This is a genomic window from Pseudomonas sp. Z1-12, assembly GCF_051132015.1.
Lineage (GTDB): Bacteria > Pseudomonadota > Gammaproteobacteria > Pseudomonadales > Pseudomonadaceae > Aquipseudomonas > Aquipseudomonas zanjanensis.
Genome location: NZ_CP071647.1, coordinates 5567420 through 5624286, shown reverse-complemented (window position 1 = coordinate 5624286; position 56867 = coordinate 5567420). Strand labels below are relative to the sequence as shown.

Sequence of the window (56867 nt, the reverse complement as noted above, 5' to 3'; positions counted from 1 at the left end):
ACCGTGGTGGATAACTGCGGTACGTTCTTCGGCAACGACGTGGTGGCTGACGGTTGCACCAGTGGCTACACCGTGGGCAGCCCGGCGATTGCGCCGTTCGTGCCCTTGACCCAGGCATTCGGCGAGGAGATCCAGGTGTCCAGCGAAGGGGTGATCATTCCCCGTGGCGGCGATCGTGACGCCCGCGACTCCGGCCAGTGGGGCACGGCGTTGCGCTGGCTTGGCGATGACACCGAGTACGGCCTGTACTTCATGAATTACCATAGCCGTACGCCTACTGTCGGCACTACCACGGCGGGGCTCTCGACGCTGGCGGCGTTGCCGGGCATGGTCGCGATTGCCAACGGGCTGGCCCCCGGCAGCGGCGCGGGCCTGGCGCAGAGCGTAATGCTGGGGCGCGGTGGGTACTACCTTGAATACCCGGAAGACATCCGTCTCTACGGCGCCAGTTTCTCCACGACGCTGCCCACCGGCACCGCCTGGACCGGGGAAGTCAGCTACCGTCCCAACGCGCCGGTGCAGGTCAATACCAACGACCTGACCCTGGCCCTGGTCAACCCGATTGCCGGTGGCGCCGCATCGCCCATCGCCACCTCGCCTGGCGCCGACAACACCGGTTACCGCCGCAAGGAAATTACCCAGGTCCAGAGCACCCTGACGCATTTCTTCGATCAGGTATTGGGCGCTGATCGCCTGACCCTGGTCGGCGAAGCGGCGGTGGTGCATGTCGGTGGCCTGGAGTCCAAGGACACGCTGCGTTATGGCCGGGATTCGGTCTATGGCCAATACGGCTTCCAGGGCGACACCGACGGTTTCGTCACTTCGACGTCCTGGGGTTATCGCGCCCGGGCGATTCTCGATTACTCCAACGTGATCGGCGGGGTGAACTTCAAACCCAACCTGTCCTGGTCCCACGACGTGGCGGGCTATGGCCCCAATGGTTTGTTCAACGAAGGCGCCAAGGCCGTCAGTGTTGGTGTCGATGCCGATTACCGCAACACCTACACCGCCAGCTTGAGCTACACCGACTTTTTTGGCGGCGATTACAACGTTCTCGAAGACCGCGATTTCCTCGCGCTGAGCTTCGGCGTGAACTTCTGATTTGGCTGACAAGGAAAACCCAATGCGCAAGATGATCCTGCAATGCGGTGCCCTGGCCTTGAGCCTGCTGGCCGTGAACGTGATGGCGGCGGTGTCGCCGGAGGAAGCGAACAAACTGGGCACCAGCCTTACGCCGTTGGGCGCGGAAAAAGCCGGCAATGCCGATGGCTCGATCCCGGCCTGGACTGGCGGCATCCCGAAAAACGCCGGGGCGGTGGACAACAAGGGCTTTCTGGCCGACCCGTTCGCCAATGAAAAACCACTGTTCATCATCACCGCCGCGACCGTGGACAAGTACAAGGACAAACTCTCCGAAGGGCAGGTCGCGATGTTCAAGCGCTACCCGGAGACCTACAAGATCCCGGTCTACCCGACCCATCGCAGCGTCGGCCTGCCGCCGGAAATCTACGAGTCAGCCAAGCGCAGCGCCCTCAACGTAACGTCCATCAACGACGGTAACGGCCTGTCGAATTTTACCGGCAACCGCTACTACGCCTTCCCGATTCCCAAGAACGGCGTGGAAGTGCTGTGGAACCACGTTACCCGTTATCACGGTGGCAACCTGCGCCGGGTCATCACCCAGGTCACGCCGCAGACCAATGGCAGCTTCACGCCGATCCGCTTCGAAGAAGAAATCGCCGTGCCGTTCCTGATCAAGGACGCCGACCCGGAAAAGGCCAGCAACGTGCTGACCTATTTCAAGCAATCGGTCACCGCTCCGGCGCGCCTGGCCGGTAATGTGTTGCTGGTGCATGAGACCCTCGACCAAGTGAAGGAGCCGCGCCTGGCGTGGATCTACAACGCCGGCCAGCGCCGCGTGCGTCGCGCCCCGCAAGTGGCCTACGACGGCCCGGGCACCGCCGCCGACGGGTTGCGTACCTCCGACAACTTCGATCTGTTTTCCGGGGCGCCGGACCGCTACGACTGGAAGCTGATCGGCAAGAAGGAAATGTACATTCCATACAACAGCTACAAGCTCGATTCGCCGAGCCTCAAGTACGACGATGTGGTCAAGGCCGGCCACATCAACCAGGACCTGACCCGCTACGAACTGCACCGGGTCTGGGAAGTGGTGGGGACGGTCAAGCCCAGCGAGCGGCACATTTATGCCAAGCGCCACATGTACATCGACGAGGACAGCTGGCAGGCGGCGCTGGTGGATCACTATGACGGTCGCGGACAACTGTGGCGGGTGGCCGAAGGTCATGCCCAGTTCTATTACGACCATCAGAACCCGGGCTACACCCTTGAAGCGCTCTACGACATCATCGCCGGCCGCTACATCGCGCTGGGGATGAAGAACGAAGAGAAGCACAGTTACGAGTACGGCTTCGAAGCCAGGGCGGCCGACTACACGCCGGCGGCGTTGCGTTCGACCGGGGTTCGGTAAGTCTTTTCCTGAGTGATGAGGGCTCGTGGCGAGGGAGCTTGCTCCCGCTGGGCCGGGCTGGCGCTCCAGCGCGCAGCGGCCCTGAAACCAGGCGGCTCGATGTATCAGGTGCATCGAGTGGTCCTTTTCGGGGCTGCTGCGCAGCCCAGCGGGAGCAAGCTCCCTCGCCACGGGACCGAGTCTGATTTGAACCAGAGATGACGACCGGCAGCGCCCCTGCCGGTCGTTTTTTTATGGGCACCAATCAGCGCGCTGAATACTTCTCCAAAGGTCGGCGACACAGGTCTAGGGTGGTGAGATAACAATAAACAGGATCGCCTCACATGACCGCCATGACCCCGTGTCCGGACCGTCCAGGATTGCTGCCTCGCCTGTCCTCGACGCATGTGCCGCGGCGGTCCCTGAGCGAGCCGCTGCTGACTTCCGAAGCACGGGTAAAACTGCTCTGCGCGCCGGCGGGCAGTGGCAAGAGTGCGTTGTTCGCCGAGTGCTTTTTACAGGCCCCCAGTGACTTCCGGCTGCATTGGCTGCCTCTGGGGGGCGCGGCGTTGAGCGCGGTACAAATGTGCGAGTGCCTGGCACAGACCCTCGGGTTGCCGATGCTGGACGAAGCGGGGCTGTTGGCTCATCTGGCCCGTTTGCAAACGCCCACCTGGTTGTTTCTGGACGACTATTGCCGGGTACCGAATCCCGAACTGGACCAGTTGCTCGACCGTCTGTTGAATACCAGCAGTCCGGCGTTGCACCTTTGGCTCAACGGTCGCCGTCGTCCCCATTGCAACTGGCCACGGCTGTTGCTCGACGACGAGCTGCATGAGCTTGACCCGCAGGCGCTGTTCTTCACCCCTGACGATGTCGAGCCCCTGCTTCGTCATCTGCCCGGTCCCCAGGCTGCCCGCACGGCCCGCGAGGTGATCCAGCGCAGTGGCGGCTGGTGTGCCGGGGTGCGCATCAGCTTGCTTGAGCGCTGCGAATGGGCACGCAGTCATGTGGCGCCGGGACGGCCGCGAACCTTGGTCGACTACTTGGAGTACGAGCTGTTCAGCACGCTGACCCCGGAACTGGCAGAGGCCTGGCGGGTGCTGGCGCATCTGCCGCGCTTCAATGCCCGGCTGTGCGAGCACCTGTTCGGCGACACGGTGGGCGCGCAATGCCTGCCGTTGTTGCTGGAGCTGGGTTGTTTCATCGAACCGTGGGAGCAGACCTCGGATTGGTTGCAGATCTTCCCGGCCCTGGCCCGGTTGGTGCGTGAAGAGCCCTGGTCCCAGGGCCGCTCCTGGCATCGACGGGCCTGCCAATGGTTTGCGGCCGAGCAGGACTGGCAAATGGCGTTCGAGCAAGCCATGTTGGCCCAGGAGTTCGAGACCGCCGTCAGTTTCTTGCAGCATTTGAGCTTCGAGCACGTCTTGCAGCGCCGCAACGCGGTGCTGTTGCTGAGCTTGCACGATCAACAAGGCGACGCGCTGACCCTCGGTACGCCGCAGTCGGTGGGGCTGGTCACCGCTGCGCTGTTGTTCGCCGGGCGCTTCGACCAGGCGTCGACCTGCATCGAGCAATTGGCCAGGTTCCTGCCGCAGCCTTGGGCCTGTCGACAGCGACAGGTGCTGGCCAGGTGGCAGGTCTTGCAGGGCTGGTTGCTGCACCTTTCCGGTGATGGCGAACCGGCACGCGAGCATTTTCTCCAGGCCCAGGCCAGCCTGGACACGGAGGCCTGGTCCCAACGGGTGCTGTGCCTGGGCGGGTTGACGCAGCAGGCGCTGCTGGCTGGCGATCTGGCCTCGGCGCAATGGATCAACCGCCAGGCGTTGTGCCTGGCGCGTGCACAGGGTTCGCTGGTCTTCGAGGGCTTGCTGGAGTTGGATCACGCCCAGGTTCTGGAGCAGCGCGGCGCACCGCATCGGGCCGATCATTTGCTGGCCGCCGTCCAGGCGCTGCTGGATAAACCGGGCCAGGATTTTTCTCCGTTGTTGGGGCGTATCGCCTTGCGGCGCGGGCGTCTGGCGCTGCGCATGGGCTTTGAGGAACAGGCCGCCGAGCACTTTCAAACCGGCTTGGAAACGGGCCTGGTCAGTCAGGACAAACAGGTGCTTTATGGCTTTCTTGGCAAGGCCTGCCTGGCGGCCAACCAAGGCGACTATGGCGAGGCCTTCATGCATTTGCGTGATGCCGAGCGGACCATGCAGCAGCGGCACATCCCCGACACCGTTTACCGCGGCGTGTTGTTACAAACCAGCTGCCAGTTCTGGTTGCAGCAGGGACGGGCGGAACTGGCCCATGAAGCCTTGACCCGTGTCTTGCGGCACTTTCGCGGACCCCAGGCCAAGCACGCGCCTCCCGCGACCCTGGAGTTGATTGCGCGACTTGAATACCTGCTGGTGCTGGCCGAGGTCTACTTGCAGCGGGCGCAGGAACCACAGGCGCGCTTGCAGGCCATGATCGCCCAGGCACAGCGTGGTGAAATGCACAGCCTGGAAACCGAACTGCACCTGGTGTTGACGGAAATCGTCTGGTTGTCCGGCGATCGCGCCCAGGCCCGGGAGCGCCTGCAAGAGGGGCTCAAGCGCGTCACATGCTGGCGGGCCCAGCAAGCGTTGTGCGAGCTGCGCTTGCGCCAGCCCGAGCTGTTGCGTTGGGGCCAATCGGCAGAACAGGTCGAGCCGCCTGCCACCGTCGAGGACACCTTGCTCAGTCATCGCGAACTGGAAGTCCTGGAGCTGATTGCCCAAGGTCATTCAAACCAACAGATTGCCGAACAGTTGTTCATCTCGCTGCATACGGTGAAGACCCATGCGCGGCGAATCCACAGCAAGTTGGGCGTGCAGCGGCGTACGCAAGCGGTGGCGAAAGCCAAGGTCATGGGGGTGATGGGTTAGGGCACGAATGATGAAACTTCACGCACGCTTACACTTACTTTTTTTACAGTCGACGATTGGCCTGTGTATAACGGCGTGACTGAAGTTCAGCGATAAGTTGCGACTTCAGTTGAACCGAGAGGCCGTGCTGTTGCATTCAGCCGCACAATCAATAACGCCTCGAACAGGAAGTTCGAGGCCATGACATGACAAGGATGTCTGATATGAATACCCCGTTGTTCTATTCCCACGCCGAAAGACTGATCGCGCTGAAGAACACCCGCGTGGATTTTGCCGTGCAGGTGCTGTTGGGTCATTACCTGGAGCCACTGGGCATCAACCCATTCACTGCCTACGTGAATACATTGAAAAACTTTCCAAGTCTTGAAGTGGGAAGCTCTCGAACATTGTTCGAAGAAACCCTGGCCTGCGTTGAAAAGCAACACCTGCCCACTTATACGCAAGGCACCAGCAATCTATTCAGCAAACGTTATTCCTTTGCCGCCGAAGACCGGCTCAAGACATTGGACTTGATCGCATTTGAAAAAATCGTCACAGACATTGTTGCAAGTTTGACTCGACAGCCGGCAATCGAGCTGTCCCTGCGTCCTCTCCGGCCCTTGACCACTGAGGACGTGCATGGAGCATTGAAAGTCCACGCGCCGGGTATCAACGTTGGCGGCGTATACGTAACCAGCTTTATTGAGCATGGCCCCGGCCAGCGCCTGGTGTCTTCTTCAGAGGGGTTGGTCGAGTACTTATTGGGTCATTTCCAGAATGATGTGATTCCGTATCACTCGGAGGGCAACCACCAGGGTATCTATACCGTTCGCTTCAGCGGGGAAGACTGCCATGTCCACCCGCAACTGATCACCGCGCATCTCAACGATCTAGTGATCAGGATTGTCCCGGATTTCCTGGACTGATCCTGGGGCCGCCTCATACCCCATCCGCCAACTCACGGCCCGGGTCGCCGCCAACAGCCGTTGCGCCGCCGGGCCGTTTTCGTCAGCGTGGAACAACGAGGTCGGGCCAACAATGGTCATCACCGCCTTCACCTCGCCGACGGCATTGAAGACCGGGGCGGACAAGGCGTCCACGCCCGGCATCAGCAAGCCATGCACATGGTGCAGGCCGCGGCTGCGAATCTGCTCGCAGAGGGAGGCATAGACGCGGTCGTCGGCCAGGGCGTGGTGCTCGATGCCTTGCACTTCCTGTTCGCGCAGGCCGATGGTCTCGCGCGCCGGCAAATAAGCACTGAACACCAGCCCTGTGGACGAACTGAGCAACGGCAAGACCGAGCCCAGTTGCGTCACCACGGTCACGGCTCGCACGGCGGGTTCGATGCGCACCACGGTCGCGCCATGGTTGCCCCACACGGCGAGGAAGCAGGTTTCGTTCAAGTCGTCGCGCAACTCGGCCAGGGGCAGGGCGGCCACTTGCAGCACGTCCATGCCGTTCAGCGCTGCCAGGCCCACACGCAGGGCTTCGCGGCCCAGGCCGTAGTGGTTGGTGGCGGCGTTCTGCTCGGCAAACCCGCTGGCGATCAAGGCCTGCAAGTAGCGATGGACCTTGCTCGCCGGCATTTGCACGTGCTCGGCCAGGCGCGACAGCGACGTGGAGGGGGAGAGTTCGGCCAGGGCCTTGAGAATGTCGGTGCCGACTTCGGCCGAGCGAACTTTCTGTTTACCGTTGCTGAGCGGGATTTCCATGGAGGCGCAGGGTCCAGAGGCGAATGAGCTAATGCCTGTCAGTTAAGTGGATAGCACGGGCAAACACACAAACCGTGGCGAGGGAGCTTGCTCCCGCTGGGCTGCGTAGCAGCCCCAAAAACAGGGCCGCTTCGCGACCCAGCGGGAGCAAGCTCCCTCGCCACAGGGTTACTGCCGGGCTTGATTTCGCTTAACTGATCGGCATTGGGGCGAATGGGCGTCTTTATAGCTTGACGGTCGCTGTCGAGCAAATTACGTTATGCGTAATTGAATTACGATAAAAATAACCCGGTGCGCCTCAACCTCTCCGTTGAGTGACGGGCCGCATCCCCAGGAGGCCCCATGAACCTCGATTCCACCGCGTCGGACCTGGCTTACCAATCAGGCTTGGGCAACGAATTTGCCAGCGAAGCCTTGCCCGGCGCCTTGCCCGTCGGCCAGAACTCCCCACAGAAAGCCCCGTACGGTCTCTATGCCGAGTTGTTTTCTGGCACGGCGTTCACCATGGCCCGCAGCGAAGCGCGGCGCACCTGGATGTATCGCATCCGACCGTCGGCCAACCATCCGGCCTTCACCAAGCTCGAACGGCAGTTGGCGGGAGGCCCATTGGGCGAAGTCACCCCCAATCGCCTGCGTTGGAACCCGCTGGACATTCCGGCCGAGCCCACCGACTTCATCGACGGGCTGGTGCGCATGGCGGCCAATGCCGGCGCGGATAAACCGGCGGGCGTCAGCCTTTATCACTACCGGGCCAACCGCTCCATGGAGCGGGTGTTTTTTAATGCCGACGGTGAGTGGCTGATCGTGCCGCAACTGGGACGGCTGCGGATCGCTACCGAGCTGGGCGTGCTGGAACTGGCACCGCTGGAAATCGCCGTGCTGCCCCGGGGCCTGAAGTTTCGCGTTGAACTGCTCGACCCCCAGGCCCGTGGCTACCTCGCCGAAAACCATGGTGCGCCTTTGCGTCTGCCGGACCTCGGGCCCATCGGCAGCAACGGCCTGGCGAACCCGCGGGACTTCCTGACGCCGGTCGCCCATTACGAGAACCTCGCGCAGCCGACCACCTTGGTGCAGAAATTCCTCGGTGAGTTGTGGGTGTGCGAGCTGGATCATTCGCCCCTCGATGTGGTGGCCTGGCACGGCAACAACGTGCCGTACAAATATGACCTGCGCCGATTCAACACCATTGGTACGGTCAGCTTCGATCACCCTGACCCGTCGATTTTCACCGTGCTGACCTCGCCCACGAGTGTCCACGGCCTGGCCAACCTCGATTTCGTGATCTTCCCGCCACGCTGGATGGTGGCGGAAAACACCTTCCGTCCACCGTGGTTCCACCGCAACCTGATGAACGAATTCATGGGCCTGATCCAGGGTGCCTACGACGCCAAGGCCGAAGGTTTCCTGCCGGGCGGTGCGTCCCTGCACAGTTGCATGAGCGCCCATGGCCCGGATGGCGAGACCTGTACCAAGGCGATCAACGCTGATCTTCAGCCAGCGAAAATCGACAACACCATGGCGTTCATGTTCGAGACCAGCCAAGTGCTGCGCCCAAGTCGTTTCGCCCTGGACTGCCCGCAACTGCAAACCGACTACGATGCTTGTTGGGCCTCGCTGCCTGTCACGTTCGACCCGACCCGGAGATAACCATGACTCAACTTTCCCCTGCCCGTAGCTGGGTCGCCAGCGCCAACGGCCACGCCGACTTCCCGTTGCAGAACCTGCCATTGGGTGTCTTCAGCGTCGATGGCGGTGCCCTGCGCAGCGGCGTGGCGATTGGCGAGCGGATTTTCGATCTGCAGGCGGCGCTGCACGCGGGTCTGTTTGACGGGGCGGCGCGACAAGCCGTTGAAGCCATGGCCGACGGCCAATTGAACGGTTTTTTTGACCTGGGCCGCAGCGCCCGGGTGGCCCTGCGTGAACGGCTGCTGGAACTGTTGCGCGAAGACAGCCTGTTGCGTGGCAAGGTTGAAGCGGCGAAGCTGCTGCTCGTCGCCGCCGACTGCCAGATGCACCTGCCCGCCAGGATCAACGACTACACCGACTTCTACGTCGGTATCGAACACGCCCAGAATGTGGGCAAACTGTTCCGCCCCGATAACCCGCTATTGCCCAACTACAAATACGTGCCTATCGGCTACCACGGTCGCGCCTCGACCATTCGCCCGTCCGGCACCGACGTGCGCCGCCCCAAGGGCCAGACCCTGCCGGCCGGCCAGGCCGAACCGACCTTCGGCCCGTGTGCGCGGCTGGACTATGAGCTGGAGCTGGGCATCTGGATCGGCAAGGGCAATGCCCTGGGCGAACCGATCCCCATTGGCGATGCCGCCGAGCACATTGGCGGGTTCTGCCTGCTCAACGACTGGTCGGCCCGGGACATCCAGGCGTGGGAATACCAGCCCCTGGGGCCGTTCCTGTCGAAGAGTTTCCTGACCAGCATTTCGCCGTGGGTGGTGACGGCTGAAGCCTTGGAGCCGTTCCGCCGCCCACAGCCGGCGCGCCCGGAAGGCGATCCGCAACCGCTGCCCTATCTGCTGGACACCCGTGACCAGGCCGGCGGTGCCCTCGACATCGAACTGGAAGTTCTATTGCTGACCGAGGCTATGGTCGAGCAGAACCTGCCGGCTCAGCGCCTGACGTTGAGCAACACCCAATACATGTACTGGACCGTGGCGCAGATGGTCGCGCATCACAGCGTCAACGGCTGCCAGTTGCAGGCCGGCGACCTGTTTGGCTCGGGCACCTTGTCCGGGCCTGAAAACTATCAATTCGGCAGCCTGCTGGAAATCACCGAAGGCGGAAAAAAACCAATTGAACTGGCGTCTGGCGAAGTGCGCCGATTCCTCGAGGACGGTGACGAAATCATCTTGCGCGCCCGTTGCCGCCGCGAAGGTTTCGCTTCCATCGGCTTCGGCGAGTGCCGGGGCAAGATCCTGCCGGCGCGTTGAGGGTAGCCATGGAACTCTATACCTACTACCGCTCCACCTCGTCCTACAGGGTGCGCATTGCGTTGGCCCTCAAGGGCCTGGATTACCAGGCCTTGCCCGTCAACCTGATCGCTGCGCCGGGGGGCGAGCATCGCCAGCCGGCCTACCTGGCGATCAACCCCCAGGGGCGGGTGCCGGCGCTACGTACCGATGAGGGCGCGTTGCTGGTGCAATCCCCCGCCATCATCGAATACCTGGAGGAGCGTTATCCCCAGGTGCCGCTGCTCAGCGCCGACCTGGCGGTACGCGCCCATGAGCGTGGCGTCGCCGCGCTGATCGGTTGCGACATTCATCCGCTGCACAACGTCAGCGTGCTCAACCAGCTGCGGCAGTGGGGCCACGATGAAACCCAGGTGGCGGATTGGATCGGGCATTGGATCAGCCAAGGATTGGCGGCGGTGGAGCAACTGGTTGGCGACGACGGCTATTGCTTCGGCGCGCTGCCGGGGTTGGCGGATGTGTTCCTGATCCCGCAGCTGTACGCCGCCGAGCGGTTCAATGTTTCCTTGCAAGGGTATCCGCGGATCCGGCGCGTGGCGGCGTTGGCGGCTGGGCATCCGGCGTTCCAGCAGGCGCACCCGGCGAATCAGCCGGATACACCCACTTGATATTGATGTTGGCTGGTCTGCCGCTATCGCGAGCCAGCTCGCTCCCACAGGTGATCAATTGTGGGAGCGAGCTTGCTCGCGATGACGGTTCAACTGTCGCAAAGAGGTGCAGCCTCACGACGACTCAATGCACCACCGAATTCGGCGGTAGATGCCCCAGCCGCTCCGTCAGCCGGATTCGCTGGATCGGATCGTCACTGAGCATCAGCGCATGCTCCAAGTCGAAGCGTTCGGCGTTGGGGCAATCGAGCCGCTGGTACAGGCTGGCGCGGGCCAGGTAGTCGGCGGCGCTGGCGTTGCCCAGTTCCAGCACCCGTTCGGCGTCGATCAGGGCCGCGATGTAGTCGTCGTTCGCCAGATGCAGTTGGCGCAGGTTGCGCGACAGGCGCTGCAGCATCTGCATAGGCTCGGCGTTGACCAAGTGCTCGGCCTTGAGCGGCATGTTCGCGCCGTATTGGCGCTGGAGCAGTTCCCGGCAGTCGTTGGGGTATAACCGGCGGCCACCGCATGGGTCGAGCAGGTGGTCGGCCCCAGGTACCTTCAACAGGAAATGCCCGGGGAAATTGACACCGACCATCGGAATTTCCAGGCCACGGGCCAACTCCAGGGCAATCAGCCCGAGGGCCAGGGGCTGCCCGCGTTTGCGCGCCAGGACTTTATCCAACAGCGCCGCTCGCGGCCGCAGGGGGGTGAAGTCGTCCTGGGCGAAACCCAGGTCGTTGAGCCGTCGTAGCAGAGGCTGGCCCAGCTCGCTGACAGGCAGCAGCGGCAGATCATGGCTGACCCGCTGTTGCAGTTCCTTGAATTCCTTCAGCAAGGCCGGAACGTTTACGTCGCGATCATGTTCGGCAGCGATCCACAACGCCGCTTCGAACAACGCCGGCGGCGAGCGGTGCAGGCAATCAAAAAAGGCTTGGCGCGGTTTCATCGAACTCTCCGGGCTATGCTCCCGTTTTAGCCCTGCCATGGATTTTCGTCCAGTCTCCAACAGATGCTGTGACAGGTTATGCCGAAAAAGACTGAACACCCAGGCGACTTATTCCGGCGTGCTCCAGCAATTTTCGACTGCACGCCTATACTGGCGAAACAAACAAAAGTGATTCGGGAGCCTTACGATGTTTGCTCTCATGCAAAGCTCCCGCCTTGAATCGCTGCACCTAAGCGTAGACCCGACGACCGGGTTGAAGGCGGTGATTGCCATTCATTGCAGCCGTCCCGGGCCTGCCCTGGGAGGCTGTCGTTATCTTGCCTACCCCGACGACGAAAGTGCCGTGGCAGACGCCGTGCGCCTGGCGCAAGGCATGAGCTACAAGGCGGCTCTGGCTGGTTTGCCCGTGGGCGGCGGGGTGGCGGTGATCATGCGTCCGGCCCATGTGGAGAGTCGGGCGGCCTTGTTCGAAGCCTTTGGTCGTTGCATCGAGCAATTGGACGGGCGCTACATCACCGCCATCGACAGCGGCACGTCGGTGGCCGACATGGATTGCATCGCCCAGCAGACCCGTCATGTCACCAGTACCACCGCCGCGGGAGACCCCGCACCCCACGCGGCGATGGGTGTATTTGCCGGCATCCGTGCCACCGCCATGGCTCGCCTGGGCAGCGATAACCTCGAAAGCCTGCGAGTGGCGATCCAGGGCCTGGGCAATGTCGGTTATGCCCTGGCCGAACAGCTGCATGCGGCGGGGGCCGAATTGCTGGTCAGCGACATCGACCCTGGCAAGGTGCAACTGGCCATGGAGCAATTGGGGGCCCATCCGATCGCCAACGACGCGCTGCTCAGCACACCCTGCGACATCCTCGCCCCTTGCGGCCTGGGCGGGGTATTCAACAGCCAAAGCGTGGCGCAACTGCGCTGCTCGGCCGTTGCCGGTTCGGCCCACAATCAATTGAGCAACCTGCAGGTGGCCGATCAGTTGGAAAGACGCGGGATTCTCTATGCGCCGGACTATGTGATCAATTCCGGCGGGCTGATCTACGTCGCCCTCAAGCATCGTGGTGAAGAGCTGCCGACGATCACCGCGCACCTGTCGAAAATCGGTGCCCGGCTCACGGAAGTCTTCGCCCACGCCCAGGCGGAAAAGCGCTCACCGGCCCGGGTGGCCGATGAACTGGCGGAGCGCCTGTTGTACCGCTGAACATCAAACCGTGGCGAGCTTTACTGCAAATCCAAGTGTGGGAGCGAGCTTGCTCGCGATAGCGGTGCGCCAGTCAATGAAGGTGTTGAATGTACGGCCGCCATCGCGAGCAAGCTCGCTCCCACAGGTTTTTCTGGTGTTCACAAACTGATCATTCCAGCCAGACACCCACGTGTGGCGAGGGAGCTTGCTCCCGCTCGGCCGGTCCGACGCCTCGGGCGCAGCCGTCGTAAAACCGGCTGACGCGGTCTGCCTGAACGGTCGCAGTGATCCGATGGGGCCGCTTCGCAGCCCAGCGGGAGCAAGCTCCCTCGCCACGGTTTGTGCTTGCCTACCTCAGCAAATACACCGGAAAGCATTCACACAAATGCATCACGCGACGCCGGGTGTTATCCAGGCGTGCGGCGTTGTTCGGCTGTTCCAGCAGGTCGGCGATCAGGTTCGCCACTTCGGCACATTCCGCTTCACCAAAACCGCGTGTGGTCAGGGCTGGGGTGCCGATGCGAATGCCGCTGGTGATCGCCGGTTTCTGCGGGTCATTGGGGATCGCGTTTTTGTTCAGGGTGATATGGGCGCTTTCCAGCAGCGCCTCGGCGTCTTTGCCGGTGATGTTCATCGAGCGCAGGTCGAGCAGGAACATGTGGCAGTCGGTACCGCCGGACACCACCCGCAAGCCACGCCGGGTCAGGACGTCGGCCATGACCCGGGCGTTGTCGACCACCCGCTGCTGGTAATGCTTGAACCCGTCGCCCAAGGCTTCGTTGAAAGCCACGGCCTTCGCGGCGATGACGTGCATCAGCGGGCCGCCCTGATACACCGGGAAAATCGTCTTGTCGAGCAGGGCGGCGTATTGCGCCTTGGCCAGGATCAGGCCGCCGCGGGGGCCGCGCAAAGTCTTGTGGGTAGTGGAAGTGATGAAGTCGGCGATGCCCACCGGCGAGGGGTATACGCCGGCGGCGATCAACCCGGCGTAGTGCGCCATGTCCACCATCAGGTAGGCGCCGATTTCATCGCAGACCTTGCGAAAGCGCTGGAAATCAATGGTCCGGGAATAGGCCGAGGCTCCGGCAATGATCATCTTTGGCCGGTGTTCCCTGGCCAGGGCTTCCATTTCTTCGTAGTCGAGGGTTTCGGTTTCCGCGTCCAGGCCATAGGAAAAGGCCCGGTAGATTTTGCCGGAAAAATTCACCGAGGCGCCGTGGGTCAGGTGGCCGCCGTGGGCCAGTGACATGCCCAGGATCGTGTCGCCGGGTTCCAGCACCGCCAGGAAAACCGCCTGGTTGGCCTGGGAGCCGGAATGTGGCTGCACGTTGACGTATTCACAGTTGAACAATTTGCGCGCACGCTCGATGGCCAGGTTCTCGATTTCATCGACGACCTTGCAGCCGCCGTAGTAACGCTTGCCCGGATAGCCTTCGGCGTACTTGTTGGTGAGCACGGAACCCTGGGCCTGGAGCACTTCTTCGCTGACGTAGTTTTCCGAAGCGATCAGTTCCAGGTGGGTTTCCTGGCGGTTGCGCTCGCGGTCGATCAGGCGGGCAACGGCGGGATCGAAATTTTGCAGACTCATGGTGTGATTCCTTAGATAAACGCTTCGGCCAGCGGCGCAGTCATGGTGTGCGGCAACATCCGCGGCTGGCTTTTGGACGAATCGGACAGAAAAATGGAGGTGTCTTTCAAACCGCTGCCGGTGATCAGGATCACGGCGGTTTGCGGGGTGTCAGGGTGTGTTTCTGCGTACTTGAGCAGGCCGGCGAAGGCACTGGCGGCGCCGGCTTCCGGAAATACGCCGGTGCTGGCGGCCAATCGGGAGGCGGCGGCGACAATGCTTGGGTCGCTGACGCAGATGAACTCGCCGTCGCTGGCGGTCACCGCACGCATGGCCTTGAGGCGATCACGTGGCAATGCCACGTTAATGCTGCTGGCCAGGCTGGTGGGCGGCAGGCGTTCGGTTTGTTGCATCGAGCGGTCGTAGCGCCAGGCGCGGTACATGAAGTTGCTGTGCTCGGCCTGAACGCCGATCAGGCGCGGAATGCGTTCGATCCAGCCCAGTTGCAGCAGGTCGAAAAAGCCTTTGTAGACCGAGCCCAGGATGCAGCCGTTGCCGACAGGCACGAACACCAGGTCCGGCACCTGCCAGTTGAGCTGTTCGCACATCTCGAAAGCGACGGTCTTCTTGCCTTCGCTCATGTACGAGTTGATCCCGGTGGTGCGGTTGTACCAGCCGTGTTTTTCGCAGGCGTCGAGGCATTGTTCGAAGGCTTCGTCGTATTGTCCGTCGACCAGCACGATCTCGGCGCCGTAGCCCTGCATTTGCGCGAGCTTTTCCCGGGGCGCGCTCTTGGGCAGGTAAATGACGTTGTGCAAGCCCAGGCTGGCGCTCATTCCCGCCAATGCCGAAGCCGCGTTGCCGGTGCTGGCCACCGCCACGGTGCGCGCACCGGATTGCATGGCGTGGGCCACCGCCAACGCGCTGGCGCGATCCTTCAATGACCCGGTCGGTTGCCGCGATTCGTCTTTTACGTAGACTTTGATCCGGGCACCCTTGCCGAGCAATTCCGGGCGCGAGTACAGCGGCGTATTGCCCACCAGTAACGGTGGAATGAACTGCGTCGAGCTCAATGGCATCAAGCGGTCATAGCGCCACATGCCACGGGCGTGGTCATGGGCCAGGCTGTCCCGGGACCATTCGCGCTTGAGTGTGGGGTAGTCGTAAAGCGCATCCAGGGCACCATCGATTTGGCAATGAGGACAGTAGTAGCTGACCTCATGGGGCTGGTAGCTTCGATCGCAAGCCAGGCACTGCAATACATACGCTCTGTACGAATTTTTCATGGTCACCCTCTGAAAGTACGCTGTGCTGGTGCTTTCCTTGCCAACGTCGGTCCGGCGCACCGGACCGACGGGCACTCCGCTGGCAGAAGGTGTTTCAGATCACCATGATGGCGTCGATGGCGACCAGGGTATTGCGCGCCAGCGCACTGGCGCCGGCGGTGGTGCGGGCCGGGTACGGCTTGGTGAAATATTCTTCCATCACGCGGTTGAGGGTCGGGAACTCACTCAGGTCGGTAATGAACGCCGTGACCTTGACCACGTTCGCCAGGGTGCCGCCTGCCGCTTCGGCCATTTGCACCAGGTTGTCGAGGGTCTGGCGCAGTTGGCCTTCGAAATCCTTGGCCAGCACTTCGTTGTTCAGCGCCGAGACCGGGGTCTGCGCCGACAGGTAGATGGTCTGCCCGTGGCTGACCTTGATGCCCTGGGAATAGGTGCCCAGCGGTAGCGGTGCCTTGTCGGTGAAAATGACGTTCTCTTCGCCCAGGAAAGGTTTGGCGGCGGACTGGATTTGAGCGGTGGTTTGCATAGTGACGTTCCTTGTTAAGTGGATGGGTTAGTGCAAATCGGCAACCTGCTTGACGGCCAGGCTGGAAAATTCCTCGTCGCGACAACGGGCCGGGGAAAAGTGCTGGTAGTTGAGTTGCAGCGCCGCCAGGTCGGCCGGCAGGGCGATGCCCAGCGCCGCATGGCTGCATAGGCGGGCAATGGCGGGCGCGGCCTGGATGCCGTAGCCACCGAGGGCGGCGAGCCAGATAAAACTTTCTTGCTGTGGGTCTTGGCCGAGCACCGGCGAGCGGTCGGCGACGAAGGTGCGCAGGCCCGCCCATTTGTTGATGATCGAGCGGGGGCGCAGGCGCGTGGTGTTTTGCAGGCGATCCATGGTGATGGCCAGGTCGAGCTCTTCCGGTAACGCGTCGCAGGGCAACGATGGGCTTTCATCGCAGGGCGAGACGATCAGTCGCCCGGCTTCAGGCTTGATGAAAATGTCCTCGTCCACCGTGCCCAGGTACGGCGTGTGGTGCACGTCGCACTGTGGATCGACCGCTAGCACGGTGCGCCGCAACGGCCGGACACCAACCTTGGGCACGCCGCAGCGCTCGGCGAACTCATCGGCCCAGGCACCGGCGGCGTTGACCACGATGGCGCTTTGCAGCTGCTGGCCGTCCCGGGTGTGCAAGCGCCATTGCCCGTCGCGGTATTCGCCACGCAGCACTTCGGTCTCGCGCTTGACCACGCCACCGCGGGCACGCAACCCACTGAGGTAGGCACCGTGGATGCCGTGCACATCCAGGTCGAAGGCGCTGGGCTCGTAGATCCCGGCACTCCAAGTGCCTTCGGCGAGGTAGGGGACCAGTTCCTGTACTTGCTTGTCGTCGAGCAACTCGGCCGTAGGCACTTGGCCCAATACGGCGCTGAAACGCGCTTTGAGTTTGTCCACTCGTGCCGCCTGGGCCACGATCAACGCGCCCCGTGGCGCCCAGAGTGGATGCTCGGCCAGACCCTCGGGCGGGTTCTCGAAAAAGCGCCGGGACGCGCAGGTCAGCGAACGGATCTGCTGGTTGCCGTAGCTTTCCATCGAGATCGCGGCCGAACGCCCCGTGGTGTGGTAGGCCAGTTGTTGTTCCTGTTCGAGCAGGCAGACGCTGCCATGGGGCGCCAGTTCATAAGCGACGGAGACACCGGCGATGCCGCCACCGACCACGATGAAGTCGTAACGAGCAGTCATGGTCGGCTGCCCTCGGCGATAGCGGTGGCTTTGCTTTCCCGGGTGTAGGTCAGCACGAAATGCGCCACGAGACCGAAGATCAGCCCCCAGAACGCGGCGGCCAAACCGAGGAAACTCATGCCCGAAGCGGTGACCAGAAAGGTGATCAGCGCGGCTTCCCGTTGCTTCTCATCCGCCATTGCGCCGGTCAGCCCGGCACTGATCGCGCCAAACAGGGCGAGGCCGGCGAGGGAGGCGATCAACTCTTTCGGCAGTGCGGAAAACACCGAGGCCAGGGTCGCGCCGAAAGTGCCCATCAGGATGTAGAACACCCCGCAGGCAATCCCGGCGATGTAGCGTTTGTCGCGGTCCTCGTGGGCTTCGCGGCCGGTGCAGATCGCGGCGGTAATGGCCGCCAGGTTAAGACCGTGGGACCCGAACGGGGCCATCAGGGCCGAGCCAATCGCGGTGACCGAAATGATCGAGCGCGCCGGCGTGTTGTAGCCCGAGGTGCGCAATACGGCCATGCCGGGCACGTACTGGCCGGTCAAGGTCACCAGCGCCAATGGCAGGCCGATGTTGATGATCGCGTGCCAGCTCCATTCAGGCGCGATGAAGACCGGGTGAGCCACGGCGATGGTGATCGAGGTGCTGTTGAGTTCACCGAACGAGGCGGCCACCGCGCAGCCGATGATCAGCACCGACAGGATGGCGTAGCGTGGCGAGAATCGCTTGAAGACCAAGTACGCCGCGATCATTGCCAGCACCATCGCCGGCTGCAGCTTGATCGACGTGAACAGCTCGGCGCCGAAGCGAAACAGAATGCCGGCGAGCATGGCGGCGGCAATGGCCTTGGGCAGGCGGCTCATCAACTTGTCGAACGCCCCGGACAAACCGACCACGGCGATGATCACCGACGCCACCACATAGGCACCGATGGCCTGGGGCAGGGTCACGGTGGGCAGCATTGACACCAGCAGCGCCGCCCCCGGTGTGGACCATGCGGTGATGACCGGGACACGCAGGCGCCAGCTCAAGAGGAGGCCGGTAATCCCGCTGCCGATGGAAATGGCCCAGATCCACGAAGACACCACGTCGTTGGGCAGGTGCGCTTCCTTGGCTGCCTGGAACACGATGATGAGCGGGCCGGCGTAGGAAATGATCACGGCGATGAAGCCCGCGATGACCGCTGACAGGGATAGATCCTTTCTGAATGTGTCCATGATGTCTCGACTTGGCGCGGCAGGAGCGCGCAGTGGGGGATTGAGTCGATTGCTTCGATTCGTAATCAGTGTATTTGAATGGATTGAGTTGATTCAATAGGGGGCATGATTGTTACGAGATATTTTTCTGCTATCACGGGGTGATTTTGCAATTTGTTGAAGATAATTGATTGATTTACATGAGTATTATTTGTTGTAAAATTTCTTTAATCCACGCTGATAAACAATTCAATAATCGTATCAATCGACTCAATGGATCGAATGCGTCGAATTATTAGTTGCCTAACCTCCATGTGATATGCTCGGATATTCATCATTTCTACGATGGGCAGTGATCATTCATGTGGGTTCCCCAGCTAAGCGAGTTCAGCCAGCCGATGTATCTGTCGATTGCCGATGCGTTGGCGCGCGATATCAACAACGGCGTACTGAACGAGGGTGATCGCCTGCCGACGTTGCGGGAGCTGGCCACCACCTTGAATGTCACGCCAGGCACCATCAGCCGGGCGTACAGCGAAGCTCATCGGCGTCGGCTGGTGCAGGGGGAAGTGGGACGTGGCACTTATGTGCTCAACCAGAAGCAGTTGGAGCTGCCGGCCAGTAACAGCGCGTCCGCGCCGCTGAACCTGGGGCAGTCCGAATTGCTCGACCTTTCGATCATCAAGCCCTATAGCGAGACGCTGGAGTACTGGTTGCGCGGCGCGCTGGTGGGCATGGCCAAAAGCACCGATTTCGCGCGCGCGCTCGACTACGCGCCGGACGGCGGCCACCCGGCCCATCGCGAGGCGGGGGCGCAATGGTTGCGTCATTCATTGCCCGACGCGCAATGGCAGCAAGTGGTGATTACCGCCGGGGCCCAGCATGGCTTGATGGTCGCGATGAGTGCCCTGACCAACGCTGGCGACCTGGTGCTCTGCGAGGCGCTGTGCTACCCGGGCATCATTTCCCTGGCCCACGGTCTTGAGCGTCGCCTGCGTGGCGTGCCGATGGACGACGAAGGCATCATTCCCGAAGCCTTGCGCGAGCTGTGCCTGCGGGAGAAACCGGCGATGCTGGTCTGCGTGGCGACCTGCCAGAACCCGACGGCGGCGATCATGTCGCAGAAGCGTCGGGCCCAGATTGCTGCGCTGGCCGAGGAATTCGACTTCATCATCCTGGACGATGACATCTACGGCTTCCTGGCCACCGATCCGTCGATCAAACCCCTGTCGGCCTTTGCGCCGGATCGCTCGGTTTACCTGACCAGCCTGTCGAAATCGGTCATGCCGGCGCTGCGCATTGGTTACATCTACAGTCCGCCGAAATTGCTGTCGCGCCTGACGTCGATGGTGCGCAGCAGTGTGTGGATGCCGTCGCCGTTGACTGCGCAACTGGCCAGCAATGTAATTACCGAAGGGCTGGACAAGAAATTGATCCGCATCCAGCGCAACGAGGCGGCGGGGCGACAAGCGATCGCTCGGGAAATCTTCGCCAATTTTGAACTCAAGACCCAGCCGTATTCCTATCACGTCTGGTTGACGCTGCCCGAGCCATGGACGAGCGACGAGTTCACCATGCTCGCCCGGGCCAACGGCGTATTGGTGCTCAGTGGCACCCAGTTCCAGGCTGAGCGTTCAGGCACCACCCGGTGCGTGCGGCTGGTGCTGATGTCGCCCACCAGCCAGGACGAACTGCGCTTCGCCCTGACCAAGTTGGCCAGCCTGATCGATTCAGATCCGCGTCGTTATTATTAAAAAAGATCGCAGCCCTCGGCAGCGCCTACGCGGTGTAGGCGCTGCCGAGGGCTGCGATCTTTTTGGTTATTCGTCCGACGGGTTGAGCAGTTCGGACAAGGCGTCCGGCTGGCTCTTGAATGCCTTGGCGAACACATCGCGATTTTTCGCCATGTAGATCCCGGCTTCCTCGACCTGTTGCTCGCTCAGCGATGGAACGGCTTTTTGCAACACTTCGGCCAGCAATTCGGCGAGTTCCAGCATTTTGTCATGACGGTCAGCTTCGGCTTTATCCATGAACAAGCGCTCCAGATCTCGGCTGCTGCGGTATACCACTTCGACGGCCATTCACCACCTCACATGCCTTCACATTGGTTTGTCTTTTCGACTACTGTATTTATATACAGGCAAAAGAATAAGCGAATCCTCTTGCTTTGGATAGTGGCTTTTTAATGTAGACCGATTTCAGCATGTGAGCGCCAGGATGATGTGGACAAAGCTTGAGCAGGAGCAAGCCTTGTGGAAGCAAAGCTTGCTCGCGATCAGGCCGCATGAAGCTTTCAAAGTGCCGCATACCAGCCTATCGCCATCTCACCCTCACTCGCTGGCCTTTTTTCTGCATGCAGAACAACCGTCACGTCCAACCCGCATCATCCGGTCGAACCGACCTAAGGAAACTACATCGTGAAAATCAACTGGGCCGAGAACCTGCGCCAGAACGTCCATCAGCTGGCCGAGTCCCTGGGAAACCTCTTCGTCGAGACCTTCCACTACCTGGCGCTGTTCGCCATCGGTGCGGTGACCGCCTGGGCGGCGGTGATGGAGTTCTTGCAGATGCTCGAGGCGGGGCACATCAAGATCGATGACATCCTGCTGCTGTTCATCTACCTGGAATTGGGGGCGATGGTCGGGATCTACTTCAAGACCAACCACATGCCGGTGCGATTCCTGATCTACGTGGCGATTACCGCGCTGACGCGCCTGCTGATTTCCAACGTTTCCCACCACAGCCCGCCCGACCTGGGGATCATCTACTTGTGCGGTGGCATCTTGCTGCTGGCGTTTTCGATCCTGGTGGTGCGCTACGCTTCGTCGCAGTTCCCCTCGGTGAAGATCGAGCACCCGCACCGCAAGGTTGGCGCGGGTTCCAGCGAGCATGCCGAAGTGGAGAAAGGCGAAATCTAGATCCCGGCGGCCGAGGGCGCCGGCCCCTGTGCATGCGGCGGTGGCAGCTTGATGTTGTCACCGCCGGTCATGGCTTCGAGGATGGCCACGGCGCTGTGGCCCTGCTCGATGGCGATGCCGAACTGAATGCTTTGCACCAGGCGTTTGAGCCGCTCCGGGTCGTTGCGCTGCTGGGCGCTGATCATGCGTTTGGCGACGATGCGCCCGCTCTTGGACAGGGTCAGCATGATGCTGCCATCCAGTCCCTGGATGCTCAGGTTGATTTGATAATGCGGCGCAAAAGCGTCGGTAATGAGCTGAAAAGGGTTGTCCATGATGCGTCACCGCCTGATTGAACGTGCAGTTGTTGACCGGCCGTGATCGGGATTAGTTCGCAACACCGGACCATCGGCCATTCCATGATCGTGTTCATCTGAAGGTTCCTGGGCCAGGCAGGCTTCAACATCAAGGATCGCAGCCTGCGGCAGCTCCTACAGGGAGTTAGCAAGGGGCATGCCGGAAAAAACGTCGGACAATGATCCCGGTGCCCAAGCGCCAAACGCTCTGGAATGCGGCTGCCCGTTTCGGGGCAATAACGTGCGGATGTTCGTTGACGGTGCAGGCGCGGAGGGGATTTGCAGCGGGTAGGCAGGGCGGGGCAACTCCCGACCTTAACAGCGCTTTTGCCCGTTGTCCGGCTTTATTTGCATATGAATATTTATCTTTTTTTAGGGCTTGAATTGTTCTTCCGCCAGCCCGACTCTGTATTCAAGGGGCCGTTGCGCTAACGTCGACGGCCCCCGGCGAGCTAGCTGAAATAAGGGATGAACTATGCAAATCCAAGTCAACAGCGATAACCATATTCAAAGCAGCATCCGACTGGAGGAGTGGGTACGTACTACCATCGAAAGCACGCTCGAACGTTACGAAGAAGACCTGACACGGGTCGAGGTTCATTTGCGCGATGAGAACGGCGACAAGCCCGGCCCTCATGACCTGCGTTGCCAGCTTGAAGCACGGCCAAAGGGCCATCAGCCGATTTCCGTGACCCACAAGGCCGATTCGCTGGAACTGGCGATCGAAGGTGCAGCCACCAAACTTGAAAGTGCACTGGAGCATTTGTTCGGCAAACTGCGCGGCAAGCGCGCCGCCACCAAAGGCCCGACCGACTCGATTGCCCTGGCTGATGCCATGCTGGAAGAAGAATTCCTGGAGAACGAGCGGGCCGCACTCAACGGCTAAGCACGATCACTTAAAAATACTCACCGAACAAACGGGCCTGCAATCGCAGGCCCGTTTCGTTTCAGCGATCCACCGCGACCTCGAGTCAGAACGCCACGGACGTCTGCACATACAGCGTGCGCGGCTCTCCCACGTACTTGCCCCGGTTGTTGTCATCGAACGAACGGGTGAAGTACTGGGTATTGAAGAGGTTCTTCACGCCCACCGCCACGTTCAGGTCCGACAGTTGCGGGCCGAAATCATAGGCGGCGCGGCTGCTGAACAGCATGTAGCCGGGGATATTGCCGGTACTGCCGTCAGCGCTTTCAGTACGGGTATTGGCGTTGTCGGCAAACTGCGCGCTCTGGTAGGTGCTGTCCAGGTTCAGCTTCCACGGCCCGTCCGTATAACCCACGCCCAGCGTGCCTTTGTGCTTGGAAGAGAAGGGCACGCGGTTGTCTTTGTTTGGTCCGTCCTCACGAATGGTGGCGTCGACAAAGGCATACGTGGCATACACATCAAAACCGGCCAGCGCCGGGCTCAGGTCGTCGAGGGCGTAGTTGATGCTGGTTTCGATGCCCTGGTGGCGGGTCTCGCCTCGGGCGATCACCGAATCGTTGGTCTGGTTGCTTTCATACTGGTTGTCGAAGTTGATCAGGAACGCGCCGATCTCTGCCCGCAGGTTGCCATTGTCATAGCGGGTGCCCAATTCCCAGGTGCGGGCTTTTTCCGGTTTTACTTCGCCGCTGCTGACACGGTTGGGCATCTGGCTGTACTGCACGCTGCCGAACGAACCTTCGGTATTGGCATACAGATTCCACTCATCGGTCAGATGGTAGAGCACGTTCAGTGCCGGCAAGGCCGTGTTGTAGTCACCCTTGTATTTCACATTCGTCAGGTTGTTGGTCTGCTGAGATTCGATCATTTCGTAGCGAACGCCAGGCGTGATGGTCCATTTACCGATGTCGATCCGGTCATCGATGAAAAACGCGTTGGCCTCGGTGCCACCACGCGTATCCCGGTCGTTGCGGCTGGAGGTGGTTGGCAATTCGTTGCTGGCGATGGGCGTGCGATAACGCAGTTCATGGCCGGCCTCGTTGATGTAGCGGTAGCCGACGCCGACCTCATGGCTGGTCGGGCCGAGGTCGAAACCTTGGGCGAAACGGGTTTCCAGGCCGCGCACCCAATATTCGCGAGGCGACAGGGACAGGAAGCTGCCCTGGTCCAGGTAGCCGCTGCGCAAGGTCTTGGTGAAGAACGTGCTGGCGGTGAATTCCCGGCGGTCCTGTTGGTAGCGGTAGCCGACGTTGACCAGGGTGCGACGACCCCAGAATCGGTCGTTCGGGCGGGTGGACTGGTACGGGTCGGCGTCGTAGTCGGCCACATTCAGGCCGCCGGGCATGTCGGCTTCGCCTTCGTAATACTGGGCCATGGCATTGAAGCTGTTGGCTTCGTCCAGTTGGTAGTTGCCCTTGAGGATCAGATCGTCGATTTGTGTGTCGCTGTGCTCGCGCCAGTCGCCGCCACGGGTGCCGGAATACAGCAGGGCGCCGCCCAGGCCGTTGTCGGCGGTGCCGCCAGCCAGCAGATTGGAGGAGGTCTTGAAGCCGTCGTGACTGGAGGACGGGCTCGTCTCGGTCTGGAAGCCGCCCTTCACCGTGGGGGCATCGGGAATCGCTCGCGTCACGAAGTTGACCACGCCGCCGACGTTCTGCGGGCCGTAGCGCACTGCGCCGCCACCACGCACGACGTCCACCGCGTCCATGTTGCCCATGCTGACCGGCGCGAACGAGAGCTGCGGTTGGCCGTAAGGTGCGAACGGCACGGGGATGCCGTCCATCAACACCGTAGAGCGTGAGGCCAGACGCGGATTGAGCCCGCGAATACCAAAGTTCAGCGCCATGTCATGGCTGCCGGTGCCGTTGTTTTCCGGTGCGTTGACGCCGGGGATGCGATTGAGCACGTCCCTGGCCTGGGTCGCGCCCTGGCGTTCGAATTCCTCGCGACGGATGACATCCCGGGCACCAGGGTGTTCGAAAACGTTGGCTTGCGCGGCATCGCCGAGCCAGTCACCGACCACGGTGGTGGTGCCGATGTCCAGCGCAGTGCTGGTGGCCGGTTGCAGGCTGAAGGCGTTGTTTCCTTCGGGCCGGGCTTGTAGGCCGGTGCCTTCGAGCAGCGCGTTCAGCCCTTGTTCCGCGCTGTAGCTGCCTTCCAGGCCACGACTCTGCAGGCCTGCGGTTGTCTGCGAGCCAAAGGAAATCAACACCCCGGCCTCGCGTCCGAACTGATTGAGGGCATTTTCCAATGTTGACGGCGCGATGTGATAGGCCTTGGCCTCGGCAGCCTGTACGCAAGGCAGAGCGACGAAACTCAAGCTGGCCCCCAAGAGCAGGTGGCGCAGGGTACGGGCGAGCGGGGTGAGACGGGTGGATTGCTGCGGCATGGATGAGGATCCCGAGAAGGTTGTATCGAAGTGCTTTCCTTCTCTGTCACCCGAGACGGGAAAAACGGCTCACTGGTGCATCACTTTTTTTCAGGGAGAGCGGCCATTGGTTCACGCGTGAGCCTCGACCGTGACCCAATAGCGGGTGAAACGACGTACTTTTACCGGCAGGCTGACCTCCAGCAGGTCGAGGATTCGTTCGCTGTTGTCCAGCGGATAGGTTCCGGAGATCAGAAGGTTGGCGACCGCCTCGTCGCAGTGCAGTTGGCCGCGTCGGTAACGGCCGAGTTCGTCGAGGAAGTCCGCCAGGCGCATATGCGCTGCTATCAGCATGCCTTCCGTCCAAGCGCCGCTGTTGGCGTCCAGAGCCGTGGAGGGCCCGGCACCGTTGGCGCCAAGGCTCAGTTGTCGTGCTGTCGCCAGTGACAAGGCCGGGCCGTGTCGGCTATGAATGTCCACCTGGCCTTCAAACGCCGTCACCTGGGTGTGCTCCGGATATTCGCGGACGTTGAACCGGGCGTCGCGGCTTTCCAGCAGACCGTAGGCCGTCACCACTTGCAGGGGCCTCGGGTCCCGGGCGACGGTCAGCAACAGTTCCCCTTCCAGCAGGCGGATCAAGCGGCGTTGAGCGTCGAAGCGAACGTCTACCGCGCTGCCAGTGTTGAGCTGCAACTGACTGCCGTCATCCAGCGTCAGGCGTCGCCGCTCGCCCACCGGGCTGCGGAAGTCGGCCATCAAGGGTGGCAGCAATTGGCGCTCACGCAGGCCCCAGGTCAACGCCGAGCCGGCGCCAAGCACCAGCATCATCTTCAGTGCCCGACGTCGCGCCGCGGACTTCGGAGCATTGAGGGCTGCATGGGCCAACGGTGAGGACACGCTGCGCAGCCGCTGATTGACCCGCTGGATATGCTCCCAGGCACGGCGATGTTCGCTGTGGGCATCGAGCCAGTGTTCCCAGGCTTGCTGCTGGCGGGTATCGAGTGGGCCTTGCTGCATTTCCAGCAGCCAGTGCACGGCCTGCTCGGCGACTTGCGCGCTGACGCCCGGTGCGCCGTTGATCGGTGGGGTCATAAGGCGAAGTAGCAGCGCATCGCTGCCTTGTTCAGGTGACGCTTGACCGTCGCCAGGGAAATCCCCAGCTCACGGGCGATTTCGTTGTAGGTCAGGCCATCGACCTGGGCCAGCAGGAACGCCTGCTTGACCGCGCGCGGCAACCCATCGAGCAGTTGGTCCAGTTCCATCAGGGTTTGCAGGATGATTGCCCGGTCTTCCTCCGATGGCGCCGCCTGCTCCGGCAGTTGGGCGAGGGCATCGAGGTAGGCGCGCTCAAGGTCTTGGCGGCGGTAATGGTTGAACAAGACGCGCTTGGCAATGGTGGTGAGAAACGCACGGGGTTCCAGGACCGGCTGCGGATCGCGCGCAGTCAGGACGCGCATGAACGTGTCCTGGGCCAGGTCGGCGGCGCTGTCGGGGCAGCCGAGTTTTCTTCGCAACCAGCCGTTGAGCCAACGGTGATGGGCGTTGTAGAGCACTTCGACGGTGTGTGCAGGCGGCAACGAGGAACATCCCGACAGCGCTTAGCTGTGCTAGAGAACAAGAATTGTTCGCATTGTAGGGGCGCGATGGTGGCTACGGCAATCGGGACGAGTGCCTGGTTGTTTCATTTGGCCGGGGCACGCCGGCGTTCAGCGCAAGAAAGCCTGTCGATACTCTCCGGGGCTTGCACCCAAGGCCTGGCGAAAACGGTGGGTGAAATGACTGGCGCTGGCAAACCCGCAGGCCAGCGCCACGTCGCCCAACGGCTGGGACGTGCTGCGCAACAAATGCCGCGCGCGGGCCAGGCGCCGGGCCAGTACATATTGATGGGGTGGCAGCCCGAAACTTTCGCGGAACATCCGCGCAAAGTGATATTCGGACAACGCACACAGCGCCGCCAATTGCCCGAGGCTGATGGCCTCGGCCAGATGGCTGTCGACGTAATCCACCAGCAACCGTCGCTGGTGAGCCGCCAGGCCGCCCTTGAGGCGAAGCCCCTGGCGCTGGCCGACCTGGCTGAGCAGCAAGTGGTTGAGCAGGTCATGGGCCAGGCTGGTGGTCAGCAGGCGTTCGCCGGGTTCGTCCCAGTTCAGTGCGATCAACTGGCGAAAGCGCTGGGCCTGTTGCGGGTCGTCGAGGAACGTTTCCTCGTGCAGTTGCACTTGCCGGGGTTCGCGGTCCAGCAGGGTGATGCAGCCAAGGGCGAATTGTTCCGCGCTGAAATACAGGTGGGCGAGGCGAATGTCGCCATTGATGACCCAGGCGGACTCATGCCCGGCCGGCAAGATGCAAAGTTTGTCCGGTGCGCCCGTGGTATCGGGCCGTTCACGACGAAACGTGCCGGTGCCCCCCGCGATGTAGCACGACAGCGTATGGTGCGTCGGCGCCTCGTAGTCCCGGGCGTCGTGGTGATTGGTCCACAAAGCGGCCGCCATGCCGTCTCCGAGCTCGGCACTGTGCTCCAGGCGAGCGTTGGGCGAGCTGTTGAGGGCTTGGAAGACTTGTAGGGTCTGTAGTGTGGACATGATCGGTTCTCCAACGTTTGCATCCTACTCCGTAGACCGTTCCCTGCCAGCCCATCGCTCATAAAAACCGCAAGTTTACGCAAGCGACGGGCAAGCATCGGCGTGACACTGGGGGCCATTGCCAGGAGTCACCGTCATGAACCTCTCGTTGTACCTGCTCACCGTGCTCATCTGGGGCACCACCTGGATCGCCCTGAAACTGCAGTTGGGTGTCGTCGCCATCCCGGTGTCGATCGTGTATCGCTTTGGCCTCGCGGCATTGATCCTGTTTGCCATGCTTTTGCTCAGCCGACGCTTGCAAGTGATGAGCCGGCGCGGCCATTTGATTTGCGTTGCCCAGGGCCTGTGCCTGTTCTGCATCAATTTCATGTGCTTCCTGACTGCCAGCCAGTGGATCCCCAGTGGTTTGGTCGCCGTGGTGTTTTCCACCGCCACGCTCTGGAACGCTCTCAACGCCCGGGTTTTCTTCGGTCAACGGATTGCCCGTAACGTATTGCTGGGCGGCGCCTTGGGGCTGTTCGGGCTGGCGTTGTTGTTCTGGCCGGAGCTGGCCGGTCACAGCGCGAGCCCGCAAACGGTGCTCGGCTTGGCACTGGCGCTGCTGGGGACGTTGTGTTTTTCAGCGGGCAACATGCTCTCGAGCCTGCAACAGAAGGCCGGTCTCAAGCCGTTGACGACCAACGCCTGGGGCATGGCTTACGGGGCGGCGATGTTGTCGGTGTGGTGTCTGTTCCAAGGCATCCCGTTCGATATGGAATGGAATGCACGTTATGTCGGCTCGCTGCTGTATCTGGTGATCCCGGGTTCGGTCATCGGCTTTACCGCCTACTTGACGCTAGTGGGGCGTATGGGGCCGGAGCGGGCGGCGTATTGCACCGTGCTGTTCCCGGTGGTGGCGTTGAACGTCTCGGCGTTCGTCGAGGGCTACCAGTGGACGGCGCCGGCATTGGTGGGGTTGGTGCTGGTGATGCTGGGGAACGTACTGGTGTTTCGCAAGCCCCGGCCAGCAGCCGTAAGAGTCGCGCTGGGTACACGATGAGGCATAGCGTCTGGCAATAATCCTGTGGCGAGGGAGCTTGCTCCCGCTGGGTTGCGAAGCGACCCCAAGGTGTATCTGCCGCCACGGTGCATCAGATAAACCGCAAGGGGCTGCTGCGCAGCCCAGCGGGAGCAAGCTCCCTCGCCACGGTGTGTTCTATTTCCAGACTTGTGGGTTGACCAGGTTCTTCGGTCGCTCGCCCAGCAAGGCACTGCGCAAGTTATCCACAGCAAGGTTGGCCATGGCCTCACGGGTCTCGTGGGTGGCGGAGCCGATATGAGGCAGGGTCACGGCGTTTTTCAGCTGGAACAGCGGCGATTCGGCCAGCGGTTCTTTCTCGTAGACATCCAGCCCGGCACCGCGGATGCGACCGTTCTGCAAGGCTTCGATCAGCGCTGGCTCATCCACCACCGGGCCACGGGAAATGTTGACCAGGATGGCGCTTGGCTTCATCAGCCCCAGTTCACGCTGGCCGATCAAATGGCGGGTCTTCTCGCTCAATGGCACCACGAGGCAGACGAAATCGGCTTCGGCCAGCAACTGGTCCAGCTCGCGAAATTGTGCGCCCAATTGGTTTTCCAACTCGGTCTTGCGGCTGTTGCCGCTGTACAGGATCGGCATGTTGAACCCCAACCGGCCACGCCGGGCAATAGCCGCGCCAATGTTGCCCATGCCGACGATGCCCAAGGTCTTGCCATGCACGTCGCTGCCGAACAGTTGCGGACCGACGGTCGCTTGCCATTGCCCGGCCTTGGTCCAGGCGTCCAGTTCGGCCACGCGCCGGGCGCTGCTCATCAGCAGGGCGAAGGCCAGGTCGGCGGTGCTTTCGGTGAGCACGTCGGGGGTATTGGTGAGCATGATCCCGCGCTCATTGAAGTAGGCCAGGTCGTAGTTGTCGTAGCCCACCGACACGCTGGAGACCACTTGCAGGTTCGTGGCGTTCTGCAGTTGCTCGCGGCCGAGCTTGCGACCGACACCAATCAGCCCATGGACGTGGGGCAAGGCTTCGTTGAACTGCGCGTTGATGTCGCCGTTCGACGGATTGGGGACGATCACCTCGAAGTCCTGGCGCAGGCGCTCGATCATGGGAGGTGTGATACGGCTGAAGGCAAGTACGGTTTTTTTCATCGTGCAAGGCTCATCTGCAGGGAATACCAAGCACGCTAACATTCCTGGCGCGGGTTAGGCGAGAGGGGGTGGTGTAATCGCAGCACCGCAAGTCCCCTTGTGGGAGCGAGCTTGCTCGCGATAGCGGTGTATCAGGCGCCGATAGGCTGGCAGATAAAGCGCTATCGCGAGCAAGCTCGCTCCCACAAGGTCTCTCTACAAAATCAGGCGGCCCGCAGGGAAATGAAGGCGTAATTGACCGGCGCTTGCGTGACAACGCTTGCGCCACTGGCCGTCACTTGGCTGGCAACGTCCTCGCCGGACAGGTGGAACTGCCATTCACCCGCTTCGGGGTCCAACGGCTGCGAGCGGGCCTGATCAATCGCGGCGGCAAACGCGGCCATGTTCGGCAGGTAGGCCGTGAATCCGTCGCCCTTCAACGCCGTCGTGTGGATGCCCAGGGACACGCAGATGCGCGCCTTGATCGCGATCTCTTCACGATCGGCCTGGCGTGAACGTTCGATCAACCGAGCCAGCTCCTGGTCCACCAACTCACCGCCGACGATCAACTGCGGCCCCGTTTCCCACGACTCTGGCGGGCAATCCTTGGCGGCGGTATTGAGCGGGATGTGCGGGTTGATTTCCATGGGGTAGATGCGGCAAACCAAAGGCCTGCGCTCATAGATGCGGCACAGGTTGTCGGCGTCCAGATTATGGCAAGGGCCAGGGTTATAAGCGGCGAAGGTGATTGCCACAAGCGCCTCGCTCGTGCCGCTGCGGACCACTGCCGAACGGCGTTCGGCATGTTCGCGCTGCGCCACCGGAAGGCCGAGGCCATTGGGCAGGAAGGCCTCGACCAGGACAATTACCTGGCCGCCGTCATTCGCCCACATCCTGGCTTCGTCGAGCGTCAGGGGAACGTGATGACCGGTGCAGCATTTACCGCACCCTACGCAGGAAAACGTTGTGTTCATTGATCGACCGAAGGCAATAGGCTGAAAGCGGCGACAGAAAAACGCCGCGATAAGCCGTGCGAAGCAAGTTATGCGCCATTCATTGGGGGGCTTCGGCCGGGCGGATCGAGTCCCACTCGGTGACGAAGGCGGTCTTGGTTTTTTTGCGATAGAGGCACAGCTCGGTGCCCGTCGCGCCGTTCATGTGCTTCTGTGGGTATTGGCCTTGCAGCAACAGCGCCGTATAGCCTACCCGGTCGTCAAATTGCGCGGCGGTACCGACAGGTTCGGGATCTTTCAGGCCGCTGGCCTTGAGGCAACTGGCGAGCACTTTTTTGTCGTAGGCGGCCCACGCGTCGGGGCTGGAAGCCTGAGCCTGAAAGGCGATGGCGGCAGTGAGGCCGAGGAGCAGCAGTGCAGGGGTTTTCATCGACTATGTCCTTGTTCGGGGGAACGAGGACAGGAGTATGCCTGAGGTCGGGGCAGGGGTCAGAGGCCGCGACGATCGCAGCCTCCTTGAACTTGGCCCGCATTGACGCGGACGGGTCTCAGCGACCTTGTTCGGCGACGGCCTTGGCCGCGGTGATCAGGCACTTGGTCAATTCGGGCGACGAAAATTTGGTAAGCACCCCGTTTGCGCCGGCCAGTCGCGCTTTCTCACTGTTCATGGCGCTGTCCAGCGACGTGTGCAGCAACACATAGAGGTGGGCGAAATCCGGTGTCTCGCGCAGGGTCCGGGTGAGGGCGTAGCCGTCCATTTCCGACATTTCAATATCGGAGACGATCAGGTTGATCTCCTGCGCCGTGCCCTGCAACTCCAGCAGACAATCGATGGCTTCCTTGGCGCTGCGGGCGGTATGGCATTGCAGGCCCAGGTTGCGCAGGGTGTGCACCGATTGCTGCAAGGCGACCTGACTGTCATCGACCACCAGGATCCGGGCGTTGCCCAGGACTTCGGCGTCTTCCATGCTCAATTCGGTCGGCGCGGTTTCGATCTGCGCCGGTGCGATGCCATGAATGACTTTTTCGATATCCAATACTTGCACCAGCGTGCCGTCCACCGAGGTCACGCCAGTGATGAACGCGCGCACGCCGCCGGAGCCGTAGGGCGGCGGTTTGATGTCGGTGGTCAGGCAATGCACGATCTTGCTGACCGCCTGCACATGCAGGCCCTGCTTGGAACGGCTGACGTCGGTAACGATCAGGCAGCCGCCGTCCGGGTCTTCCAGCGGCCGCTCGCCGATGGCGCGGCTCAGGTCGATCACCGACAATGATGTCCCGCGCAGGGTGGCGATGCCTTTGACGTGGGGATGGGACTCCGGCAGCTTGGTCAACGGTGGGCAGGGAATGATTTCACTGACCTTGAGCAGGTTGATCGCCATCAGCTTGCCGCTGCGCAAGGTAAACAGCAGAAGCGAAAGTGAATCTGCGCGGGCTTTGTTGGAAGACATAAAAACCTTCTGTGGAAAAAGGTGGGGCGAGCATGAAGGTCGCCAGAACAGCTTGTGATATTGGGTTATCGACTTGTCGGGGGCAGGCTTTAGGGTGAAAGCCTGTCGATCGCATGGATCGCTGTCATAAGGTCCTTGCGCGGGACCGCTTTTGTGGCGAGGGAGCTTGCTCCCGCTCGGCCGCGCAGCGGTCGTAAGTTTCTAGACCGCGATGCCATTGATAGGGGCTGCTTCACAGCTCAGCGGGAGCAAGCTCCCTCGCCACAAAAGCACCTCCAACCACTATTTCAGGCCAAGCCGTTTGGCCATCCGCCCCAGGTTCGCGCGGTCCAGCCCCAGCTCCCGGGCGGCGCTGGCCCAGTTGTGCTGGTGACGCTCCAGGCAGGCGGCGATCAAATTGCGTTGGAACGCGTCCACCGCTTCGCGCAAGTCCCCCGTCACGCCTGGTGCGACCGGTGCCGGGTTGGGGGATGACGGCTCGGCGTTATCCACAGGGGCCTGGGGCAAATCCAGGTCCTGGGCGCTGAGGCTGAGGATTCTCGGGCGCGCCGGGTGGCGACCCAAGGCCTTCAGGGCGCTACGGCCGATCAGGTGTTCCAGCTCGCGCACGTTGCCCGGCCAGTCGTAGGCCAGCAATGCGGCCTGGGCGTCGCTGGTCAGGCGCAGGCTGCCCAGGCCCATGCGCGAACGATTCTGTTCAAGGAAGAAGCCGCTGAGCAGCAGCACGTCCCGCCCGCGTTCACGCAGCGCCGGCACCTGCAAGGGATACACACTCAAGCGATGATAGAAGTCGGCCCGGTAACGGCCGTTGCGCACTTCTTCGGCGAGGTCGCGATTGGTGGCCGCGATCAGGCGAACATCGACCCGGTGCTCCTTGTCCGAACCCAGGCGCTGCAGTTGGCCGCTTTGCAACACCCGCAGCAACTTGGCCTGGACAGTCAGGGACAACTCACCCACCTCGTCGAGGAACAAGGTGCCGCCGTCGGCCAATTCAAACTTGCCGCGGCGGTCGTTCGTGGCCCCAGTGAAGGCGCCCCGGACATGGCCGAAGAGTTCGCTTTCCACCAGCGTATCCGGCAGGGCTGCGCAGTTGAGGCTGACCAGCGGCTGGCCGGCGCGTTTCGACGCGGCGTGGATGGCCTGGGCGACCAGTTCCTTGCCCACGCCGGTTTCGCCGGTGATCAATACCGTCAGGTCGCTGCCGCCCACCAGCGTGATCTCTTCCACCAGGCGCTTGTGGGCCTTGCTCTGGCCGACCATGTCGCGGTGTTGCTGGCCGCTGGCCTGGCGATAGACCTCGGCGCGGCGATGTTCGTCCTCGGCTTTCAAGGCCAGGCGCTCGATGCGCTCGGCGGCGCTGACCGTGGCGGCGGCGAGGCTGGCGAAGGCTTGCAGGGCACTGAGGTCGATGGGTTCGAAGCGCTCCGGGTCCAGCGAATCCAGGGTCAGCAGGCCCCAGGGGCGTTCATCGATGAACAGTGGGCAACCCATGCAGTCATGGACTTCCAGATGCTTGGCCAGCCCCTCGACCAGCCCGTCGTAAGGATCGGGCAGGCCACTGTCAGCGGCGAAGCGGGTGGGGTGCGGGTTGGCCAGCAGCGCTTCGAAGCGCGGGTGTTCGCTGATCCGGAATCGCCGGCCCAGTGTATCGGTGCTCAAGCCATCCACGGCGAGCGGTACCAGGCAATCTCCGTCCAGGCGCAACAACGCCGCCGCATCGCAGGGCAGCAGGGCGCGCAGGGTGCCGAGCAGGCGCCGGTAACGTTCACCTTCAGGCAGTTCACGGGACAGGTCGGCTACCAGTGGCAGCAGGGAGGTCAGCAGGGCGGTTGCGGTCATAATGACTCCACGTAGTCATAACGACTATAATGTCTACCGTGTCGTTATGACTACTCTTGTCTTAACTTTCTGATATTTAAAAGAAAAAATTCTGGCATGGAAACTGATATGACTTAAGCAACTGTTATCGATCATACGCCAGGAGTCACCCATGCTTAGTCGAGAAGAACGCGCCATCATTCGCTCCACCGTGCCCTTGCTTGAAAGCGGCGGTGAAGCGCTGATCACCCACTTCTATCGCATGATGCTGTCCGAGTACCCTCAGGTCCGCCCGCTGTTCAACCAGGCTCACCAGGCCAGCGGCGACCAACCACGTGCCTTGGCCAACGGCGTGTTGATGTATGCGCGGCACATCGACCAGCTCGACCAATTGGGCGACCTGGTGGCGAAAATCGTCAACAAGCACGTTGCCCTGCAGATCCTGCCGCAACATTACCCGATTGTCGGTTCGTGCCTGCTGCGGGCGATTGCTGAGGTGCTGGGCGAAGAAATCGCCACCCCCGAAGTGATCGCGGCATGGGGCGCTGCCTACAATCAGTTGGCCGATATCCTGATCGGCGCCGAAGCCGACATGTACGACAAGAAGGCCGAGGCGCTGGGCGGCTGGCGTGGCGAGCGCGAGTTCATCCTGGCGGCCAAGGTCCAGGAAAGCGCGGAAATCACCTCGTTCTACTTCGAACCGGCGGACAAGGGCCCGATCCTGGTGGCCGAGCCGGGCCAGTACATCGGCATGAAACTCGTGCTCGATGGCGAGGAAGTGCGCCGCAACTATTCGCTGTCAGCCCTGGCGGACAATGGCCAGTACCGGATCAGTGTCAAGCGTGAGCCGGGCGGGCGGGTGTCGAACTTCCTGCATCATCATTTTGAGGTCGGCAGTCGCATCCAGTTGTTCCCGCCGTCCGGGGATTTCTACCTAAGTGCCAGCGAAAAACCGTTGGTGCTGATCAGCGGCGGCGTTGGTATTACCCCGACCCTGGCCATGTTGCAGGCAGCACTGCAAACCGAGCGGCCGGTGCATTTCATTCACTGCGCACGCAACGGCCGCGTCCATGCCTTCCGTGACTGGATCGACGATTTGGCCAAGCGGCATCCGCAGCTCAAGCGCTTCTACTGTTACGACGAAGACGACGGGGTGAGCCCGGCGGCGGACAAGGTGGGGCTGTTGAGCCAGGAGCAACTGGCGCAATGGCTACCGGAGCAGCGTGACCTGGACGCCTATTTCCTTGGGCCGAAGGGCTTTATGGGCGCCGTCAAGCGCCACCTCAAGGCTCTGGGCGTGCCCGACCGGCAGAGCCGCTACGAATTCTTCGGCCCGGCGGCGGCGCTGGAGTAAGGTCGCGGCAAGCCGGGAGACCGGGTTGCCTTCATCGCGAGCAAGCTCGCTCCCACAAGGGATTTGCGCAGGTCTGACGGCCAGCACAGATCCAGGGTGGGAGCGAGCTTGCTCGCGAAGGCGTCGGCACACCCGACATCGATGCAAGCTGACCCAACGCTTTCGCGAGCAAGCTCGCTCCCACAGGGGATATGTGGTGGACACAATTGCTGTGAACACCACAAAAAACTGTGGGAGCGAGCCTGCTCGCGAAGACGGTAGTACAGCCAGCTTATTCACTGACTGACCCACCGCCATCGCGAGCAAGCTCAGCTCCCACAGGGATTTGTGATGAGTGCGATATCTGTGAACAACCCGCAAAAACCATGTGGGAGCCGAGCTTGCTCGCGATGGCGGCCGCAGCTCCACCCCTGTCCAACTGACCCGCATTAATCCCCGCTTAACCTTCTTGCGCTCTATTCCCTTCAATTGTCGACGCCCGCTGCTCGTTCACTGTCATGGTCAGCGTGTAGACTTCGGTACGTCCGATCGCGCGCCGGGTGTTGCGAGGCTGCGCGTCGATCCATGCAGACAAAGGGAAACGCAATGAGTGAGGAAATGATGCGGCTGGGCCGCGAGCGGCGCTATCTGGTGCTGCTGGGGCTGATCTGCCTGGCACTGATCGGTGGTGCGCTGTACATGCAGGTGGCCCTCGGCGAGGCGCCGTGCCCGCTGTGTATCCTGCAACGCTATGCGTTGTTGCTGATCGCGATTTTCGCCTTCATCGGCGCGGCCATGCGCACCCGCCGCAGCCTGACGATCTTCGAAGGCCTGGTGGTGCTCTGCGCCCTGGCCGGGGCCGGTGTGGCCGGGCATCACGTATACACCCAGTTCTTCCCCGCGGTCAGTTGCGGTATCGATGTCTTGCAACCGATTGTCGATGACCTGCCGCTGGCGAAGATCTTCCCGCTGGGGTTCCAGGTCGATGGTTTTTGCTCCACGCCCTACCCACCGATACTGGGCCTGTCCCTGGCGCAATGGGCACTGGTGGCCTTCGTGTTGACGGTGGTGCTGGTGCCGTTGCTGGTGTCGCGTAACCGCAAACCGCTTCGCTGAAACGCCTCAACGAAACGCCCCGGTTTCTTCCTTGGAGAGCCGGGGCGTTTTTCGTTTCACCCCCGAGCCGGGGCGTCCTTGATCCGAGGCAAGAATGACCTGCGACAACGTGCGACACGTTGTCACATATCTTGCGACGCTCAGCCTTTCCGACGGCGATTAAACGCTCATTCCCGTAACAAAAAAACGTCTGGTTTCGCAGCCAGCGTCTCGCTTGTAACAGGCATTTTTAACAGCGCAGCGTCAGGCGCCGCAGGCCCCTGAAAATGGGCGCTTGCCGGACAAAAAAGCCCTTGCGAATCGGTCCGAGCTGTCTAAATCGGGCGTAGTAGACCTACGTTTTTTGGGGTTCTTGTTGAGAATGAATTTCGATAAGATGCTGGCCCGTTGCAATATCAGCAAGAGATTGTTGCCGGATCGGATAAAAATTATTTCGGGATGAGACATGGTCTACAGCGCGTCACCTCACTACAATCGCCCGCACCGATTTTCCGACCCGGCTCAAGCTTGAGCACGAGAGTGGTCGAAGGGCGCCAGCGCCCCATGCGACCCCAGGTGTCGGTGCCTCCAACTATCCGCACCAAATGGAATTGGGCTTGAACTAGGCCTTTTGACCAACGAATAAGAACTCACTGCTGGCCCAGGATGTGTCGAACAGCCGCTGACGTTCGACGGGCAGCCCTTATTCAATCCAAGAAAATGCCAACCCTTGGCAGGGTGAAGTGTTGGCGATCAAAACCCAACTGCATTGCGCAAGCTGCTTTAGAGGTCGTGAGATGAGTAAAAACAGGTACCCCCGATTACTAGGCTTGTTGCCGCTGCTCGGCACGTTGCTGCTGGGAGGCTGCAACATGACCTTGCTCGATCCCAAGGGCCAGGTCGGCCTGGATGAACGAAACCTGATCATCACCGCCACGCTGCTGATGTTGCTGGTCGTTGTGCCGGTTATCGTCATGACTTTCCTGTTCGCCTGGAAGTACCGCGCAACCAACACCCAGGCCACCTACACGCCGAAGTGGTCGCATTCGACCAAGATCGAAGTGGCGGTGTGGACCATTCCGGTGCTGATCATCATTGCCCTGGGTTATGTCACCTACAAGTCGACCCACGCCCTGGACCCGTACCGTCCGCTGGAATCCGACGTCAAGCCGATCACCATCGAAGTGGTCTCGATGGACTGGAAGTGGCTGTTCATCTATCCGGAACAAGGCATCGCCACGGTCAACAAGATCGTGTTCCCGGCCCACACGCCGATCAACTTCAAGGTCACCTCCGACACCGTGATGAACTCGTTCTTCATCCCGGGCCTGGGCGGCCAGATCTATGCGATGGCCGGCATGCAGACCAAGCTGCACCTGATCGCCAACCAGAACACCGAACTTGAAGGTATCTCCGCCAACTACAGCGGCGCGGGTTTCACCGGCATGAAGTTCAAAGCGACCGCCACCACCCAGGAAGAGTTCGACGCCTGGGTCAACGAAGTGAAGAAGGCACCTAAACAGCTTGAAAAAGCTGAATACGAAGCCCTTTCCAAGCCGAGCCAGAACAACCCAGTCGAACTCTACTCGTCGGTTACGCCGAACCTGTTCCAGACCATCATCGACAAGTATGAAGGGATGAATCCGGGCAAGCCGATGCACCACGAGAAGAAAGACAAGGAAGTGGCTCACAACATGGAAGGGATGGACATGAGCTCGCATTCAGCTGCCGGGGCAGAGGAGTAAACGATGTTAGGTAAATTAAGTTGGGAAGCGATCCCGTTCCACGAGCCGATTGTCATGGTGACCCTCGCCATCATCGCGCTCGGTGGTCTGGCATTGTTCGCCGGTATCACTTATTTCAAGAAGTGGACCTACCTGTGGACAGAGTGGCTGACCTCGGTCGATCACAAGAAAATCGGCGTGATGTACATCATCGTCGCCATGGTCATGCTGCTGCGCGGTTTTGCCGACGCCATCATGATGCGTACCCAGTTGGCCATGGCCACCGAGGGTTCGCCTGGCTACCTGCCGCCTGAACACTATGACCAGATCTTCACCGCCCACGGTGTGATCATGATCATCTTCATGGCGATGCCATTCTTCACCGGCCTGATGAACCTTGCAGTGCCGCTGCAGATCGGCGCGCGCGACGTTGCCTATCCGTTCCTGAACTCCCTCAGCTTCTGGCTGCTGGTGTCCGGTGTGGTACTGATCAACGTGTCCCTGGGGGTTGGCGAATTCGCCAAGACCGGTTGGGTTGCCTATCCGCCGTTGTCGGGGCTGCAATACAGTCCGGGCGTGGGGGTGGATTACTACATCTGGGCGCTACAGCTATCCGGGTTGGGGACAACGCTGACGGGGGTCAACTTCCTGGCCACCGTGCTGAAGATGCGTACCCCAGGCATGAAGCTGATGGACATGCCGATCTTTACCTGGACCTGCACCTGGGCCAACGTGCTGATCGTCGCTTCGTTCCCGATCCTCACCGCTACCCTGGCACTGCTGACGCTTGACCGTTACATGGATTTCCACATTTTCACCAATGAACTGGGTGGAAATCCGATGATGTACGTCAACCTGTTCTGGGCCTGGGGTCACCCCGAGGTGTACATCCTGATCCTGCCGGCGTTCGGTATTTTCTCCGAAGTCATCTCGACCTTCTCCGGCAAGAAGCTGTTTGGCCACCACTCGATGATCTACGCTTCCGGCGCGATTTCGGTACTGGGCTTCATGGTCTGGCTGCACCACTTCTTCACCATGGGCTCGGGGGCCAGCGTCAACGCCTTCTTCGGCCTGGCGACGATGCTGATCTCGATCCCGACGGGTGTGAAGCTGTTCAACTGGCTGTTCACCATCTACCAGGGCCGCCTGCGTTTCACCAGCCACGTGCTGTGGACCCTGGGCTTCATGGTGACCTTCGCCATCGGCGGCATGACCGGCGTACTGCTGGCCATCCCGGGTGCGGACTTCGTGTTGCACAACAGCCTGTTCGTGATCGCGCACTTCCATAACGTGATCATCGGCGGCGCCGTGTTCGGCTACATCGCAGGCTTTGCGTTCTACTTCCCGAAAGCGTTCGGCTTCAAGCTGCACGAAGGTTGGGGCAAGGCAGCGTTCTGGTTCTGGATCTCGGGCTTCTTCGTCGCGTTCATGCCGCTCTATGCACTGGGTTTCATGGGCATGACCCGTCGCCTGAACGCCACCACCAACCCTGAGTGGGTGCCGTACCTGTACGTCGCCATGTTCGGCGCGGTGATGATCGCGGTCGGTATCGCCTGCCAGTTGATCCAGCTGTACGTCAGCGTGCGTGATCGCAAGAAGCCGGAAAACATGTGCGAACACGGTGATCCGTGGAATGCCCATACCCTGGAATGGTCGACTTCGTCGCCACCACCGTTCTACAACTTTGCCGTGCTGCCGAAAGCGGAAACCATCGACCCGTTCACCGAAGCCAAGGAAGCCGGTACCGCGTACCAGGTTCCGGCCAAATACGAGCCGATCCACATGCCCAACAACACCGCCACCGGTGTGGTCATGGGTGCGCTGTTGACCGTGTTCGGTTTCGCGATGATCTGGCACATCTGGTGGCTGGCCATCGTCAGCCTGGTCGGCACCGTGGCGTATTTCGTGATCCATGCCGCCCGTGACGATCAGGGCTACATGGTGCCGGTGGATGTCATCGAACGCATCGAAGCCGAGCAGCACAAGCGCCTGGTCGCGGCCGGGAAAGTCCCTGCCACCGCCACCCGTGTTGAAACCTCGTTGGAACAGGCTTAAACCATGTCGAACTTAGTGACCAATGTTGGACACGCCCATGGTCATGACCATGGGCACGATGACCATCACCACGACTCGGGCGAGATGACCGTATTCGGTTTCTGGCTCTACCTGATGACCGACTGCATTCTGTTTGCGTCGATCTTCGCGGTGTACGCGGTGCTGGTTAGCAACGTCGCCGGTGGCCCGTCGGGCCACGAAATCTTCGAACTGCCTTATGTACTGGGCGAAACCGCGCTGCTGCTGTTCAGTTCGATCACCTACGGCTTCGCCATGCTGGCGTTGTTCAAGGGCAAGAAAACCCAGGTCCTGGGCTGGTTGGCCATGACCTTCCTCCTGGGCGCCGGCTTTATCGCCATGGAGATCAACGAGTTCCATATCCTGATCGCCGAAGGCTACGGCCCTAGCCGCAGCGGCTTCCTGTCCGGGTTCTTCACCCTGGTCGGCACCCACGGCCTGCACGTGACCAGCGGCCTGATCTGGATGGCGATCATGATGTACCAGGTCCAGAAAAACGGCCTGACCGCCACCAACAAGACGCGCCTGAGCTGCCTGAGCCTGTTCTGGCACTTCCTGGACGTGGTGTGGATCTGCGTATTCACCGTTGTTTATCTGATGGGGACCCTGTAAATGGCTAACGCACATTCCCATGATGGCCATGACGCCGGCCACGGCAGCGTCAAGTCCTACGCCATCGGTTTCATCCTGTCGGTGATCCTGACCGTCATTCCGTTCGGCCTGGTGATGTACCCGTCGCTGCCCAAGAGCCTGACCCTGTGGATCATCCTGATCTTCGCCGTGGTCCAGGTACTGGTGCACCTGGTGTACTTCCTGCACCTGGACCGCTCCGCTGCCCAACGTAACAACGTGGTCGCGTTTGTGTTTGCCGCTATCGTGATTGTCCTGCTGGTCGGCCTGTCGTTGTGGATCATGTTCAGCATCCACACCAACATGATGGCGCACTGAGGGAAGTCCGGATGTCACTGAAGCACTTTATCCAAATCACCAAGCCGGGGATCATTTTCGGTAACGTGCTTTCTGTGGCGGGCGGGTTCTTCCTGGCCTCGAAAGGGCATGTCGATCTGGCCATCTTCCTGGCGGCGATGATCGGCACGTCCCTGGTGGTGGCGTCCGGTTGCGTGTTCAACAACTGCATCGACCGCGACATCGACATCAAGATGGAACGCACCAAGAACCGGGCGCTGGTCCAAGGCCTGATTCCGGTGCAACTGGCCCTGGCCTTCGCCACGGTGCTGGGCGTGGCCGGCGTGGCGCTGCTGTACTGGGTGGCCAATCCGTTGGCGGCGTTGTTCGCGGTGATCGGTTTTGTCATCTACGTCGGCCTCTACAGTCTGTACCTCAAGCGCAAGTCGGTCCACGGCACGCTGGTGGGCAGCCTGTCGGGGGCGATGCCGCCGGTGATCGGCTATGTCGCGGTCAGCAACAGCTTCGACATGGCGGCGCTGACGCTGCTGGTGATGTTCAGTTTGTGGCAGATGCCGCATTCCTACGCCATCGCGATCTTCCGCTTCAACGACTACCTGGCAGCCTCGATTCCGGTGTTGCCGGTCAAGCGCGGCATCCGCGTGGCCAAGAAACACATCCTGCTCTACATCCTGGCCTTCCTGGTGGCGACCTTGATGCTGACCTTCAGCGGCTACGCCGGCATGAGCTACCTCGCCGTCGCCGCTGCCATGGGCATGTACTGGCTGTACATGGCCTGGACCGGCTACAAGGCGGTGGACGATACGGTCTGGGCACGCAAGCTGTTCGTGTTCTCGATCTTCACCATCACCGCCCTGAGCGTCATGATGTCCCTGGATTTCAAGGTGCCGAGTGAGTTGTTGCTGACTTACGCGCCTTAAGCGCCAGAGCTGCAAAAAAGCCCCGCCTTCGAGAGAAGCGCGGGGCTTTTTAATGATCGTTATTTCGGAAGTATCGACATTCCTGTGGGAGCGAGCTTGCTCGCGAAGCGGTGGGTCAGTTGAGCTGATATGGACTGACACGACGCAATCGCGAGCAAGCTCGCTCCCACAAGGATTGCGGCGTATCCATTATTGCTTATGAATGCTGGTCTGCTCTGGATGTTCGCTAAGGGAGAGTTGGGGAGCCCGATCTGCGATCAAGGGAAGATGTCCGGCGCGCCATAGAAGCTGAGTTGAAAGTACGAGGTACCTTATGAAAAAGCGCGATCTGTTTGCCGAGATGATGCAAGGCGTCGAGGAGATGGCCGCTCACCGCGAGGGCAAGATCACGCTTAAGCCGTTTTCGCCAAGAGCATCAGGACCAGCCCGGGTACCCTTGGAAACTGGGAACAGGAAAAGTCCAAGCCTAATGCCCAGGCGGCTTTGTTGATCAAATTGGTCGAGAAGTTTCCGGATATGGTCGAGCGGCTTGGTGCTGTTTGATCCGCTCATAGCCATGGGAAAGCCCCGCCTTCGAGAGAAGTGCGGGGCTTCTTCATGATCGTTATTCGGAAGTTATCGACATTCCTGTGGGAGCGAGCTTGCTCGCGAAGCGGTGGGTCAGTTGAACTGATATTGACTGACACGACGCAATCGCGAGCAAGCTCGCTCCCACAGGAGACCCGGATCCGGGCTTATTGCTGGGCGATGCTGTAGCCGTCGAACGCTTTCTGCTGTTGCAGCGCGGTGACGATGCTTTTGCGGGTGACCGGTTGTTCAGTGCCGTCGTTGTCCAGGAAGGTTTCGCTTTCCAGCTCGGCTTCGTCGCCTTCGCCGACGAAGTTGAAGCCCAGGAACTCGAAGGCTTCGCGGTCGACGTTCGGCTTGGAGCGTGGCGTGCGCAGGGGCAGGGTGACGCTGATGCCGTCCTTGCTGATGACAAACACTTCGGCTTCCTTCTTGGGCCGCGAGGCCTTGCCCTTGCTGCCGCTCGGGTTGCTGATGGCCTGGTGAGTCTGGTTCAGCACTTTCAGGGCCAGGCCGTAGACCAGCTCCTGGAACGACGGGTCGTCTTTGTAGCTGGAAAGAATGCGGCTGATCGGGAAGCGGCTGCCCAGGTCTTCCAGGGCCGCAAAATCCGCAGCCTCAGCGTCCTTGAGCTGCTTGAGCTGACCCATCAACTCGTAGGCCTTGTCGTCATCGAACGCATCGTGGGCCTGGCGAATGGCGTTGCGCAGTTCGCGGATCTGGTCGCTTTCGCGGTTCGACTGGAACGCATCGAGGACCATTTCGCTGATGGTCTTGGCCTGGGGCAGATGCTGTGAAAGATTGATGGAGTTTTCGTATTCCGCTTTGGACGACAGGGTGACTACGGATTCAGCGGTGTTGGAATCGGACATTGAAATTTCACTACTTCTGTTAGCGGGATGAGGCGAGAAAGGCATTGAGCTTTTTTCCGGCCGCCTAATCTATTGGACGCGGGCGGTGTTGTCACGGTCGGAGCGGTGGCCGGTACGTATTTCAGTCGCGCATCAGTTCCATCAGCCGCAATGCGTCCGGCGTTGCGGCGCCGCTGGCGGTGTTGTCGAAGATGCACCAAGTCGGCGTATCCGCAGCGCTCTTCAATTGTTGCGCGAGCTGCTTCAGCCAGGTCTCCTCATAAGGGGAGTAGTAGATTCGCGGCGAGCCATGCAAACGGTAATAACGAATGCCAGGCCAGCCTGCCGGTCGATCGCCCCCCGATAAGGGGGACGGATCGGCAGCGACACGACCGATCCGCTCGTTCTCCAGCATCGCCATGGCCTGCGGCGCGAGCCAGCTCGGGTGTCGGGGTTCGAGAACCGCGGGGCCCTGATACCGATCCCGCAACGCCTCGAAGAAGCGCTCGGCTTGGGTGTTGTCGAAGGCCAGTGATGGCGGCAATTGGATCAACAGGCAACCCAGTTTTTCACCCAACTGTGAACATTGCCCAAGGAACTCATCCACAAGCCCCTCGCAATCGTGCAGTCGTCGATCGTGAGTGATCTGCTTCGGCACCTTGACCGAGAAGCGAAAGTCCGGCCCCACGCTGTCGGCCCACTTGGCGTAAGTGGCGGGACGATGCGGGCGATAGAACGAACTATTGATCTCCACCGCCGGGAAGCGTGCGCTGTAGCGCTGCAAATGGCTGCCTTCGTCGGGAAACGCCGGCCAATGTGCCCTGGGCAACGACCAGCCGGCGCAGCCCAGGAAAAGGTTCGAAGAGCGGGGGAGTCGAGTCGGCAATTTGGGAGACCTATCGCGGGGGGGGGGGGACAAAGCTATGACCGCGACAAACGCCTCATGGATTCATTCCTGACAATTGCGGCTTCAGTTGCAGATCACGTTTTTGCCGGCCATCTTGGAGCGATACAACGCCTGGTCCGCCCGATCCATCAGTACCTCTTGCGTCTCGTCGTCGAGCCGCTGCACCACACCAAAGCTCATGGTGATCGGGAAGTCGCCCACCGGGAGCAGGTCGGACAGGCCTCGGCGAATGGTTTCAGCCATCAGGACCGCATCGGCCAACGACGTGTTTGGCAAGATCATGATGAATTCATCGCCGCCCCAGCGCACCAACAGGTCACCGTCGCGCTCGCAGCGTTTGACCGCCTGCACCACCTGCACCAGCGCTGCGTCACCAAAGGCGTGGCCGTAGCGGTCATTGATGTCCTTGAAGTCGTCGACGTCCATGGCGATCAGCGACAACGGTTCGCGAAAGCGCTGGGCACGCTCACAGGCCAGTGGCAGCGCCTGCTCCAGGCGATAGCGGTTGGCGACCAGGGTCAAGGCGTCGGTTTCGGCGAGCCTGCGGTTTTCGTCGAGTTGGATTTGCAGTTGATGGTTGACTCGAGACAACTCGCGCGTGCGCTCTTCGATGATCGCTTCCAGGGATTTGTTGCGCCGTTCGAGTTGCTCGAACAGGCGCTTCTTGTCGTCGATGCTGCGATGGGCGCCGATCATTCGAGCAACGCTGCCGTCGGGGTTGCGAGCAATTACGTAACCGCGGTCTTCGATCCAGATATAGGAACCGTCATGGGCCCGGCAGCGGTATTCGGCTTGGTATTTTGGCGACCGTTGTTTCAGGTAATCGTCGAACAGGGCCATCACCTGGGGATAATCCTCTGGATGGATCACGCTTTCCCAGGTCAGCACGGTATTGCTCAGGGAATGGGGCGTATAGCCGAGCATGGTGTACCAGCCGGGGTTGCGATAGACGAACCCGGTATTGGCGTTCCAGTCCCAGATGCCGTCGCTGACCAGCTCCATGATGGTGTGCAGCACGCTTTCGTCCAGGTCGGACAAATCGAACCGCAGCAAATCGATCTTCGAGGCGTCGTCCATCGTTGTTCCCTCAATCAGCCCTGATATCAAAATGCTCTCCAGGGGTGAAGAGTAGCCGATGGGGCGCGGGGTCACTAGCGGGCAGCGCTTCGGGTGAACGCCTGAACTGTGGCGAGGGAGCTTGCTCCCGCTGGGCCGGTCCGACGCTTCGGGCGTAGCAGCCCCAAAGCAGGGCCGCTTCGCGCCCCAGCGGGAGCAAGCTCCCTCGCCACGGGATTTATCCAACACTTATCGAGCACGCCCATCAGGGTTTGCCCCATTTCTCCAGTGCAAACTCGACAAAACTGCGCAGCTTCGGCAAACGGTAGCGATCCTGGGCGTACATCAGGCTCATCGGCCGATGAGGCAGTTGATAACCTTGCAGCAGCGCCACCAGATCCCCTTCCTGTAGATCCTTTGCCACCAACGCGTCGGGCAGCATCACCACACCCATGCCGGCCAACGCGGCACGGTGCAGTCCCGAAGAGCTATTGATCAGCATCGGCCCGGTTACCGGGACTTTGATTTCCCCTTCCGGACCGTTGATTGGCCAGTGCTCCTGGGCGAAGCGCCATTCGTCACCAGCGGAATAGGCAAACGACAGGCAATCGTGGTGTTGCAGATCGTCGGGCTTTTGCGGCGTGCCTTTGCGCGCCAGGTAAGCAGGGGAGGCACAAATGGTCAGGGTGTAGTCCACCAGCGGACGCACGATCAGTTTCGGGTCGGGAAGGCCGAGGCGGATGGCAACGTCGAAGCCATGGTCAAGCAGGTCCAGGCGCTGGTTGGTCAGTACCACGTCGAGTTTGACCTGAGCGAAGCGCTGGCTGAATTCCGCCAGGGCCGGCGCGAGGCGTTCGGTGCCAAAGGTCAGCGGCGCGGTGATGCGCAAGGTGCCGGTGGGCTCGCCCTGGGTCTGTTCGGCCAGGCGCTCGGAATCGGCCACCAGCCCCAGCACTTCCAGGCAGCGCTGGTAGTAGGCTGCGCCGAATTCAGTCAGGCGCTGGCGCCGCGTCGTACGATTGATCAGGCGCACGCCGAGACGTTGCTCCAGCGCGCGAAGATGATTGCCTACCATGGTGGTAGACATTTCGCAGGCTTGGGCTGCCGCTGTCAGGCTGCCGGTCTCCACCACTTTCACGTAAACGGTCATTGCCTGGAACAGGTCCATTATCAAGCTCAGCTTATAGATGATTGAAGTAAAGTGGCGTTTATCCATCGGGGGTGGCTAACCATACTGGAAAAAACCACCCGATGGAGCCTGATGCCATGACCGCTGCCTGCCTGATGACCACTTACCAACCCCTGGCGCTGAATTTCACCCATGGCTTGGGGACGCGCCTGTGGGACCAGGACGGCCGCGAATACCTCGATGCGGTGGCGGGGGTGGCAGTGACCAATGTCGGCCATTCCCACCCGCGGCTGGTGGCCGCCATCAGCGAGCAGGCCGGCCTGCTGTTGCACACGTCCAACCTGTACAGCATCGACTGGCAGCAGCGCCTGGCGCAAAAACTCACCCGGCTGTCCGGCCTGGAGCGAGCGTTTTTCAACAACTCGGGCGCCGAGGCCAACGAAACCGCGCTGAAACTGGCGCGCCTCTATGGCTGGCACAAGGGCATCGAGCAGCCGTTGGTGGTGGTCATGGACAATGCATTCCATGGGCGCACCTTGGGCACTATGTCCGCCAGTGACGGTCCGTCCGTGCGGCTGGGCTACAACCGCTTGCCTGGGGACTTCATCAAGGTGCCGTTCGGCGATCTCGCGGCGCTGGAGCAAATCCAGCAGGTTCACGCCGAGCGCATCGTCGCGGTGCTGGTGGAGCCGATCCAGGGCGAAAGCGGTGTGCAACTCGCCCCGCCGGGTTACCTCAAGGCCTTGCGGCAGCTGTGCAGTCGGCGCGCCTGGCTGTTGATGCTCGACGAGATCCAGACGGGCATCGGTCGTACCGGCCAATGGTTTGCGTTCCAGCACGAGGGCATTGTGCCGGACGTCATGACCCTGGCCAAAGGCCTGGGCAACGGCGTGCCCATCGGTGCCTGCCTGGCGCGGGGCAAGGCCGCCGAGCTGTTTACCCCGGGCAGTCATGGCAGCACGTTCGGTGGCAATCCATTGGCCTGTCGGGTCGGCTGCACGGTGCTGGACATCATCGAGGAACAAGCCCTGGTGGATAACGCCAGGCAGCAGGGCGAACAATTGCTGGGTCGGCTGCGGGCCGAACTCGCGGACAACCCGAACGTATTGGCGATTCGCGGCCAAGGCTTGATGATCGGCATCGAACTCAAGCAACCGGTCCGCGACCTGACCCTTCGTGCTGCCCAGGACCACGGCCTGCTGATCAATGTCACCCGGGGCCAGACCATTCGCCTGCTGCCGCCGCTGACGATCGATGGGCGCGAAGTGGAGATGATTGTCAGAGGCGTGAGCCGCTGTCTGGCGCAAGGTTGAGGGTACTTCGCCCGGACGACGGATTTTTATCCGGCAGTCGGGCGAAGCGCGACGCAGCGGGACGGAATTTTTAACGGTTGTCGCGTTCCAACGCCTGCCAGAGTCGATTGCCTACACTTTGGCAACCAGACTGAAAATCCCAGGAGCATCTTCATGTTCACCTCGCGTCGCTTGATCGTTGTCGCTACTGCTGTGGCCTTGTTGTCCGGCTGTGCGTCGCCCAACCCCTATGACAACCAGGGCCAGGCCTCTACCGAATCGTCGGGCATGAGCAAAACCGCCAAGTATGGCGGCCTCGGTGCACTGGCGGGGGCGCTGGCCGGTGCGGCCATCGGTCACGATAACCGTGGCAAGGGCGCGTTGATCGGCGCGGCGGTGGTGGGCGCTTCCGCGGCCGGCTACGGCTACTACGCCGACCAGCAGGAAAAGAAACTGCGCGCCAGCATGGCCAATACCGGTGTTGAAGTGCAGCGCCAGGGCGACCAGATCAAGCTGATCATGCCGGGCAACATCACCTTCGCCACCGACTCGGCGAACATCGCGTCCAGCTTCTACCAGCCGCTGAACAACCTGGCCAACTCCCTCAAGGAGTTCAACCAGAACCAGATCGAAATCGTCGGTTACACCGACAGCACCGGCAGCCGCCAGCACAACATGGACCTGTCCCAGCGACGCGCCCAGAGCGTGGCGACCTACCTGACGTCCCAGGGCGTGAGCGGTGCCAACCTGTCGGCCCGTGGCGCCGGCCCGGACAACCCGGTGGCGAGCAATGCCGACGTCAATGGCCGCGCGCAGAACCGTCGGGTCGAGGTCAATCTCAAGGCCATTCCTGGGCAGCAGTACCAGGCGCCGCCGCAGCAGGGCCAGACTTACCAGCAGTATCCGTAAGCGCTGGGCGGTAAATGAAAGGGGGACCCGGAAATGGGGTCCCCCTTTTTTGCGACTGGCGTTTGGGCTTTTGTGGCGAGGGAGCTTGCTCCCGCTGGGCTGCGAAGCAGTCCTGAGAGCATTCGCCTTGATTCTCCTGACACACCGCGTTCGCTGATTTGGGCCTGCTGCGCCCGAAGCGTCGGACCGGTCCAGCGGGAGCAAGCTCCCTCGCCACGGAGGTGTTCACTTGAATAATTAGGGGTCAATTCGCCTCTTTCACCGCACTCAAGAACGCACACGTACGCTCCTGCTGCGGGTTTTCGAAAATCTGCGCAGGGGTGCCTTGTTCATGGATCTGCCCCTTGTAGAAGAAGCACACCAGGTCGGCGAACTCCCGCGCAAACCCCATCTGGTGGGTCACCATCAGCATCGTCAGGTTGTGTTCGGCGCCCAGCTTGCGAATCACGTTCAGCACCTCGCCGCACAACTCCGGATCCAGCGCCGAAGTCACCTCGTCAAACAACATCACCTTGGGCCGCATCGCCAACGCCCGGGCAATCGCCACCCGCTGTTGCTGGCCGCCGGACAGTTGCGATGGGTAATGGTCGAGCTTGTTGCCCAGCCCCACCAGTTCCAGCAGGTCGGCGGCGCGTTCCCGGGCTTCCTTCGGGTTCATGCCCAGCACCTGGACCGGCGCCTCGATCACGTTCTGCAGCGCGGTCATGTGGGGGAACAGGTTGAAGCTCTGGAACACCATGCCGATCTTGCCGCGCACCCGGCGGATGTGCCGGTCGTTGGCCGGCACCAGCACGCCGTTGCGGTTGGGCATGTGGGTCAGCGAGTCGTCCTCGACGCGGATCTGGCCCTGGTCGATGCCTTCCAGGGTCATCAGCACCCGCAGCAGCGTGGACTTGCCCGAGCCGCTGGGGCCGATGATCGCGACTTTTTCACCGGGCGCGACATCCAGGTTCAGATGGTCGAGTACCGTGAAGCTGCCGTAGCTTTTGGTCACGTCCTGGAAACTCACAATCGGCCGGGACGGTGTCGGAATTTGCATGGCCGGGGCCTCCTGCTGTGACGCCAGCGTGCTGCGCCGGGACAAATCGGTGGGCGTGGACAGGGGTAAAGTCATTAGCGTAGCTCCATGCGCGTTTCAAGGCGCCGTACCAGCCAAGCCAAGGCGAGGCTCAGGGCGAGGAAGAACAGGCCGACCAGGGTGATGGGTTCCAGGTAACGGAAATGCTCGGAACCGATGTTCTTGGCCTGCTGCATGATTTCCACCACGGTGATCGCCGACAGAACCGGCGTGTCCTTGAGCATTGCCACCAGGTAGTTGCCCAGGGGCGGCACGATCGGTCGCAGCGCCTGGGGCAGGATGATGTTGCGGTAGGCGTCGTACGGCGCGATGTTCAACGCCGTCACCGCTTCCCACTGCGCCCGTGGCACCGCGTCGAGACCACTGCGATAGACCTCGGCGATGTAGCACGCATAGTGCAGGCCGATGCCGAGGATGCCGACTTGCATGGCCGTCAGGCTCAAGCCGTAGTTGGGCAGGACGTAGTAGAGGAAATACACCTGGATCAGCAACGGCGTGCTGCGGATGAACTCGATCACCGCCGTGGCCGGCCACGACAACCAGAACTTGCGGCTGCGTCGGCCAATCGCCAGGAACAGCCCCAGCACGATCGCGATCAAAAAGCCGATCAACGTGATGCCCACGGTATTGAGGGAGGCGCGCAGCAGGTCCGGAAGAATTTGCGCGGCGTAGGACCAGTCGAACAATGTCATGACAGACCTCCACGCATCCGGCCTCGGCTCAGTCGCCGCTCGATGTTGCGCATGCCGAAGTTGATGGCCTGGGCGAGGATGAAATACATCACCAGCGCCAGGCTGAAAATCTCCAGGGTCTGGAACGTCGCCTGATCCAACTGGCGCGCCCGGAAGCTCAGGTCGGACAAGGTGATCAGCGACACCAGCGAGGTGTTCTTCAGCAACTCGATCAACAGGTTGGTGCCCGGTGGAATCGCCGCCAGCAACGCCTGGGGCAAGATGATTCGCTTGAAGCGCGTGAACCCGCTGAAGTTCAGCGCCGTGCAGGCTTCGTATTGGCCCTTGGCGACCGAGCTGATGGCGCCGCGCATCACTTCGGCCCCGTAGGCGCCGATGTGCAGGCCCAGGCCGACGATGGCCACGGCGTAAGGGCTCAGCTCCACATTGAAGGGCGGCAGCGGCAGCACGAAGAACAGCCAGAACAATTGCACCAGCAACGAAGTGCCACGAAACACTTCGATGTAGGTGATGGAAAACCAGCGCAACGCGCGCCACGGCGACAGCCGTCCGAGGGCCGCGAGTACCGCCGCGACAATCGCCAACAGCGAGCCGAAGAACGTCACCTGGAGCGTAACCCAGGCCCCTTGAATCAATAACGGAAGTAATTCGCCCATGGTTCAACCCGATATCCGATGAAGCAGGGAACGAGCATCACGCCTGCGCGTCATGCCCGTTTCGGCGTGCCATTAGGGCTGAGCGCAAAGCTCGGCCGCGGTCTTGCTGGTCACGTTGGATTTGTCGAAACCGAATGGCGCGACGGCCTTGAGGTGTTCCTCCGAACCCAGCCACTTCTTCAGCTCGGCATTGACCGCGTCGCGCAGGTCTTTGTCCTCGGGGCGGAAGGCCAACGCGCCGTAGCCGATGTGGGACGGGTCGTCCTTGAATTCGGTCATCGCCTCTACTTTATCGCCACCCTTGCTGGCCAGGCCCTTCATGGTCAGTTGAGTGCCGACGGCCGCGTCGGCGCGACCGGCGCGCACGGCTTGCAATTGCGCGGTGGTGTCGGGGACCTGGAGGATCTGATCGTCCTTGACCCCGGAGTCGCGGGCATAGGCCAGGTTCACCGTGCCGGCCATGATGGCCAGCTTCACGTCCGGTTGCTTGGCGATGTCTTCATAGCTGTGGAGTTTTTTCGGGTTGCCCTTGGCCACGAGCAACGCGTCGGGCAATTGATACTGCGGATCGGTGAACAACACTTGCTTGCAGCGCGCCGGGGTGATGTACATGCCGGCGGCAATCACATCGAAGCGACCTGCCCGCAGGCCAGGGATCAGTGAGCCCCATTCGGTGAGCACGCCATCGACCTGCTTGATGCCCATCCTGGCGAAAATGATCTTGGCGATCTCCGGCGACTCACCGGTGACGTTGCCGTCGGTTTCGGTGAAGGCGAATGGGGTCTCGTTGGCGTAGCCGATCCGGATGCTGCTGTTGCTTTTGACGGTATCCAAGGTGGCCGCTTGAACGCTGCTGGCCAGGCCCAGTGCGGCACAGGTCAACAAGAGCCGACGCAAGGGCGCATGGGTGCTGGGAAGAAAATTGCTCATCGATAAAATCTCCTGTTTCTTGTGGATCCGTCGTTTGACGGCTCTGTGGTAGGAGGCAGTGTGACAAGAGCAAAGCGTACAGCGGCGGATCCGGGCGTGGCCTGGAATCGAGAACGGCGCCGGTACAGGTCGATCCGGCTTTTTGTCGGGGCGATAAGCCCGCCTGGGTGACGACCTTGGACCGAGCATACAAAAGCCCCGGCATTGATTGTATTGCACTAGGACAATTGCTTTGCCGCGAGGGCCGCGCAATGCTGTGCGCACCCCTACACACGCCGGTTGCAGTTGTCATGGATAAGTGGAAGTCAGCCTTGGACCTCGCCCGCAGCGGTGAATCCAAATACAAGATCCTGGTGCAGGCCATTGCCGACGATATCGAACAAGGCGCCTTGGCCAACGACCAGCGCCTGCCGCCGCAGCGGCAAGTGGCCGACGCCATGGGCATCAGCGTGCAGACCGTCACCAATGCTTACAAGGAGCTGGAACGCCAAGGGCTGGTCCGTTGTGAAGTAGGACGCGGCAGTTTTGTTTCGCGGCGCATGAGCGACCGGGTCGCCACCTACATACTCGACAGCCCCGAGCGGGCGCTGGTGGATTTTTCCATCACTCGCATCCTCCACACTCGCGAGCATGACCAGGCCTGGCGGGATACCTGCGCGGCGCTGAGCACTGAAGAGGATCAGCCGTGGATTCACGCGTTTCGGCCCATCGCCGGTTTCGAATCCCATCGCGAAGCGGCGACGCAGTGGATCGGCCGGCAAGGGCTGAAAGTCGACCGTAACGATGTGCTGATCACCAACGGCGCGGCCCATGGGATCTTCCTGGCGCTCGCTTCCCTGGCGGGGCCCGACGATGTGGTGCTCTGCGAAGGCTTGACCGACCACGGGGTGATCGGCAATTCCCAGGTGTTGGGCTTCACCCTCAAGGGCCTGGAGATGGATCGCCATGGCATTGACCCTGAACATTTCGAAGACATGTGCAGCAACGAGCGCATCACGGCGCTGGTGTGCACACCGAACCTGAACAACCCCACCACCAGCCTGATGCCCGACGCCCGGCGCCGGGAAATCGCCGAGATCGCCCGGCGCTTCGGTGTACACATCATCGAGGATGATGTGTACGGTCCGCTGCTGGACGAACGCCGCGCGCCGCCCATCAGTCATTACCTGCCGGAACTGTCGTTCTACTGCACGAGCATGACCAAGTCGGTGCTCACGGGGTTGCGCATCGGTTACCTGGTGGTACCCAAGCGCTTGGCGTTGCGTACCGAGAGCATCCTGCGGGTCAACAGCTGGATGGCCACGCCGATGGTCTCGGAGATCGCCACCCGCTGGATCCGCGATGGCCGCGCCGAGTCGCTGGTGCAGTTGCAGCGCCAATTGTTGGCCGGGCGCCAGGCGATGGTCACCGAATACATGGGCGAGCATGTGTTGGCCCAGCATCCTCATGCCCTGAATGCCTGGATCGGCATCCCGCCCCACTGGGAAGTGGACAGCCTGGTACGTGCGCTGCGCCACAAGCACATCGCGGTCACTTCCCCCGACCCGTTCACCGTACGCGGCACTCCCCGGCCCCGCGCGGTGCGAGTGTGTGTCGGCGCCGAATGCAGCGATGAAGAAATGCGCCATGCGCTGATCGGCATGCGGGAGATCTTCAACCAGTATCCGCAGATTCATGATTTTTGATGCGCCCCACCGCAATTCCCTGTGGGAGCGAGCTTGCTCGCGAAAGCGGTGTGACAGTCAGAGGAGATGCTGAATGTGCCGTCGCCTTCGCGAGCAAGCTCGCTCCCACAGGGGATTTGCGGCGGTCGCTGGATTTGTGTTTGCCCCGGCCAAAATGTGGGAGCGAGCTTGCTCGCGAAAGCGGTGTGACAGTCAGAGGAGATGCTGAATGTGCCGTCGCCTTCGCGAGCAGGCTCGCTCCCACAGGGGATTTGCGGCGGTCGCTGGATTTGTGTTTGCCCCGGCCAAAATGTGGGAGCGAGCTTGCTCGCGAAAGCGGTGTGACAGTCAGAGGAGATGCTGAATGTGCCGTCGCCTTCGCGAGCAAGCTCGCTCCCACAGGGGATTTGTGGCGGGGGCAAGTAATCGATTTAAATTGCCCTAGTACATTCATCACCACAATCCAGCCCTCTTAGACTGCGCCCAATACATCCGCTCGGGACGCAGTCATGACAGGGTTGCAGCTTCAGGACATTTACCTCGCCCGCCAGCGCATTGAGTCGCTGGTGCGGCGCACGCCCATGGAGCATTCCCCGAGCCTGACGCGGTTGATGGGCGTGCCGGTGTATCTCAAGCTGGAAGCCCTGCAAATCACCGGCAGCTTCAAGCTGCGCGGGGCGAGCAATGCTGTCGCGCAACTCAGTTCCGAGCAGAAGGCCCAGGGCGTGGTCACCGCGTCGACCGGTAATCATGGCCGGGCGCTCGCCCACGCGGCCTCGCAGCAGGGCGTCCGGGCGATTGTCTGTCTGTCGAACCTGGTGCCGGCCAACAAGGTGCAGGCGATTCGCGATCTGGGCGCCGAGGTGTGCATCGTCGGCCAGTCCCAGGACGACGCCCAACGCGAAGCCGAGCGCATCGCCCGGGAGCAGGGGGCGTTGTTTTTACCGCCCTTCGATCACCCAGCGATCATCGCCGGCCAGGGCACCCTCGGCCTGGAGATCCTCGAACAGCAACCGGAAGTGGCCCAGGTCCTGGTGCCGTTATCCGGTGGCGGCTTGTTCGCCGGTGTCGCCCTGGCTCTCAAAAGTGCCAACCCAGCGATTCAGGTCCACGGCATCAGCATGGCCCGCGGTGCGGCGATGCACGCCAGCCTCGCCGCCGGACAGCCGGTGGACATCGAAGAGTTGCCGACCCTGGCCGACTCCCTCGGTGGCGGCATCGGCCTGGACAACCGCTACACCTTCGCCATGACCCGGCAATTGCGCGATGACGTGCACCTGCTCTCGGAAGCCTCCATCGCCAATGCCATCCGCCACGCCTATCACCACGAGCGCCTGGTGCTCGAAGGCGCCGCCGTGGTGGGCATCGCGGCGCTGCTCGACGGCCTGGTCGAGCCGCGCGGCCCCATCGTCCTGGTGGTCAGCGGGCGCAACGTCGACACCGAACAACATGCCCGCGTGATCGCTGGCGCCAATGCCTGATAACCGTTAATGGAGCCCTGTCATGAGTGAAGTCACCCTATTGAGCGAGGCTGACCTGCGCAGTTGCGTGGCCCTCGACCTGGCCAGCATCGACGCCATCGAGCAGGCTTTCGTGCTGTTGGCCACCGCCGCCGTGGCGATGCCGCCGATCCTGCGATTGGACATCCCCGAGCACAACGGCGAAGTGGATGTGAAGACCGCTTACCTGCCGGGCCTGGAACGCTTCGCCATCAAAGTCAGCCCGGGTTTTTTCGATAACCCCAAGCTTGGCCTGCCCAGCCTTAACGGCATGATGATGCTGCTCTCGGCACGCACCGGTTTGCTGGAGGCGCTGTTGCTGGACAACGGTTACCTCACCGCCGTGCGCACCGCCGCCGCCGGTGCCGTGGCGGCGCGGTGCCTGTCTCGCGAGGACAGCCGCAGCGTCGCGCTGATCGGTGCCGGCGAACAGGCGGCGTTGCAGCTTCAGGCGCTGCGCCTGGTGCGGCCCATCGACGAGGTGCGGGTCTGGGCGCGTGATGTACAAAAGGCCAAGGCGTTCAGCGCCGGGCTCGCTCGCGACACAGGGCTCGCCGTCACGCCATGTGCCTCCATTGACGCTGCCCTGGAAGGCGTGGACATCGCCATCACCTGCACCCCCAGTCGCGAGCCGCTGATCGAAGCTCGCCATCTGCATCCCGGCCTGCACATCACGGCGATGGGTTCGGACGCGGAGCACAAGAACGAAATTTCCCCGCAAGCCCTGGCGGCCGTCGACTGCTATGTCGCCGATCGCCTGAGCCAGACCCGCGTACTCGGCGAACTGCACCACGCCCTGGCGGCCGGCACCGTACGCGATGACCTGGCGCTTCTGGAGTTGGGACGAGTACTGGCAGGGCAACGGCAGGGGCGCTCCGATGCGGCGCAAGTGACGCTTTGCGACCTGACCGGCACCGGCGCCCAGGACACCGCCATCGCCAACCTGGCGTTCGAGCGGGCGAGGGCGGCGGGCAAGGGCTTTGCGTTCGGTCGCTAGATCATTTTCTTCATGAGTTATTGAACAGAGGGCAGGTGGATGTCAGAGATCGTCGTCAATCTTCCGTTTAAACGGGAGGAATACGCCCAGCGCCTGGCGAAGGTTCGCGCGGCCATGCAGGCCCAGGGCCTGGAGCTGCTGCTGGTCACCGATCCGTCGAACATGGCTTGGCTCACCGGCTATGACGGTTGGTCGTTCTATGTGCACCAGTGCGTGCTGCTGGCGCTGGAGGGCGAGCCCGTGTGGTTCGGCCGCGGCCAGGATGCCAACGGTGCCAAGCGCACGGTGTTCATGCAGGCCGACAACATCGTCGGCTACCCGGACATCTACGTGCAGTCCCGCGAGCGCCATCCCATGGACTACCTGTCCCGGGAGGTGATCATCGCCCGTGGCTGGGGCGCGCTGAGCATCGGCGTGGAGATGGACAACTATTACTTCAGCGCCGCCGCGTTCCTGTCGCTGCAAAAGCACTTGCCCGACGCGATGCTGGTAGACGCGGTGGGCCTGGTGAACTGGCAGCGCGCGGTCAAGTCGCCCCAGGAAATCGC

At 61.6% G+C, this 56867-nt stretch carries 51 protein-coding genes and 1 pseudogene (2 of these 52 running past the window's edge); 26 read left to right on the top strand and 26 right to left on the bottom strand.

Annotated features, from left to right (window positions below; genetic code table 11):
* The 4 genes from J3P85_RS24430 to J3P85_RS24415 form a co-directional block, all read left to right on the top strand.
* Window positions 1-1101, top strand: the 3' portion of a protein-coding gene (locus J3P85_RS24430; protein ID WP_186729772.1) for a DUF1302 domain-containing protein. 693 nt of this gene lie to the left of the window's left edge; the window shows 1101 of its 1794 coding nt (coding positions 694-1794); the start codon falls outside the window, past its left edge; its stop codon occupies window positions 1099-1101.
* 22 nt (window positions 1102-1123) lie between these two features.
* A complete protein-coding gene (locus J3P85_RS24425; RefSeq protein ID WP_434703839.1) occupies window positions 1124-2491 on the top strand; it encodes a DUF1329 domain-containing protein in 1368 nt (455 codons plus the stop codon).
* 323 nt (window positions 2492-2814) lie between these two features.
* A complete protein-coding gene (locus J3P85_RS24420; protein ID WP_434703838.1) occupies window positions 2815-5364 on the top strand; it encodes a LuxR C-terminal-related transcriptional regulator in 2550 nt (849 codons plus the stop codon).
* Between the two features lie 203 nt (window positions 5365-5567).
* Complete coding sequence (locus tag J3P85_RS24415; RefSeq protein ID WP_434703837.1) at window positions 5568-6269, top strand: hypothetical protein; 702 nt, start codon at window positions 5568-5570, stop codon at window positions 6267-6269.
* On the opposite strand, the gene J3P85_RS24410 is transcribed toward J3P85_RS24415, so the two are convergent.
* Window positions 6234-7055, bottom strand: coding sequence for an IclR family transcriptional regulator (locus tag J3P85_RS24410; protein ID WP_434703836.1), 822 nt, complete (start codon window positions 7053-7055; stop codon window positions 6234-6236). The two genes, J3P85_RS24415 and J3P85_RS24410, sit on opposite strands and share 36 nt — an antisense overlap.
* A 342-nt stretch (window positions 7056-7397) precedes the next feature.
* On the opposite strand from J3P85_RS24410, the gene hmgA reads away from it, so the two are divergent.
* From hmgA to maiA, 3 genes are read left to right on the top strand one after another with little or no spacing between them, the layout of a single operon-like run.
* Window positions 7398-8702: a homogentisate 1,2-dioxygenase gene (gene hmgA, locus J3P85_RS24405; RefSeq protein ID WP_434703835.1), complete on the top strand. Its 1305-nt coding sequence runs from the start codon at window positions 7398-7400 to the stop codon at window positions 8700-8702.
* A gap of 2 nt (window positions 8703-8704) precedes the next feature.
* A complete protein-coding gene (fahA, locus tag J3P85_RS24400; RefSeq protein ID WP_434703834.1) occupies window positions 8705-10003 on the top strand; it encodes a fumarylacetoacetase in 1299 nt (432 codons plus the stop codon).
* An 8-nt stretch (window positions 10004-10011) separates the two neighbouring features.
* Window positions 10012-10650 (top strand): maleylacetoacetate isomerase, encoded by a 639-nt coding sequence (gene maiA, locus J3P85_RS24395; protein ID WP_434703833.1) that lies wholly within the window; start codon window positions 10012-10014, stop codon window positions 10648-10650.
* 124 nt (window positions 10651-10774) lie between these two features.
* Here maiA and J3P85_RS24390 read toward each other — a convergent pair whose 3' ends face one another.
* Window positions 10775-11578: a SirB1 family protein gene (locus J3P85_RS24390; RefSeq protein WP_434703831.1), complete on the bottom strand. Its 804-nt coding sequence runs from the start codon at window positions 11576-11578 to the stop codon at window positions 10775-10777.
* Between the two features lie 187 nt (window positions 11579-11765).
* Between J3P85_RS24390 and J3P85_RS24385 the strand changes: the two genes are divergently transcribed.
* Window positions 11766-12785: a Glu/Leu/Phe/Val dehydrogenase dimerization domain-containing protein gene (locus tag J3P85_RS24385; protein ID WP_434703829.1), complete on the top strand. Its 1020-nt coding sequence runs from the start codon at window positions 11766-11768 to the stop codon at window positions 12783-12785.
* Between the two features lie 331 nt (window positions 12786-13116).
* Here J3P85_RS24385 and glyA read toward each other — a convergent pair whose 3' ends face one another.
* The 5 genes from glyA to J3P85_RS24360 all read right to left on the bottom strand — a co-directional run bounded on the left by glyA (window position 13117) and on the right by J3P85_RS24360 (window position 18548).
* Complete coding sequence (glyA, locus tag J3P85_RS24380; protein ID WP_186705071.1) at window positions 13117-14355, bottom strand: serine hydroxymethyltransferase; 1239 nt, start codon at window positions 14353-14355, stop codon at window positions 13117-13119.
* Window positions 14356-14366: 11 nt separating this feature from the next.
* Window positions 14367-15620, bottom strand: a complete 1254-nt coding sequence (gene thrC, locus J3P85_RS24375; RefSeq protein ID WP_434703828.1) for a threonine synthase — start codon at window positions 15618-15620, stop codon at window positions 14367-14369.
* A 94-nt stretch (window positions 15621-15714) separates the two neighbouring features.
* On the bottom strand, window positions 15715-16146 hold the full coding sequence (locus J3P85_RS24370) for a Rid family detoxifying hydrolase (protein WP_207280984.1): 432 nt from the start codon (window positions 16144-16146) through the stop codon (window positions 15715-15717).
* Window positions 16147-16173: 27 nt separating this feature from the next.
* Window positions 16174-17346: an NAD(P)/FAD-dependent oxidoreductase gene (locus tag J3P85_RS24365; RefSeq protein ID WP_434703826.1), complete on the bottom strand. Its 1173-nt coding sequence runs from the start codon at window positions 17344-17346 to the stop codon at window positions 16174-16176.
* Window positions 17343-18548, bottom strand: coding sequence for a benzoate/H(+) symporter BenE family transporter (locus J3P85_RS24360; RefSeq protein WP_434703825.1), 1206 nt, complete (start codon window positions 18546-18548; stop codon window positions 17343-17345). The genes J3P85_RS24365 and J3P85_RS24360 overlap by 4 nt, the downstream gene beginning before the upstream one ends.
* A 341-nt stretch (window positions 18549-18889) precedes the next feature.
* On the opposite strand from J3P85_RS24360, the gene J3P85_RS24355 reads away from it, so the two are divergent.
* Window positions 18890-20281, top strand: a complete 1392-nt coding sequence (locus J3P85_RS24355; protein ID WP_186705075.1) for a PLP-dependent aminotransferase family protein — start codon at window positions 18890-18892, stop codon at window positions 20279-20281.
* A 66-nt stretch (window positions 20282-20347) separates the two neighbouring features.
* On the opposite strand, the gene J3P85_RS24350 is transcribed toward J3P85_RS24355, so the two are convergent.
* The gene (locus J3P85_RS24350) at window positions 20348-20608 is read right to left on the bottom strand and encodes a YebG family protein (RefSeq protein ID WP_003205410.1); all 261 of its coding nucleotides are present in this window, start codon (window positions 20606-20608) and stop codon (window positions 20348-20350) included.
* 336 nt (window positions 20609-20944) lie between these two features.
* Here J3P85_RS24350 and J3P85_RS24345 point away from each other — a divergent pair, with 336 nt between their 5' ends.
* Window positions 20945-21445 (top strand): phosphate-starvation-inducible protein PsiE, encoded by a 501-nt coding sequence (locus J3P85_RS24345; RefSeq protein WP_053125067.1) that lies wholly within the window; start codon window positions 20945-20947, stop codon window positions 21443-21445.
* On the opposite strand, the gene J3P85_RS24340 is transcribed toward J3P85_RS24345, so the two are convergent.
* A complete protein-coding gene (locus tag J3P85_RS24340) occupies window positions 21442-21759 on the bottom strand; it encodes a DUF3509 domain-containing protein (RefSeq protein ID WP_186705076.1) in 318 nt (105 codons plus the stop codon). The genes J3P85_RS24345 and J3P85_RS24340 overlap by 4 nt on opposite strands.
* A gap of 496 nt (window positions 21760-22255) precedes the next feature.
* Between J3P85_RS24340 and J3P85_RS24335 the strand changes: the two genes are divergently transcribed.
* Window positions 22256-22666 (top strand): HPF/RaiA family ribosome-associated protein, encoded by a 411-nt coding sequence (locus tag J3P85_RS24335; RefSeq protein ID WP_053125063.1) that lies wholly within the window; start codon window positions 22256-22258, stop codon window positions 22664-22666.
* Between the two features lie 85 nt (window positions 22667-22751).
* Here the strand turns inward: J3P85_RS24335 and fecA are convergent, their stop codons facing one another.
* From fecA to J3P85_RS24315, 4 genes are all read right to left on the bottom strand, one after another.
* Window positions 22752-25091, bottom strand: a complete 2340-nt coding sequence (gene fecA / locus J3P85_RS24330) for a TonB-dependent Fe(3+) dicitrate receptor FecA (protein ID WP_434703824.1) — start codon at window positions 25089-25091, stop codon at window positions 22752-22754.
* Between the two features lie 111 nt (window positions 25092-25202).
* On the bottom strand, window positions 25203-26162 hold the full coding sequence (locus J3P85_RS24325) for a FecR domain-containing protein (protein ID WP_434703822.1): 960 nt from the start codon (window positions 26160-26162) through the stop codon (window positions 25203-25205).
* Window positions 26159-26647: a sigma-70 family RNA polymerase sigma factor gene (locus J3P85_RS24320; RefSeq protein ID WP_434703821.1), complete on the bottom strand. Its 489-nt coding sequence runs from the start codon at window positions 26645-26647 to the stop codon at window positions 26159-26161. The genes J3P85_RS24325 and J3P85_RS24320 overlap by 4 nt, the downstream gene beginning before the upstream one ends.
* A 129-nt stretch (window positions 26648-26776) precedes the next feature.
* Window positions 26777-27652 carry a helix-turn-helix domain-containing protein gene (locus tag J3P85_RS24315; RefSeq protein WP_434703819.1) on the bottom strand — a complete coding sequence of 292 codons (876 nt, stop codon included), beginning with the start codon at window positions 27650-27652 and terminating at the stop codon, window positions 26777-26779.
* Between the two features lie 136 nt (window positions 27653-27788).
* On the opposite strand from J3P85_RS24315, the gene J3P85_RS24310 reads away from it, so the two are divergent.
* A complete protein-coding gene (locus tag J3P85_RS24310; RefSeq protein WP_434703817.1) occupies window positions 27789-28691 on the top strand; it encodes a DMT family transporter in 903 nt (300 codons plus the stop codon).
* 156 nt (window positions 28692-28847) lie between these two features.
* Here J3P85_RS24310 and J3P85_RS24305 read toward each other — a convergent pair whose 3' ends face one another.
* From J3P85_RS24305 to norR, 5 genes are all read right to left on the bottom strand, one after another.
* A complete protein-coding gene (locus J3P85_RS24305; RefSeq protein WP_434703816.1) occupies window positions 28848-29819 on the bottom strand; it encodes a 2-hydroxyacid dehydrogenase in 972 nt (323 codons plus the stop codon).
* A gap of 203 nt (window positions 29820-30022) precedes the next feature.
* Window positions 30023-30772 (bottom strand): YkgJ family cysteine cluster protein, encoded by a 750-nt coding sequence (locus J3P85_RS24300; protein WP_434703815.1) that lies wholly within the window; start codon window positions 30770-30772, stop codon window positions 30023-30025.
* Between the two features lie 79 nt (window positions 30773-30851).
* Complete coding sequence (locus J3P85_RS24295) at window positions 30852-31181, bottom strand: hypothetical protein (RefSeq protein ID WP_434703813.1); 330 nt, start codon at window positions 31179-31181, stop codon at window positions 30852-30854.
* Window positions 31182-31299: 118 nt separating this feature from the next.
* Window positions 31300-32202 carry a chemotaxis protein CheV gene (locus J3P85_RS24290; protein WP_030139917.1) on the bottom strand — a complete coding sequence of 301 codons (903 nt, stop codon included), beginning with the start codon at window positions 32200-32202 and terminating at the stop codon, window positions 31300-31302.
* A 282-nt stretch (window positions 32203-32484) separates the two neighbouring features.
* Window positions 32485-34041 carry a nitric oxide reductase transcriptional regulator NorR gene (norR, locus tag J3P85_RS24285; protein WP_434703812.1) on the bottom strand — a complete coding sequence of 519 codons (1557 nt, stop codon included), beginning with the start codon at window positions 34039-34041 and terminating at the stop codon, window positions 32485-32487.
* Window positions 34042-34192: 151 nt separating this feature from the next.
* On the opposite strand from norR, the gene hmpA reads away from it, so the two are divergent.
* The 8 genes and pseudogenes from hmpA to J3P85_RS24245 all read left to right on the top strand — a co-directional run bounded on the left by hmpA (window position 34193) and on the right by J3P85_RS24245 (window position 42635).
* A complete protein-coding gene (hmpA, locus tag J3P85_RS24280) occupies window positions 34193-35374 on the top strand; it encodes an NO-inducible flavohemoprotein (RefSeq protein ID WP_434703811.1) in 1182 nt (393 codons plus the stop codon).
* A 585-nt stretch (window positions 35375-35959) separates the two neighbouring features.
* A complete protein-coding gene (locus J3P85_RS24275) occupies window positions 35960-36469 on the top strand; it encodes a disulfide bond formation protein B (protein ID WP_060740730.1) in 510 nt (169 codons plus the stop codon).
* Between the two features lie 776 nt (window positions 36470-37245).
* Window positions 37246-38193 carry a ubiquinol oxidase subunit II gene (cyoA, locus tag J3P85_RS24270; RefSeq protein WP_186705089.1) on the top strand — a complete coding sequence of 316 codons (948 nt, stop codon included), beginning with the start codon at window positions 37246-37248 and terminating at the stop codon, window positions 38191-38193.
* A 3-nt stretch (window positions 38194-38196) separates the two neighbouring features.
* Entirely contained in the window at window positions 38197-40227 is a 2031-nt protein-coding gene (gene cyoB, locus J3P85_RS24265; RefSeq protein WP_186705090.1) for a cytochrome o ubiquinol oxidase subunit I, read from the top strand.
* 3 nt (window positions 40228-40230) lie between these two features.
* Window positions 40231-40857, top strand: a complete 627-nt coding sequence (locus J3P85_RS24260) for a cytochrome o ubiquinol oxidase subunit III (protein WP_434703810.1) — start codon at window positions 40231-40233, stop codon at window positions 40855-40857.
* The gene (cyoD, locus tag J3P85_RS24255) at window positions 40858-41193 is read left to right on the top strand and encodes a cytochrome o ubiquinol oxidase subunit IV (protein ID WP_014340102.1); all 336 of its coding nucleotides are present in this window, start codon (window positions 40858-40860) and stop codon (window positions 41191-41193) included.
* A gap of 11 nt (window positions 41194-41204) precedes the next feature.
* Window positions 41205-42092, top strand: a complete 888-nt coding sequence (gene cyoE, locus J3P85_RS24250) for a heme o synthase (RefSeq protein ID WP_003178131.1) — start codon at window positions 41205-41207, stop codon at window positions 42090-42092.
* 313 nt (window positions 42093-42405) lie between these two features.
* Window positions 42406-42635, top strand: a pseudogene (locus J3P85_RS24245) (helix-turn-helix domain-containing protein).
* Window positions 42636-42826: 191 nt separating this feature from the next.
* Here the strand turns inward: J3P85_RS24245 and J3P85_RS24240 are convergent.
* From J3P85_RS24240 to J3P85_RS24225, 4 genes are all read right to left on the bottom strand, one after another.
* On the bottom strand, window positions 42827-43531 hold the full coding sequence (locus tag J3P85_RS24240) for a hypothetical protein (protein ID WP_411385587.1): 705 nt from the start codon (window positions 43529-43531) through the stop codon (window positions 42827-42829).
* A gap of 121 nt (window positions 43532-43652) precedes the next feature.
* Window positions 43653-44396, bottom strand: coding sequence for a DUF72 domain-containing protein (locus tag J3P85_RS24235; protein ID WP_434703809.1), 744 nt, complete (start codon window positions 44394-44396; stop codon window positions 43653-43655).
* 84 nt (window positions 44397-44480) lie between these two features.
* Window positions 44481-45494 carry a sensor domain-containing diguanylate cyclase gene (locus tag J3P85_RS24230; protein ID WP_434703808.1) on the bottom strand — a complete coding sequence of 338 codons (1014 nt, stop codon included), beginning with the start codon at window positions 45492-45494 and terminating at the stop codon, window positions 44481-44483.
* A 244-nt stretch (window positions 45495-45738) separates the two neighbouring features.
* Window positions 45739-46641, bottom strand: coding sequence for a LysR family transcriptional regulator (locus J3P85_RS24225; protein WP_434703806.1), 903 nt, complete (start codon window positions 46639-46641; stop codon window positions 45739-45741).
* A gap of 98 nt (window positions 46642-46739) precedes the next feature.
* On the opposite strand from J3P85_RS24225, the gene J3P85_RS24220 reads away from it, so the two are divergent.
* The gene (locus J3P85_RS24220) at window positions 46740-47915 is read left to right on the top strand and encodes an aspartate aminotransferase family protein (RefSeq protein WP_186729562.1); all 1176 of its coding nucleotides are present in this window, start codon (window positions 46740-46742) and stop codon (window positions 47913-47915) included.
* A gap of 153 nt (window positions 47916-48068) precedes the next feature.
* On the top strand, window positions 48069-48803 hold the full coding sequence (locus J3P85_RS24215; RefSeq protein WP_434703805.1) for an OmpA family protein: 735 nt from the start codon (window positions 48069-48071) through the stop codon (window positions 48801-48803).
* Between the two features lie 244 nt (window positions 48804-49047).
* Here J3P85_RS24215 and ehuA read toward each other — a convergent pair whose 3' ends face one another.
* The 4 genes from ehuA to ehuB form a co-directional block, all read right to left on the bottom strand.
* Window positions 49048-49917, bottom strand: a complete 870-nt coding sequence (ehuA, locus tag J3P85_RS24210; protein ID WP_434703804.1) for an ectoine/hydroxyectoine ABC transporter ATP-binding protein EhuA — start codon at window positions 49915-49917, stop codon at window positions 49048-49050.
* Window positions 49917-50573: an ectoine/hydroxyectoine ABC transporter permease subunit EhuD gene (gene ehuD / locus J3P85_RS24205; RefSeq protein ID WP_434703803.1), complete on the bottom strand. Its 657-nt coding sequence runs from the start codon at window positions 50571-50573 to the stop codon at window positions 49917-49919. The genes ehuA and ehuD overlap by 1 nt, the downstream gene beginning before the upstream one ends.
* On the bottom strand, window positions 50570-51229 hold the full coding sequence (ehuC, locus tag J3P85_RS24200) for an ectoine/hydroxyectoine ABC transporter permease subunit EhuC (protein WP_039591585.1): 660 nt from the start codon (window positions 51227-51229) through the stop codon (window positions 50570-50572). Before ehuC ends, ehuD begins: the two co-directional genes overlap by 4 nt.
* A 72-nt stretch (window positions 51230-51301) precedes the next feature.
* Entirely contained in the window at window positions 51302-52159 is an 858-nt protein-coding gene (gene ehuB / locus J3P85_RS24195) for an ectoine/hydroxyectoine ABC transporter substrate-binding protein EhuB (RefSeq protein ID WP_434703801.1), read from the bottom strand.
* A 290-nt stretch (window positions 52160-52449) separates the two neighbouring features.
* Between ehuB and J3P85_RS24190 the strand changes: the two genes are divergently transcribed.
* The 4 genes from J3P85_RS24190 to doeA all read left to right on the top strand — a co-directional run.
* Complete coding sequence (locus J3P85_RS24190) at window positions 52450-53844, top strand: PLP-dependent aminotransferase family protein (RefSeq protein WP_411385581.1); 1395 nt, start codon at window positions 52450-52452, stop codon at window positions 53842-53844.
* A 488-nt stretch (window positions 53845-54332) separates the two neighbouring features.
* On the top strand, window positions 54333-55304 hold the full coding sequence (eutB, locus tag J3P85_RS24185) for a hydroxyectoine utilization dehydratase EutB (RefSeq protein ID WP_434703800.1): 972 nt from the start codon (window positions 54333-54335) through the stop codon (window positions 55302-55304).
* A 22-nt stretch (window positions 55305-55326) separates the two neighbouring features.
* Complete coding sequence (locus tag J3P85_RS24180; RefSeq protein WP_434703799.1) at window positions 55327-56319, top strand: cyclodeaminase; 993 nt, start codon at window positions 55327-55329, stop codon at window positions 56317-56319.
* A gap of 39 nt (window positions 56320-56358) precedes the next feature.
* Window positions 56359-56867 carry the 5' end (the start) of an ectoine hydrolase DoeA gene (doeA, locus tag J3P85_RS24175; protein ID WP_434703798.1) on the top strand. 682 nt of this gene lie beyond the right edge of the window, so the window shows 509 of its 1191 coding nt (coding positions 1-509); the start codon lies at window positions 56359-56361; its stop codon lies off the right edge, out of view.

Bases quoted from the DNA above. Each gene is read 5' to 3' on its own strand.
- cyoA (WP_186705089.1), top strand. From the start codon at position 37,246: ATGAGTAAAAACAGGTACCCCCGATTACTAGGCTTGTTGCCGCTGCTC.
- cyoE (WP_003178131.1), top strand. From the start codon at position 41,205: ATGTCACTGAAGCACTTTATCCAAATCACCAAGCCGGGGATCATTTTC.
- J3P85_RS24370 (WP_207280984.1), bottom strand. From the start codon at position 16,146: ATGCAAACCACCGCTCAAATCCAGTCCGCCGCCAAACCTTTCCTGGGC.
- J3P85_RS24355 (WP_186705075.1), top strand. From the start codon at position 18,890: ATGTGGGTTCCCCAGCTAAGCGAGTTCAGCCAGCCGATGTATCTGTCG.
- J3P85_RS24190 (WP_411385581.1), top strand. From the start codon at position 52,450: ATGGATAAGTGGAAGTCAGCCTTGGACCTCGCCCGCAGCGGTGAATCC.
- J3P85_RS24315 (WP_434703819.1), bottom strand. From the start codon at position 27,652: ATGTCCACACTACAGACCCTACAAGTCTTCCAAGCCCTCAACAGCTCG.
- J3P85_RS24215 (WP_434703805.1), top strand. From the start codon at position 48,069: ATGTTCACCTCGCGTCGCTTGATCGTTGTCGCTACTGCTGTGGCCTTG.
- J3P85_RS24220 (WP_186729562.1), top strand. From the start codon at position 46,740: ATGACCGCTGCCTGCCTGATGACCACTTACCAACCCCTGGCGCTGAAT.
- J3P85_RS24325 (WP_434703822.1), bottom strand. From the start codon at position 26,162: ATGACCCCACCGATCAACGGCGCACCGGGCGTCAGCGCGCAAGTCGCC.
- ehuD (WP_434703803.1), bottom strand. From the start codon at position 50,573: ATGACATTGTTCGACTGGTCCTACGCCGCGCAAATTCTTCCGGACCTG.
- J3P85_RS24365 (WP_434703826.1), bottom strand. From the start codon at position 17,346: ATGACTGCTCGTTACGACTTCATCGTGGTCGGTGGCGGCATCGCCGGT.
- J3P85_RS24305 (WP_434703816.1), bottom strand. From the start codon at position 29,819: ATGAAAAAAACCGTACTTGCCTTCAGCCGTATCACACCTCCCATGATC.
- J3P85_RS24390 (WP_434703831.1), bottom strand. From the start codon at position 11,578: ATGAAACCGCGCCAAGCCTTTTTTGATTGCCTGCACCGCTCGCCGCCG.
- J3P85_RS24240 (WP_411385587.1), bottom strand. From the start codon at position 43,531: ATGTCCGATTCCAACACCGCTGAATCCGTAGTCACCCTGTCGTCCAAA.
- J3P85_RS24340 (WP_186705076.1), bottom strand. From the start codon at position 21,759: ATGGACAACCCTTTTCAGCTCATTACCGACGCTTTTGCGCCGCATTAT.
- ehuB (WP_434703801.1), bottom strand. From the start codon at position 52,159: ATGAGCAATTTTCTTCCCAGCACCCATGCGCCCTTGCGTCGGCTCTTG.
- J3P85_RS24360 (WP_434703825.1), bottom strand. From the start codon at position 18,548: ATGGACACATTCAGAAAGGATCTATCCCTGTCAGCGGTCATCGCGGGC.
- J3P85_RS24425 (WP_434703839.1), top strand. From the start codon at position 1,124: ATGCGCAAGATGATCCTGCAATGCGGTGCCCTGGCCTTGAGCCTGCTG.
- J3P85_RS24225 (WP_434703806.1), bottom strand. From the start codon at position 46,641: ATGGACCTGTTCCAGGCAATGACCGTTTACGTGAAAGTGGTGGAGACC.
- J3P85_RS24410 (WP_434703836.1), bottom strand. From the start codon at position 7,055: ATGGAAATCCCGCTCAGCAACGGTAAACAGAAAGTTCGCTCGGCCGAA.
- glyA (WP_186705071.1), bottom strand. From the start codon at position 14,355: ATGAGTCTGCAAAATTTCGATCCCGCCGTTGCCCGCCTGATCGACCGC.
- J3P85_RS24180 (WP_434703799.1), top strand. From the start codon at position 55,327: ATGAGTGAAGTCACCCTATTGAGCGAGGCTGACCTGCGCAGTTGCGTG.
- fecA (WP_434703824.1), bottom strand. From the start codon at position 25,091: ATGCCGCAGCAATCCACCCGTCTCACCCCGCTCGCCCGTACCCTGCGC.
- thrC (WP_434703828.1), bottom strand. From the start codon at position 15,620: ATGAAAAATTCGTACAGAGCGTATGTATTGCAGTGCCTGGCTTGCGAT.
- cyoB (WP_186705090.1), top strand. From the start codon at position 38,197: ATGTTAGGTAAATTAAGTTGGGAAGCGATCCCGTTCCACGAGCCGATT.
- hmpA (WP_434703811.1), top strand. From the start codon at position 34,193: ATGCTTAGTCGAGAAGAACGCGCCATCATTCGCTCCACCGTGCCCTTG.
- J3P85_RS24385 (WP_434703829.1), top strand. From the start codon at position 11,766: ATGTTTGCTCTCATGCAAAGCTCCCGCCTTGAATCGCTGCACCTAAGC.
- J3P85_RS24335 (WP_053125063.1), top strand. From the start codon at position 22,256: ATGCAAATCCAAGTCAACAGCGATAACCATATTCAAAGCAGCATCCGA.
- maiA (WP_434703833.1), top strand. From the start codon at position 10,012: ATGGAACTCTATACCTACTACCGCTCCACCTCGTCCTACAGGGTGCGC.
- J3P85_RS24230 (WP_434703808.1), bottom strand. From the start codon at position 45,494: ATGGACGACGCCTCGAAGATCGATTTGCTGCGGTTCGATTTGTCCGAC.
- cyoD (WP_014340102.1), top strand. From the start codon at position 40,858: ATGGCTAACGCACATTCCCATGATGGCCATGACGCCGGCCACGGCAGC.
- J3P85_RS24295 (WP_434703813.1), bottom strand. From the start codon at position 31,181: ATGAAAACCCCTGCACTGCTGCTCCTCGGCCTCACTGCCGCCATCGCC.
- J3P85_RS24415 (WP_434703837.1), top strand. From the start codon at position 5,568: ATGAATACCCCGTTGTTCTATTCCCACGCCGAAAGACTGATCGCGCTG.
- J3P85_RS24260 (WP_434703810.1), top strand. From the start codon at position 40,231: ATGTCGAACTTAGTGACCAATGTTGGACACGCCCATGGTCATGACCAT.
- ehuC (WP_039591585.1), bottom strand. From the start codon at position 51,229: ATGGGCGAATTACTTCCGTTATTGATTCAAGGGGCCTGGGTTACGCTC.
- J3P85_RS24300 (WP_434703815.1), bottom strand. From the start codon at position 30,772: ATGAACACAACGTTTTCCTGCGTAGGGTGCGGTAAATGCTGCACCGGT.
- ehuA (WP_434703804.1), bottom strand. From the start codon at position 49,917: ATGACTTTACCCCTGTCCACGCCCACCGATTTGTCCCGGCGCAGCACG.
- J3P85_RS24350 (WP_003205410.1), bottom strand. From the start codon at position 20,608: ATGGCCGTCGAAGTGGTATACCGCAGCAGCCGAGATCTGGAGCGCTTG.
- J3P85_RS24420 (WP_434703838.1), top strand. From the start codon at position 2,815: ATGACCGCCATGACCCCGTGTCCGGACCGTCCAGGATTGCTGCCTCGC.
- J3P85_RS24290 (WP_030139917.1), bottom strand. From the start codon at position 32,202: ATGTCTTCCAACAAAGCCCGCGCAGATTCACTTTCGCTTCTGCTGTTT.
- fahA (WP_434703834.1), top strand. From the start codon at position 8,705: ATGACTCAACTTTCCCCTGCCCGTAGCTGGGTCGCCAGCGCCAACGGC.
- J3P85_RS24310 (WP_434703817.1), top strand. From the start codon at position 27,789: ATGAACCTCTCGTTGTACCTGCTCACCGTGCTCATCTGGGGCACCACC.
- J3P85_RS24275 (WP_060740730.1), top strand. From the start codon at position 35,960: ATGAGTGAGGAAATGATGCGGCTGGGCCGCGAGCGGCGCTATCTGGTG.
- hmgA (WP_434703835.1), top strand. From the start codon at position 7,398: ATGAACCTCGATTCCACCGCGTCGGACCTGGCTTACCAATCAGGCTTG.
- eutB (WP_434703800.1), top strand. From the start codon at position 54,333: ATGACAGGGTTGCAGCTTCAGGACATTTACCTCGCCCGCCAGCGCATT.
- norR (WP_434703812.1), bottom strand. From the start codon at position 34,041: ATGACCGCAACCGCCCTGCTGACCTCCCTGCTGCCACTGGTAGCCGAC.